Annotated in this window: 34 protein-coding genes, 1 tRNA gene and 1 pseudogene; 14 read left to right on the top strand and 22 right to left on the bottom strand. The window is 61.4% G+C overall.

What is annotated here, in order from left to right; genetic code table 11:
• On the bottom strand, positions 1 to 831 hold an 831-nt coding region (locus tag NW807_RS05670), incomplete at its 3' end, for a transposase (RefSeq protein ID WP_414425515.1).
• An 82-nt stretch (positions 832 to 913) separates the two neighbouring features.
• Positions 914 to 1,429, bottom strand: a complete 516-nt coding sequence (locus NW807_RS05665) for a hypothetical protein (RefSeq protein ID WP_414406069.1) — start codon at positions 1,427 to 1,429, stop codon at positions 914 to 916.
• A 242-nt stretch (positions 1,430 to 1,671) separates the two neighbouring features.
• On the opposite strand from NW807_RS05665, the gene pcrA reads away from it, so the two are divergent.
• On the top strand, positions 1,672 to 3,999 hold the full coding sequence (gene pcrA, locus NW807_RS05660) for a DNA helicase PcrA (protein ID WP_414425514.1): 2,328 nt from the start codon (positions 1,672 to 1,674) through the stop codon (positions 3,997 to 3,999).
• Between the two features lie 161 nt (positions 4,000 to 4,160).
• Positions 4,161 to 7,370, top strand: a complete 3,210-nt coding sequence (locus tag NW807_RS05655; protein WP_414425513.1) for an AAA family ATPase — start codon at positions 4,161 to 4,163, stop codon at positions 7,368 to 7,370.
• A gap of 97 nt (positions 7,371 to 7,467) precedes the next feature.
• Here the strand turns inward: NW807_RS05655 and NW807_RS05650 are convergent, their stop codons facing one another.
• The 4 genes and pseudogenes from NW807_RS05650 to NW807_RS05635 form a co-directional block, all read right to left on the bottom strand.
• Positions 7,468 to 7,731, bottom strand: a complete 264-nt coding sequence (locus NW807_RS05650) for a DUF2973 domain-containing protein (protein WP_414425516.1) — start codon at positions 7,729 to 7,731, stop codon at positions 7,468 to 7,470.
• Positions 7,731 to 8,051 carry a DUF2605 domain-containing protein gene (locus NW807_RS05645; RefSeq protein WP_414406072.1) on the bottom strand — a complete coding sequence of 107 codons (321 nt, stop codon included), beginning with the start codon at positions 8,049 to 8,051 and terminating at the stop codon, positions 7,731 to 7,733. Before NW807_RS05645 ends, NW807_RS05650 begins: the two co-directional genes overlap by 1 nt.
• Before the next feature lie 39 nt (positions 8,052 to 8,090).
• A pseudogene (locus tag NW807_RS05640) lies at positions 8,091 to 9,575 on the bottom strand (cobaltochelatase subunit CobN); the annotation flags it as partial.
• 19 nt (positions 9,576 to 9,594) lie between these two features.
• On the bottom strand, positions 9,595 to 10,773 hold the full coding sequence (locus NW807_RS05635; protein ID WP_414396418.1) for a transaldolase: 1,179 nt from the start codon (positions 10,771 to 10,773) through the stop codon (positions 9,595 to 9,597).
• Positions 10,774 to 10,994: 221 nt separating this feature from the next.
• Between NW807_RS05635 and clpS the strand changes: the two genes are divergently transcribed.
• Together clpS and NW807_RS05625 are read left to right on the top strand one after the other, a co-directional pair.
• The gene (gene clpS, locus NW807_RS05630; RefSeq protein ID WP_414396415.1) at positions 10,995 to 11,276 is read left to right on the top strand and encodes an ATP-dependent Clp protease adapter ClpS; all 282 of its coding nucleotides are present in this window, start codon (positions 10,995 to 10,997) and stop codon (positions 11,274 to 11,276) included.
• 15 nt (positions 11,277 to 11,291) lie between these two features.
• Entirely contained in the window at positions 11,292 to 12,086 is a 795-nt protein-coding gene (locus NW807_RS05625; protein WP_414412065.1) for a lysostaphin resistance A-like protein, read from the top strand.
• On the opposite strand, the gene NW807_RS05620 is transcribed toward NW807_RS05625, so the two are convergent.
• Together NW807_RS05620 and NW807_RS05615 are read right to left on the bottom strand one after the other, a co-directional pair.
• A complete protein-coding gene (locus tag NW807_RS05620) occupies positions 12,036 to 13,547 on the bottom strand; it encodes a sodium:solute symporter family protein (RefSeq protein WP_414425512.1) in 1,512 nt (503 codons plus the stop codon). The two genes, NW807_RS05625 and NW807_RS05620, sit on opposite strands and share 51 nt — an antisense overlap.
• Positions 13,540 to 13,791 carry a hypothetical protein gene (locus tag NW807_RS05615; protein WP_414406075.1) on the bottom strand — a complete coding sequence of 84 codons (252 nt, stop codon included), beginning with the start codon at positions 13,789 to 13,791 and terminating at the stop codon, positions 13,540 to 13,542. The genes NW807_RS05620 and NW807_RS05615 overlap by 8 nt, the downstream gene beginning before the upstream one ends.
• Positions 13,792 to 13,848: 57 nt before the next feature.
• On the opposite strand from NW807_RS05615, the gene dprA reads away from it, so the two are divergent.
• Positions 13,849 to 15,000, top strand: coding sequence for a DNA-processing protein DprA (dprA, locus tag NW807_RS05610; protein ID WP_414425511.1), 1,152 nt, complete (start codon positions 13,849 to 13,851; stop codon positions 14,998 to 15,000).
• On the opposite strand, the gene NW807_RS05605 is transcribed toward dprA, so the two are convergent.
• The 4 genes from NW807_RS05605 to NW807_RS05590 form a co-directional block, all read right to left on the bottom strand.
• Positions 14,939 to 15,691, bottom strand: coding sequence for an SOS response-associated peptidase (locus NW807_RS05605; RefSeq protein WP_414425510.1), 753 nt, complete (start codon positions 15,689 to 15,691; stop codon positions 14,939 to 14,941). The two genes, dprA and NW807_RS05605, sit on opposite strands and share 62 nt — an antisense overlap.
• Positions 15,692 to 15,700: 9 nt before the next feature.
• Entirely contained in the window at positions 15,701 to 19,081 is a 3,381-nt protein-coding gene (treS, locus tag NW807_RS05600; RefSeq protein WP_414425509.1) for a maltose alpha-D-glucosyltransferase, read from the bottom strand.
• 618 nt (positions 19,082 to 19,699) lie between these two features.
• On the bottom strand, positions 19,700 to 19,999 hold the full coding sequence (locus NW807_RS05595; RefSeq protein WP_414425508.1) for a hypothetical protein: 300 nt from the start codon (positions 19,997 to 19,999) through the stop codon (positions 19,700 to 19,702).
• A 97-nt stretch (positions 20,000 to 20,096) separates the two neighbouring features.
• Positions 20,097 to 20,987 carry a 6-carboxytetrahydropterin synthase gene (locus NW807_RS05590; protein WP_414396400.1) on the bottom strand — a complete coding sequence of 297 codons (891 nt, stop codon included), beginning with the start codon at positions 20,985 to 20,987 and terminating at the stop codon, positions 20,097 to 20,099.
• Positions 20,988 to 21,205: 218 nt separating this feature from the next.
• On the opposite strand from NW807_RS05590, the gene NW807_RS05585 reads away from it, so the two are divergent.
• Genes NW807_RS05585 through NW807_RS05575 form a run of 3 tightly spaced genes read left to right on the top strand, consistent with a single transcriptional unit; the run spans position 21,206 to position 25,036 of the window.
• On the top strand, positions 21,206 to 22,501 hold the full coding sequence (locus NW807_RS05585; protein ID WP_414425507.1) for a homoserine dehydrogenase: 1,296 nt from the start codon (positions 21,206 to 21,208) through the stop codon (positions 22,499 to 22,501).
• A gap of 34 nt (positions 22,502 to 22,535) precedes the next feature.
• Entirely contained in the window at positions 22,536 to 23,990 is a 1,455-nt protein-coding gene (gene hemG, locus NW807_RS05580; protein WP_414425506.1) for a protoporphyrinogen oxidase, read from the top strand.
• A gap of 17 nt (positions 23,991 to 24,007) precedes the next feature.
• On the top strand, positions 24,008 to 25,036 hold the full coding sequence (locus NW807_RS05575) for a DUF3326 domain-containing protein (protein WP_414425505.1): 1,029 nt from the start codon (positions 24,008 to 24,010) through the stop codon (positions 25,034 to 25,036).
• Here the strand turns inward: NW807_RS05575 and NW807_RS05570 are convergent.
• The 3 genes from NW807_RS05570 to NW807_RS05560 form a co-directional block, all read right to left on the bottom strand.
• Positions 25,033 to 25,533, bottom strand: a complete 501-nt coding sequence (locus tag NW807_RS05570) for an MAPEG family protein (protein ID WP_414425504.1) — start codon at positions 25,531 to 25,533, stop codon at positions 25,033 to 25,035. The genes NW807_RS05575 and NW807_RS05570 overlap by 4 nt on opposite strands.
• 29 nt (positions 25,534 to 25,562) lie before the next feature.
• On the bottom strand, positions 25,563 to 27,521 hold the full coding sequence (locus tag NW807_RS05565) for an ArsA family ATPase (RefSeq protein WP_414425503.1): 1,959 nt from the start codon (positions 27,519 to 27,521) through the stop codon (positions 25,563 to 25,565).
• Between the two features lie 74 nt (positions 27,522 to 27,595).
• Positions 27,596 to 29,377: a DUF1565 domain-containing protein gene (locus NW807_RS05560; RefSeq protein WP_414425502.1), complete on the bottom strand. Its 1,782-nt coding sequence runs from the start codon at positions 29,375 to 29,377 to the stop codon at positions 27,596 to 27,598.
• A gap of 145 nt (positions 29,378 to 29,522) precedes the next feature.
• Here NW807_RS05560 and NW807_RS05555 point away from each other — a divergent pair, with 145 nt between their 5' ends.
• From NW807_RS05555 to NW807_RS05540, 4 genes are all read left to right on the top strand, one after another.
• Positions 29,523 to 30,701, top strand: a complete 1,179-nt coding sequence (locus NW807_RS05555; protein ID WP_414406086.1) for a pentapeptide repeat-containing protein — start codon at positions 29,523 to 29,525, stop codon at positions 30,699 to 30,701.
• Positions 30,702 to 30,707: 6 nt separating this feature from the next.
• Positions 30,708 to 31,820 carry an LptF/LptG family permease gene (locus NW807_RS05550; protein WP_414396384.1) on the top strand — a complete coding sequence of 371 codons (1,113 nt, stop codon included), beginning with the start codon at positions 30,708 to 30,710 and terminating at the stop codon, positions 31,818 to 31,820.
• A 343-nt stretch (positions 31,821 to 32,163) separates the two neighbouring features.
• A complete protein-coding gene (locus NW807_RS05545; protein ID WP_414425501.1) occupies positions 32,164 to 32,466 on the top strand; it encodes a Mo-dependent nitrogenase C-terminal domain-containing protein in 303 nt (100 codons plus the stop codon).
• Positions 32,467 to 32,542: 76 nt separating this feature from the next.
• Positions 32,543 to 32,616, top strand: a tRNA-Pro gene (locus NW807_RS05540).
• A gap of 45 nt (positions 32,617 to 32,661) precedes the next feature.
• Here the strand turns inward: NW807_RS05540 and NW807_RS05535 are convergent.
• The 3 genes from NW807_RS05535 to NW807_RS05525 form a co-directional block, all read right to left on the bottom strand.
• Entirely contained in the window at positions 32,662 to 33,975 is a 1,314-nt protein-coding gene (locus NW807_RS05535; protein ID WP_414425500.1) for a bifunctional folylpolyglutamate synthase/dihydrofolate synthase, read from the bottom strand.
• A 43-nt stretch (positions 33,976 to 34,018) separates the two neighbouring features.
• Entirely contained in the window at positions 34,019 to 35,602 is a 1,584-nt protein-coding gene (gene serA / locus NW807_RS05530) for a phosphoglycerate dehydrogenase (protein ID WP_414425499.1), read from the bottom strand.
• A gap of 138 nt (positions 35,603 to 35,740) precedes the next feature.
• Complete coding sequence (locus NW807_RS05525; RefSeq protein WP_414396374.1) at positions 35,741 to 35,974, bottom strand: DUF3148 domain-containing protein; 234 nt, start codon at positions 35,972 to 35,974, stop codon at positions 35,741 to 35,743.
• Positions 35,975 to 36,322: 348 nt separating this feature from the next.
• Between NW807_RS05525 and NW807_RS05520 the strand changes: the two genes are divergently transcribed.
• Both NW807_RS05520 and mazG read left to right on the top strand, forming a co-directional pair.
• Entirely contained in the window at positions 36,323 to 36,550 is a 228-nt protein-coding gene (locus NW807_RS05520) for a DUF2949 domain-containing protein (protein WP_414396373.1), read from the top strand.
• Positions 36,519 to 37,634 carry a nucleoside triphosphate pyrophosphohydrolase gene (gene mazG, locus NW807_RS05515; protein WP_414425498.1) on the top strand — a complete coding sequence of 372 codons (1,116 nt, stop codon included), beginning with the start codon at positions 36,519 to 36,521 and terminating at the stop codon, positions 37,632 to 37,634. Before NW807_RS05520 ends, mazG begins: the two co-directional genes overlap by 32 nt.
• Here the strand turns inward: mazG and NW807_RS05510 are convergent.
• From NW807_RS05510 to NW807_RS05495, 4 genes are all read right to left on the bottom strand, one after another.
• On the bottom strand, positions 37,596 to 38,018 hold the full coding sequence (locus NW807_RS05510; protein ID WP_414396367.1) for a hypothetical protein: 423 nt from the start codon (positions 38,016 to 38,018) through the stop codon (positions 37,596 to 37,598). The two genes, mazG and NW807_RS05510, sit on opposite strands and share 39 nt — an antisense overlap.
• Positions 38,019 to 38,511: 493 nt before the next feature.
• Entirely contained in the window at positions 38,512 to 38,724 is a 213-nt protein-coding gene (locus tag NW807_RS05505; RefSeq protein WP_414406092.1) for a hypothetical protein, read from the bottom strand.
• Between the two features lie 252 nt (positions 38,725 to 38,976).
• The gene (locus NW807_RS05500; protein ID WP_414425497.1) at positions 38,977 to 39,735 is read right to left on the bottom strand and encodes a thermonuclease family protein; all 759 of its coding nucleotides are present in this window, start codon (positions 39,733 to 39,735) and stop codon (positions 38,977 to 38,979) included.
• Positions 39,736 to 39,990: 255 nt separating this feature from the next.
• The gene (locus NW807_RS05495; RefSeq protein ID WP_414406094.1) at positions 39,991 to 40,809 is read right to left on the bottom strand and encodes a hypothetical protein; all 819 of its coding nucleotides are present in this window, start codon (positions 40,807 to 40,809) and stop codon (positions 39,991 to 39,993) included.
• Between the last annotated feature and the right edge of the window lie 158 nt (positions 40,810 to 40,967).

The raw sequence follows: 40,967 nt of genomic DNA, 5'->3' as shown, positions 1-40,967 counted from the left end.
AGACACCCTGATATTCCGAATGTCCCCAATGACAACGGTCTGGACGCCCCTTGCACACAGCGTCGAGACCAGTCTTGTAGTTTGCTTGTGCAGAATATCTTGGATTTGCCTATTCAACCTGGCCAACTGCTTCCGTTTGGAACGAAGCAACTGCCGATGTCGCCGAGAACCACGCTTTTTCCTATCGATCAGTCTCGATAACTTGGCCTTCAGCTTGTTCTGGTAGCGGCGCTTGGAACGAAGCAGCCTGCCATTGGCGATGTCGGTATTCTCCCCATCGTGGGCAACGGCCAGGTGAACCTCGCCCAGATCCACACCAGCGACACCGCCCTCTTCCTTCTCTCCTTTGGGCGGCGCATCAACTATCTTGTAGCAAGCCCGCAACTCATACTGCTTGCCGTCCCAGCCGATTTCTACCCAGACAGGCGTATCCCAAGCCCAAGGGATCACCAACGGCTCTTTACCCCTCCCGTTCGACAACCGCAACTTTCCATCTACAACCTTGATGGCTGAGGACTTCCACTGGATTTTGTAATAGTACCGTCGGCGTCGAGGTGGACGAGCATTGGGATCAGTTTTGCGGCGTTCTCGCCACGACTTCAGAGAGGCAAAGAAGCTTTGCACTACCGCGTCTGCGCTATGGGCATGCAGCCGGTTTTCAGGATCACTGGGAAACCAACGCATGAGGGTGGCAGGCTTCAACCACAGCCCTTTCTTGCAAACGACCCGCCAAAAACTGACGAGTGTCTTGGAGTACAGCTTGCCTGCGGCTCTGCTCAAAAGTTGCAGTTGGTCTGAAACTCCCAGCTTGAGCTTGCGGACAAAGTACATGCAAAGTTGTCCTTCTGCTATCTAGAGAGCATCATACAAAAAGCCGCCCTCAACGGCAGGGCTTCAAACCCAGTTCTCTTGGTCAAATGCGCGTACGAATGCACTGGCGAATGCGGAGATTGGACTGGTCCAGGTTGGCAAACCCACTTAGAAGCGTGCCCCGACCGTCTAAAAGCAGCAGGGCGGCCTGGCGGCGAAAATCGATCCCGGGTAGCACTTCGGCGGCGATCTCCTGCAGCTTCTGGATGGCTGCCCCCTCGAAATCAACCGAGACATGGACAAACGGAGAAGCCAAGCGGGGATCTGTCGGCACGCTCTCGCGGATGGCCTGCAGAACCAGGTCTCGCACCAGCTGCAGCCCTCTGCCATCGATCAACACAACCTGGCGCAGCCGAGGGTTGTGCCCAAACTCCAGGGCCAAACTTGTGGAGAGGGCCTCTGCTTGGGAGCGGGTTTGGCGGTTGGTTAAGATCAGCGCCTGCAGGCCGTGGTAGCTGCCTAGGTCAAGGGGATCCCCGGAAATGCTTTCCAGCCTGAGGTCAAGGGATACGTTGGGGCTGCCGTTGCTGGGGCAGTTGCCAGCTTGAGCTGGAGCCAACGGGCCCAAGAAGAGGAGAGCAAAGGTAGCAACCCCACAAGCGACAAGTCTTTTTGGAAAAGCAAGCAGGCAGCCGCAGCCAAGCAAAACTCGTTTCATAGCAGCAAGTTCTGGGGTGGGCTGGCCAAATCTTAACCAATCTTCATCTTTGGCCCTGGCGCTCCTGGTTGGGCTTCCCACCCCCCTTGGGTTGCCAGCCTGGGCCCATAATGGAAAGCAGTCTCTCGGGGGCGGCAATAAATATGGCTTCTAGCTCCTTGTTGGATGGCCTCAATCCCTCCCAACGCCAAGCGGCGCAGCACTTTTGTGGCCCTTTGCTGGTGGTGGCGGGGGCAGGTTCCGGCAAGACACGCACCCTCACCCACCGCATTGCCTACCTCATCCGCCACTATCGGGTAAATCCAGAGGAGATTTTGGCCGTTACCTTCACCAACAAGGCCGCTCGCGAAATGAAGGAGCGCATCGAGCAGCTTTTTGCCGAGCAGGAGGCGCAGGAACAATTTGGGATCCCTTTGGCGCAACTGGAGCCTGCTCAGGCCACCCGGCTGAAATCCAGTGTTTACCACCGTTGGATTAAACCCCTTTGGATCGGCACGTTTCACAGCCTATTTGCCCAGATTCTGCGCCTGGAGATTGAAAAATATCGGGATCTCAAGGGACGCAGGTGGACTCGCCACTTCTCAATCTTTGACGAGTCTGACGCCCAATCTTTGATTAAAGAAATTGTCATCAAGCAGCTTAACTTGGATGAGCGCCAGTTTGATCCCAAGTTGGTGCGCTATGCCATCAGCAAGGCCAAAAATCAGGGCTGGACCCCTGCGGATCTGGAACGCCACCAGCCCAATTTCCGCGGCCGCGTCCTAGCTCAGGTTTACGAGCTCTACGAAGATCAACTGGCGGCCAATAATGCCCTCGACTTCGACAACTTAATTTGGATCCCGGTGCAGCTTTTCCGCCAAAACGAGCAGGTTTTGGCCTACTGGCACCAGCGCTTTCGGCACATCTTGGTGGACGAATACCAAGATACCAACCGCACCCAGTACGAACTCATCCGGCTGCTAGTTACCAATGGGGAGAGCTGCCGCTCCAAGTGGGACTGGACCAATCGCTCCATCTTTGTGGTGGGTGATGCGGATCAAAGTATCTATCGCTTTCGCGGGGCAGATTTTACCATTTTGCTCGAGTTTCAAGAGACCTTTGGCGATGGCCTTCCAGACGACGAAACCCACACCATGGTGAAGCTGGAGGAAAACTATCGCTCTACAGCTACTATTTTGGAGGCAGCCAACGTCTTGATCGAGAAAAACACGGAGCGCATCGATAAAATTCTCCGGCCAACTCGCCCTCCAGGCCATCCTATCGTTTGCTACCAGGCGGAGGACGAGATGGCAGAGGCTGAGTTTGTGGTCAACACCATTCGCAAGTTACACAGCCAAAATCCCAACTCTTCCTGGGGAGATTTTGCCATCCTCTACCGCACCAACGTCCAATCTCGCCCTTTTGAGGAGGTTTTGCTGCGGTGGGGGATCCCCTACACAGTGGTGGGCGGGCTGCGATTTTACGAGCGCAAGGAAATTAAAGATGTGCTGGCCTACTTGCGGGCTGTGCTCAACCCTGCCGACTCCTTTAGTCTGCTGCGCATTATCAATGTGCCGCGGCGGGGTATTGGCAAATCCACTTTGGACAAACTAACCGAAGCAGCAACTGCCCTCAATGTGCCTTTGTGGGCCATCCTCTGCGACGAGGCTGCTGTAACCAAGCTAGTGGGGCGCTCCGCCAAGCCGGTTATCCAGTTTGCCCAGTTCATCGAACATTGGCACAAACAAGTAGCGCAGGTTTCCGCTGCTACCCTTTTGCAAGAATTGCTGCGGGATTCTGGGTATCTAGCAGATCTCAAGGCCCAGGGCACGCCAGAGGCTGAGGAGAGAATTGCCAACGTGATGGAGCTCTACAACGCCGCTTGTCAATTTGAGGAAGAAGAGGAGGATCCCAGCCTCGAGGCTTTCTTGAGCGCTGTCTCTTTGGCTGCGGATTTGGACAATCTGGAGGAAGGGGCCGAGAAAGTTGCCTTGATGACGTTGCACACTTCCAAAGGACTGGAGTTCCCCGTGGTCTTTTTGGTGGGGTTGGAACAGGGTCTGTTTCCCAATTTCCGCACCCTGGAGGATCCGGCTGCTTTGGAAGAAGAACGGCGCCTTTGCTACGTAGGCATTACCCGCGCCCGCGAGCAATTGTTTCTCTGCTACGCCAGCAAAAGACGCCTCTACGGCAACTGCGAGCCTGCCATCCCCTCTCTATTTTTGAGTGAGCTGCCGCACAACCTGATCCAGTGGCAGAGAGGCGGCCTGCTGCAACCTCGCAGGGTAGCTCAACCCAGAGAGGCGGCTACTGGCTGGGAGGGATCCCAGCGCTGGGCGGTGGGAGACCGTTTGCAACACCCCAAATTTGGCCAGGGGCAAATTACTCACATCTTTGGCAGCGGCGACCAGGTTACCTTAGCTGTGAGGTTTCCCGCGGTGGGCCAAAAAATTTTGGATCCCCGTATTGCACCCATCCAAAAGCTCAGCTAGCGCTCTGGTCCAAAACGACTTTGGCAGCTTAACTGGGCAGGTCGTCTTTGCATCTGACCTGGGGGCATTGGCCGATGCAGGACTTGGGATCTGGCAAATAACTTCATAGACTAGAGCAAAGGGCTCATCGCCATGGTTTTGCTGCAACCAAAGCCGCCCCTGTGATCCCGGTTCGCCTGACCTTACGCAACTTTCTCTGCTACTCTCAGGCGGTTTTGGATCTGCGCGGGATCCACACCGCTTGCATTTGTGGTCCCAACGGGGCGGGCAAATCGGCTTTGCTTGATGCCCTTACCTGGGGCCTCTGGGGCCAGAGCCGGGCCAGCAACGACAGCGATCTCATCCGCAAAGGAGCTAGCGAAACCTGGGTGGAGGTGATCTACCGCTCGCGCGGACAGACCTACCGCGTCCTGCGCAGCCGCCACCTCTCGGGGGAGGGATCCCTGGAGTGGCAAATCCAGATTGGAGAAAGCGAGGGCCAAGCCCGTTGGCGCAGCCTTACCCGCCGGGGCCTGCGCGCCACTCAAGAGGCAATTGAAAGTCAGCTTGGCCTTGACTACGACACCTTTCTCCACTCCGCCTACCTGCGCCAGGGACAGGCCGATGCCTTTACCCTAAAGCGCCCCGGCGAGCGCAAGCAGGTCTTGGCGGACATGCTCAAGCTGGGCCAGTACGACTTGCTGGCCGAGCGCTGCCGCGAACAGGCCCGCAGCGCCAAGCTCAGAGCCGACCTGCTCCAAGAGCGCCTGCGCAAGCTGGAGCAACACCCCACCGACCTCGAGCAAATCCAAACGCAACTGGAGCAGCTTCAGCAACGGCAAACCCATCTGCAACAGCTCTTGGTGCAGCAGCAGCAGGAGTTGCAGGCTCTAGAGCGCGCCTACGAACATCGCCGCACCCTCCAGGAGCGGTACCAGCAGCTTGCCCACCATGTGCACAAGCTCAGCGCCAACCTGCACCACACCGAGCAGCAGTGGCGAGCGCAGCGGCAGCAGCTTTTGCAGTTGGAAGAGCTGGTTGCCAAAAGCGAAGAGATCCAGGCCGGCTACGAACGCTATCAAGCCCTGATGGCGCAGGATCGCCATCTCCACCATCTCTTCCAGCAGCAACAACAGCTGGTGCAGGAACGCCAAAAGCTGCAGGCCCAACAGGCCGAGCAACAGCGGCAATACCTGCAGAGGATGCAACAGCTGCAACAGGAATTGGCTGCCTGCCAGGTCCAGGCTCAGGCCGATGCCCAACTCCTGGCCGAACAGGAGCGCATTGAAAACGCCCTGTACCACTACCGGCAGGCCTATGAGCGGCTGCAGAGCTTGAACGAGGCTCAGGCTCAAGCGGCCACCCTCCTAGAGCAACAACGGCACTGGCAGGAGGAGATCCGCCGCGAGCGGGAACGCCTGCAAGCCCGCCTCCAGTTCCTCAAGCAGCATCTGCAAAGCCAGGAGAGCCTGGCCCAACAGCAGCAGCAACTGGCCGAGAAAATTGCCGCCGGAGCAGCGGCCCTGGCCGAGCTGGAACGGCAGCGCCTCTACCAGCAGCAGGTGCTGGAAAAAATCCAAGAGCGCCGCCTCTTTGTGCAGAAGCTGCAGGAGCGGCAGCGGGTTCTCCAGCAGCAGTGGCAACAGGAGGAGGAGCACTGCCGCCTGCTAGAGGATCCCTGGGAAACTTTCCCCCTCCAGAAGGATCCGAATTGCCCAGGCGCTGACCCTCCTGAACCCGGAGAGCCCTACTCTGTCCCTGCTTTGGCGGGAGTGAAGGCCGTGGCAGACAAAGCCACCCCCGAAGCAGCCTTCTCGGAGCAGCCTGCTGCGCCCGCACCGCCCGCCCCAGGGCTGGCCACGCCAGGATCCCAGCTCTGGGTTTGCCCCCTCTGCGCTCGCCCCCTCAGCCCCCCTTTGAGGGCGGTGGTGCTGCAAAAACACCGCCAGCGCCAAGAGGAGATTGCCGGCGAGCTCTTTGTCATTCGCGAGCAACTGGCGGTGGCCGACCGGGAGATCGGGCTGTTGCAAGAAGAAGCTCAGCGTCTTGGCCAGGAATTGGCCACCTGGGACGAGCGGCTGCACCTCCAGGGGCGCCTGCAACAGCAGTGGGAGGCCGAGCAGGAGCGTCGTCGGCAGCTGGAGGCCTGGCGACTAGAAGCGGCAGAACTGGAGCAGCTCCTCAGCCAAGAAGCCTACGCCCAAGAGGCACGGCAGCAGCTTGCCCAGATCCAGCAGTCCCTGCAGCAGCTGGGCTACGACGAGCGGGAACACGCCCTGCAACGAGCAGAGCTGGAGCGCTGGCGCTGGGCCCTGGGCCGCTCCCAGGAACTGCGCAAAGCCCAAGAGCGCCGCCCTCGCCTGGACGAGCAAATCGCCTCCCTGCAAGCGCAGCTGGAAGCCCTGCGGCAGACAGCCTCCTCTGCTGCTCTGGCGGAACGGCTGGCCCAGATCGAGCAGGCGCTGGACCACCTTGGCTATGACGGATCCCTGCACCAGCAAGTAAAAGCAGAGCTGGCCCAGGCGCAACTGTGGCCGGCCCGCCTGCAAGCCCTCCAGATGGCCTGCCAGGAGCTGCCAGAAGCAAGAGCCCGCAGCCAGGTCTTGGCCCAACGCCTACAGGAAAGCCGCCAGCAGCTTGCCCAGGCCACCCAAGAGCTGGAAGCACTACAGCGACAGCTGGCGGAGCAGCCCGAGGTCTCACCTACTCACCTGGAAGGGATCCGCCAAGCCCTGCAGGAGCACCGGCAAGAGCTAGATCAGGTGCTCTCTCAGCTTGGAGCGGCCCAACAGCGGTTGCAGCAAGCCCTTGAGCGACAAGCGGAGCAAGCCGAGCTGGAGCAGCAACTGCAGCAAGCCCGCCGCCAGCAGCAGGTGTACCAAGAGCTGGCCAACGCCTACGGCCGCAACGGCATTCCTGCCCTGATCATCGAAAACGTCCTGCCGGAGCTAGAAGCCCAGGCCAACCAGATCCTGGGCCGCCTCACCCAGCACCGCCTGCAACTCCGCTTTGTAACCCAGCGCTCGGGGCGACGTTCGGACAAGCTAATCGAAACCCTCGACATCCTCATCGCTGATCCCCGCGGCACCCGCCCCTACGAGACTTATTCCGGGGGAGAAGCCTTCCGCATCAACTTCGCCATTCGCCTAGCGTTGTCTCGCCTGCTCACCCAGCGCGCCGGCTCTGACCTGCAAACCTTGATCATCGACGAGGGGTTTGGATCCCAGGACGCCACCGGGCGGGCCCAGCTACTGGCGGCCATCAACGCCATTGCCTCCGAGTTTGCCTGCATCCTGGTCATTACCCACATCCCGAGCCTGCAAGATGCCTTTCCCTGCCGCATTGAGGTGCAGCCTTCTCCCCAGGGATCCCGCCTCTCCATTCGCAGCTAGTCGGCTGAGGATCCGCCAGCCTGCCTCTGCAGCCAGGGGCAGCTAAGGCTCTCCTGCTTGGGCTTTTGCGCAGGGGTCGGCAGCCCCCCTGTCGCTTTCAATCCTCGTCAGGGGATCCAGAGTAGAGATCTTCCAGGCGGCTGCGGGCTTCCTCCAGGCTGGTTGCGCGAATAACCAACAAAGGCTCTTCCGTCAGGTTGCCGTCCGCATCCAAGAGCTCCGGGTGGGGCGCCTGTCGGCGAGCGCGACGCGGTGAGGCCTTGGGCTCTTCTTTGCTTAGAGTTACTACGTTAACCACTAGGTTGCGCAGCGCCACAAAGGCAATGGCGACAAAAGCCATGAGGTAGAGGATCTGCAGCATCACGAGTCAGAGGAGTCAGAAGAGGGGTGAAGTTGGCGAAAGCGGCGGCCCAGCTCGGCGCACTCCATCAGCAGGCGATGCCATTTTGCCATCAGGGCCGGGTCAATGCCAACTTCATTGTCCGATAACCGATAGAGAGCTTCCGCTGCTTGTAACTCCGCTTGGGCAGCCAAGACCCGCTCCAGGAGGGACTGCTGCACTTCTGGGCTGATGAAGTCCAGGGTTTCTTCTTGCAAAAAGCGACGGCAGCGCTCAAACCAGTAGTGGTAGTCTTCTAGCAGCGGCCCCAGAATCTGCCGCAACAGCTTGGCTTTGCTCATGTCTGGGATCTCTTTGGATGAGAAGAATCTTAGCCGAACTTAACGTTCTCCCGCCAGGGATCCCTGGCTGGCCTCTAGCTGGGCTTCCATCTCCAGCATGAGGGCTTCGATCTGAGGCAGCAATTCCTGGGCTTGCTCTTGCCAGTAGCCCCGCTGGTGGGCCTCCAGCAGCCGCTCGCTCATATCCCGCAAGGCCCAGGGGTTGTGGCTTCGCAAAAACTGCTGCACCTGGGGATCCAATAGGTAGGCGCGGGCCACCCCGGCGTACATGAAGTCTGGCACGGCGTGGGTGGTGACATCGTAGGCAAAGAGATAGTCCAGTGTGGCGGCCATCTCAAAGGCGCCCTTGTAGCCGTGGCGCATCACGCCGGCAATCCACTTGGGGTTGACGACGCGGGCGCGATAGACGCGGTCGATCTCTTCAGCCAGAGTGCGGATCTTGGGGTTGTGGGGACGGGCGTGATCCCCGAAGTAGATCTGGGGGTTGCGGCCCTGGAGCGTTCGCACCGCTGCCACCATGCCCCCCTGAAACTGGTAGTAGTCGTCCGAGTCGAGGAGATCGTGCTCGCGGTTGTCTTGGTTGTGCAGGACAACTTGCAGACGGGCCAGTTGCCGCCGCAGCGCTTCGGGGGCTGGCTCTCCCTCCCCCTCGGCCCAGTAGGCGTAGCCGCTCCAGTTGAGGTAGGCGCGGGCCAGATCCGCTTCCGTTTCCCAGTTTTGCGCCTCGATCAGCCCCTGCAGACCGGCCCCGTAGGCCCCCGGCTTGGAGCCGAAGATGCGCAGCCGCGCTCGCTTGGCCGCTTCTGAGGGAGGGATCCCTTGCTCCTGCCAGTATTGGGTATCGGCTAGCACCTGAGCCCGCAGGGGGTTGTCGCTTTCCGGCTCCTCCAGAGCGGCCACGGCCTGCACGGCCCGGTCGAAGAGGGCAATCAGGTTGGGAAAGGCATCCCGAAAAAACCCAGAAATGCGCAGAGTTACATCCACGCGGGGACGTCCCAAGACCGCTACAGGCAGGATCTCGATATCCACCACCCGTCCCCCATCCCAGCGGGGCTTGACCCCCAAAAGCGCCAGCGCCTCGGCCCAGTCCTCGCCACCGGTTCTCAGGGTGGAAGTTCCCCACACGGATAGGCCCAGATGGCGGGGATATTCCCCCTGCTCTTGCACGTAGCGCTCCACCAGCCGCTCGGCAGCCAGCGAGCCAACCTGCCAGGCTGTCGGGGTGGGAATGGCGCGGATGTCCACCGAGTAGAAGTTGCGCCCAGTGGGCAACACCTCCACCCGGCCCCGCGTGGGAGCGCCGGAAGGGCCGCTGGGCACATAGCCGCCATTGAGACCGCGTAGGAGATTTTCCAGCTCCTGGGGAGTTTGCTGCAGGCGAGGGAGCAAGTCCCTCTCTATCCACTGCAGCACCTGGCTGGCTGCCGGCCCCGGCGGCGGATCGTAGGGGATCCCCTGCAGCCGTTGGGCAATCCAGCGGCGGGCCTGGGCCTCTAGGGCGGCTACCCCATCTCCGATGCGGCGGAAGTTCTCGCCCATGGAGCTAATTCCTCAAGTAAACGGCTGCTCCCAGGCCAACCAGCATTTCTTCGGGGGTAATTTTGCCATCTTGGTTGGTGTCGAGGGCATCGAAGACGCGATCTGCCCCCATCCACTCCTCGCGGGTGATGAAGCCATCCCCATCCAGATCGTAGAGGCGGAAGACATCCTGGGCGGCGTGGGTAATCGTCTCCTTGGCGCCCTCCAGCTTCTGCAGCCGCTCGGCGAGCAGTTTTTCCAGCACCTCCAGCGCCTTGGAGAAGCCCTGGATCCCTTCCTCCAGCTTTTCCGAGGCCATGCGGTTTTCCCGGTGCATCTGATCGAAGGTGGCTCGGTCCATCACCAGGCGGGGAATGTCCATTTTCTTGGCTTTTTCCGGATCCAGCTTGCGCTCCAGGTGGCCTTCGGTGTTTTGCAGCTCCGCTAGCAGAGGTGGCGAGATGGTGAGCAGGTCGCAGCCGGCCAGCTCGAGGATTTCCCCGATGTTGCGGAAGCTGGCGCCCATCACCTCTGTTGGGTAGTCGTATTTGCGCAGATAGTTGTAGATCTGGGTTACCGACTGCACGCCCGGGTCTTCGGCGGGCGGGTAGCTCTCCCGGCCGGTGTGTTTCTTGTACCAGTCGAGGATGCGACCCACGAAAGGCGAGATGAGGGTTACCCCCGCCTCGGCACAGGCAATGGCCTGGTGCAGGCCAAACATCAGGGTAAGGTTGCAGTGGATCCCTTCTTTTTCCAGGATCTCGGCAGCCCGGATCCCTTCCCAGGTGGCGGCAATTTTAATCAACACCCGCTCGGGATCCGCCCCTGCTGCCTTGTAGAGCTCGATGAGATGGCGGGCCTTGGCAACCGTAGCTGCCGTGTCGTAGGAGAGGCGGGCATCTACCTCGGTGGAGACGCGGCCAGGAATAATGGACAAAATGCGCACGCCAAAGGCCACCGCCAGTTGGTCGACGGCGTGGGCCACCACAGTTTTGAGGTCGGCTTTGGATCCCAGGTCTTGGCGAGCCTTGAGCAAAGTTTCATCGACAATGCCCTGGTACTGGGGCATTTGGGCGGCCGCTGTGATTAAAGAGGGATTGGTGGTGGCATCCCGCGGCTTAAAGGTCTCGATGGCATTGATATCCCCCGTGTCGGCCACCACGACGGTGATCTCTCGCAACTGCTCCAGCAGGCTCCTGCTCATACTCCCCTCCTTGGGCCTCGCGCTCCGCGGCACTTTGGCAACCTAGTCCCAGTGTCACCTATCTCAGTAGGGGATCCCGCTAGCCGTGAGATTGTCTTAATTCTCTTCCGCTCCCCCTCACGGGTCTTGCCGAGAAGGCTAAAATTCCATTAAGGCTTTTTCCCCTTTCTGCCCCTTTTTTTGCAGGTGTACGTCTTGCCTTGCTGTAAGGAGGGATCGTCGTGGCTACGGAGACCCTGGTTAAGCCTTCTGTAACCCCAAAGCACATGCCCATGTACCGGGTGTTGCTGCACAACGACGATGTCAACACCATGGAGTACGTGGTGCAGGTGTTGCTGAAGGTGATCCCATCCCTGCTGCCGCAGCAAGCCACCGAAATCATGCTGGAAGCCCACAACAACGGCGTTGCCGTGGTTATCGTGGTGCCGCGGGAACCTGCGGAGTTTTATTGTGAGCAGTTGCGCCAGCACGGCCTCACCAGCTCGATTGAGCCGGAACGCTAGTTAGGAGCAGCGTGGGTGGGCCTGCTGATTGCGAAACTCAAGGTTTTTCCCTTTCCGCTGCGCCTGTTGCTGTTTTTGGGAATCCCCCTCTTGGCCTGGCTGCCGTGGGTCGGGCTAGGGGGGGTTCTCTTTGGGCAAGACTACCTTTGGTTGCCGCTGTATGCCCTGCTACTCCTTTGGCTGTGGCAGTGGGGATCCGGGTTTGCCGCCTATGGCTTGGACAGTAGTTGGACTTGTCGGGCTGGGATCCTCTGGGGCTTGGGGATCGGTGCCGGGGGGCTTTTCCTGCTGTTTGGCCTGGAGGGGGCCCTGGGCTGGCTGAGCTGGAAGCCAGTGGAAGGGGGATCCCTGCTCGGCTATGGCTTGCTCGGGCTGGGGGTGGGCCTGGCAGTGGCGCTGGTGGAAGAGCTGGTGTTCCGCGGCTGGCTAGTGCAGGAAATGGCGTTGGACTACGGCTGGACAAGGGCGCTATGGGGATCCAGCTTTCTCTTTGCTTTGGCCCATTTCTTGAAGCCGCCAGCGGAGGTTCTTGCCACCTGGCCCCAGTTTCCAGGGCTGTGGCTGATGGGCCTGCTGCTGGCTCAGGCAAAAGTGTGGAACCAAAACAAACTAGGCCTCAGCCTGGGGCTGCACGCCGGCTGGGTGTGGGGCGTTACCTGGGTCAACAACTTAGCCTGGATCGAATACACCGGGAGGGCGCCAGCGTGGCTCACCGGGATCGGCAACAACCCTCTGGCTGGGCTGATGGGCCTGCTCTTTCTAGGCGGCACCTTCCTGGTTCTCAAGGGGTTGGCTGCCGGCAGAAGCTGAGCAACCTTCCCCCGCCCAAGGGCCGTTCTCATAGTAGGCGGCTACCCTCTCCTGGTCAGGCTGAGTCAGCAAGCTCACCCCCACCAGCACCGCTGTGCCGATGACCACCGCCGGGATCACCGGCAGCCAGCCCCCTGTCCAAGCTTTGGGCAACAGGCCCGAAAGCCACCCCAAGGTGAGGCTGCTGGAGACCAAAGCCCCGGCCACGGCTCCAGGGCGAGTCGCCCGCTTCCAGTACAGGCCGGCCATCAGGATGGGAAAGAGCATGGCATAGCCCTGAAAGCTCCAGGTGGCAATCTGGGCAATGAGCCCTGGCGGCCTGACGGCAATGGCAAAGGAAACTAGCCCAATCCCCAACACCACCCCGCGGCCCAACAGCTCCTCCTGGTGAGGGGAAAGCGGGCGCTTGAGAAAAGTAACCACCAGATCCCGCGTAACCAGGGAGCTGGCTGTAAGCAGTTGCGAGTCCGCCGTGGACATCAAAGCTGCTAGCGCTGCTGTAATCACCACCGCCGCCACGCCGCTGGGCAGGGTCTGCAACATCAGCGGCATGACCTGATCCGGCTGCTGCAGTTCAGGAAAAGCCAGCCGGCCCCAGACGCCAATGAGGGCTGCCGGGAAAAACACCAGCAGAATAAGGAGCGGCCAGACCACCATCAGGGTTTGGAAGGGACGGGCACTTTTGGCCATGTAGAAGCGCTGGAAAAACTGGGGAAAAAGGGGCGTGGCCATGAAAAACAGCAGTTGGTTGCCAAGCAGCGTCTGCCAGCTCCAGCGCCCCTGCGGGCCGGGCAAGCTCAGCCAGGGATCCAACTGGCTGCCAGCCTCCTGGCCCCACCTCAAAGCCACTGCCACAAGAGCCACCCCCATCCCCAAAACCAAGATGATCCCCTGCACCACGTCCGTCCAGACCACCGCCTGGGATCCGCCAAAGAGGACATAGGCCAAGATCACCAAGGCCACTACCACCGCCAGAGGCCAATAGGGGATCCCCTCCCCCAAGACTGCAGCCAGCGTGCGCGCCCCACCGATAATCTGGATGCTGATGTAGGGAGCAGTAAACGTCAGGGCGCTCAGGCAATAGAGGAGAGCCAGGAGAGGGCTATTGAAGCGGTGGCCAAAAAACTCGGAAGGGGTAATAAAGCCGAAGTGGCGCGCTGCCAGCCACACCCGGTAGCCCACCCAGAAAAACAGCCCCGAGATCAGTGCGGTGGTGACCCCTACCCCTAGAAAGATCCCCAGGCCGTGGGTGTAGGCATCCGCTGGCACCCCAAGGAAAGTAAAGGCGCTCAGCAGCGTCGCCAGGGTGGTCAAGGTCAAGGCCAGGGATCCCAGCCCTCGCCCCGCCAGGAAATAGCTGACCGGATCCTGGCCGCTGTGGCGGTAGCTCCACACCCCAATGGCCGCCAATAGCAGCAAGTACACGCCAACTACACTCAAACTCAAAACGGTTTCACTCATCTCCAGCTCTGGGCCAGCAAACGCGCACGATGTAGAGATTTAGAGGCACCAACAGCAGCATGGCAAGTCCTGCCACCCAATACCAGGCCGGGATCCCCCAAAGCTGCGGCTGGGCAGAGCGGGATCCAACCCAGGTCAACAGCCACAGCAGGGGGTAAGCCCCCCACACCCAAGCCTGGCGCACCTGTCCAAACCGCAGTGGCCTGGCTTCCTGAGGGCCACCCGCGGAATCTAACCCTGACATTTGTCCATCTCCTGATTTTTTGCCGATTATGTAAGATACAGCCACTGGTGCAGACAATTGTCCTTCTCCAGTTCTCCTTCACCTCTTGCCCTCAAGAGGGAGCCTTGGCCAAGCCGCGGAGAAAGGGAGCGGCCCTATTGGCTCGCTTGGGCGCGGGTTAGAGGGATCGGCCCCCACCGCCTCAAGCGGCTGGCGGAGTTTTTTGGCTCCTTGGAACAGGCCTGGCAGGCGGACGCCCTGGCCCTACAGCAGGTGGAGGGCATTGGCCCCACCCTGGCAGAGGCGATTGTTTCCGCCCGTCCCGCCCTCGACCCTGGGGAGATCCTGGAGCAAACTCAAAAGCCGGGGATCCCCTTCCTAACCCCTGCGGATCCCGGCTATCCGCCGCTGCTGTGGGAGCTGCCGGATCCGCCGCCTATTCTCTACGTCCTGGGAGAATGTCCTGACTGGCAGCAGCCGGCCATTGCCGTTGTCGGCACCCGCGCCCCCACCGCCTACGGTCGGCAGTGGACCCAGAAAGTCAGCGCCGCCCTGGCGCAAGCCGGCTGTGTGGTGGTGTCGGGATTGGCCACGGGGATCGACGGCATCGCCCACCAGGCCTGTCTGGAGGCAGGGGGCAAGACGGTGGCTGTGCTGGGAACGGGGGTGGATCAGGTTTACCCCGCCCATCATCGCCCCCTCTACCAACGCATCCTGGAGCAAGGGGTCGTCCTCAGCGAGTATCCCCCCGGCACGCCGCCGGCCAAGGAGCACTTTCCCCAGCGCAACCGCATCATTGCCGGCCTCTGCCGCGCCACCTTGGTGATGGAGGCCCCAGAGCGTTCAGGAGCGCTGATTACTGCTCAGCTCGCCAACCACTACGGTCGGGAAGTGTACGCCCTGCCAGGGAATATCGACACGGCGGCAGCCCGTGGCTGTCTGCAGCTCATCCGCAATGGGGCAGGCATGATCCTGGGGATCGAGGACCTGCTCAAAGAGCTGGGCTTGGTTCCGGGATCCTCGCTCCCAGAACAGCCTGCGTCCCCTGGCCCCAGCGATCCCCAGCAGCAACTCCTCTGGCAGATCCTGGGCAACGAGGTCCTCAGCCTCGACGCCCTAGCCCAAGCCACCCAGATGGACATGGCCACCCTTTCCAGCACCCTGCTCCTCATGGAACTGGAGGGGTGGCTGGTGCAACTGCCGGGGATGCGCTACCGGCGGGCTCGCTGAGGTTGGATCCCTGCACCGCTTCCCCGATGGGAGCACGGCAAGTGGGATCCTCGTGGCGAGGGTTGTTCACATAGGTGCTGACGGGGTAGGCGGCCATGGCCTCTGGCGGGTAGGGGCGGAGTAGGGGCAACAGCCGCTTGGGATCCTGCACCTGGGGATCCAGCCAGAGGTCGTAGTCGCTTTCTAGCAAAATGGCCGGCATCCGCTCGTGGAAAAGCCCCATCAGCCGATTGGCCGGCGTGTTGAGGATGGCGCAAGTTTCTATCTCCACCCCTTGTGGGCTGCGCCAGCGCTCCCAAATGCCGGCAAAGGCAAACACCGGCCGATCCACCAGGTAAAACCAGTAGGGTTGTCGCTTGGCCGTGCCCTGGTCGGCCCACTCGTAGAAGCCATCTGCCGGGATCAGGCAGCGGCGGCGGCGGAAAGCCTCGCGGAAAGAGGGCTTCTCAGCCACCGTCTCAGAACGGGCATTGATCCAGCTAGCCTGGGGAGCTCGGCTCCAGCTGGGGATCAGGCCCCAGCGGAACTGGGTTGCCTTCCGTCCCAGCTCCGTTGAGGCCACCACTGCCAGCACCGGCTGAGAAGGGGCGATGTTGTAGCGGGGCTGGAGCGCCGGCCATGACCCCATCTTGATTTGAAAATGCTGCTGCAGCAGTTCGGGGGCCGCCGCCAGGCTGAACCGTCCGCACATCCGGGATCCTCAGACCTTGGTGGAAATGCCTAGCAATTGTAGGATCCCGCGCAGAGGGATCTCCACGTACTCGGGGCGGTGGTTGAGCTCATAGCCCAGCTCGTCAATGACTTTCTCCAGCAGATAGGCATCCAACAACACTTCCAGCTCCTGCGGGCTGCGGGGCAGAAAAGCCCCTTGGGAAGCCACCTGCAGATATTCGGCCAAGAAAGCAGCACAGACCCAGCGGTACCAAAACTGGGCCCAGCGCCCCATGTCAGGGCACTTGTCTCCGCAGACCAGGCCGCTTTCCAGTTGCTGGCGCAAGGCAATGTGAACAGCGTAGTGGAAAGAGCGCAGCATCGCCACCACATCCCGCAGGGGGCAGCGTTTGAGGCGGCGCTCCCCCAGGGACCGGCGCGGATCGCCCTCAAAGTCAATGATGAAAAAGTCCTTGCCGGTAAACAGCACCTGGCCCAGGTGGTAATCCCCGTGGCAGCGAGTGCGCAAAGCCGTGATCTTCCGCTCCAGGATCAGGCGGAAGCGGCTCATGATCTCCCCTTCTTGGTCGTAAACCGTCCGGGCTAGCTTGGCCTCCAGCTCTGGCAGGTTGGGGATCTGCTTGGCTAAGACGGGAAACACCTGGCCCACCAAGTTGCGCAGAGATTGGTAGATGGAGCGCTGGTAGAGACTGGAGAAAGGCTCCGGCGCAAAGTCTTTGTTCTCGGTGTCAGCGGCCAGGGCAAGGTGGAGTTCGGCGGTGCGCTTGGCTAAGATCCGCACCGACTCCAGGTAGCTGCCAATGGTGGCATAGGCCAGCTCCGGCAGGGGAAGCTGCGCAAGCTCTAGGAAAGAGCCCTGAGGCACCGGCACCGCTTCCACCGTTGCATGGTGGACAAGCACGGTTTCGAAGAACTGTTCCAAAGTGTCTAGGGTGTAGTGCCAGGCATCTCCCTCGTTGGGGATGTACTCCTGCAAAATGGCCAAGGTAATCTCAGAGCCTCGCGTCCCGCGGCGACGACGATACTCCAGGGATCCCAACAGCCGCGGCACCCGCACCTGGGGATGGTGCTCTAGCAGGTAGCGGCCAACCTCCAGCTCCGGGTTTACCCCCTCAGCCACCCGGCGGTAGAGCTTGAGGAGGTACTGGTTGCCGTAGACCACCGAGGTGTGGCTCTGCTCCGCCTTGAGGAGGCGAGGCTCCAGGCTGGGGTCGTACTCAAGCGTGGCAAAGCTAGTGGCCCAAAGCTCTCCCCGACCGTGGCGCAGGCGGCTCTGCTGCACAATCATCTGCAGCAGACCCAACAAGAAGGTCTTATCAGCCAGAGCGTCGAAAATCACTTCCGTTGGCTCTCCGGCCACTTGCACAGGGAGGATGACTGCCTGGGGCGCCTCTACGCGCAGGTGTACGGCTGCTTCTTGAGTGGCATAGCCCACGGGTAAAGAGTAGAGCTCTGTGTCTCCCTCGAGGAACTCGGCCTGGAGCAGCAAGATCTGGCTTCGCAGCAAGGGATCCCCTTCTCGACGGCAAGGGATGGCCTGCAAAATATGGATCGACTGGAGCTGGCGGTTTTTGGAGCTGAACCACTGACAGCGGTAGAGGTAGTCTCCCAAGACGGCCTCCACCTGCTTCTGGTTTTCCCCTTGAAAGAGGCTCTCCCAACTGCCATTTTGAACAACCAGCGTGGCCGGGCGAGCCTGCTCCTCTGGCCTGCTAGGGCTGAGGTGAATTTGCTTCGTTTTGGTCTCGAGGGAGAACCAGTAAAAAGAGTGGGGGCCCAGCGTTAGGAAATAGGGCAGTCGCCCAATGGGGGGAAACTCGGTGCGCCCAAAGATCTCCACTGGGATCAACCCCTCCCAGGGGGACAGATCCAGCCCCACCCACTGGGCGTAGCGCGAGAGATTGGCCACCACCAGGATGCGCTCGTCGCCATAGGCCCGCACAAAGGCCAGCACCTTGCGGTTTTCCGGGTGCAGCACCTCAAAAGAGCCGCGGCCAAAGGCCTGGAAGCGCTTGCGCACGGCAATCATCCGCTTCATCGTCCACCAGAGGGAATGGGGGTTATTCCGCTGCGCTTCCACGTTGACGGCTTCGTAGTGGTACTCGGCGTCGATGATGACGGGCAGGTAGAGCTTCTGGGGGTTGGCCCGCGAAAAGCCAGCGTTGCGGTCAGCGCTCCACTGCATGGGGGTGCGCACGCTGTTGCGATCCCCTAAGTAGATGTTGTCCCCCATGCCAATCTCGTCGCCGTAGTAGATCACCGGCGTCCCCGGCAGGGAAAACAGGAGGCTGCTCATCAGCTCAATGCGGCGGCGGCTGTTGCCCAAGAGAGGAGCCAAGCGGCGGCGGATGCCCAGGTTGATCCGCGCCTTGGGATCCTTGGCGTAGACCTGGTACATGTAGTCCCGCTCCTCGTCAGTGACCATCTCCAGGGTGAGCTCGTCGTGGTTGCGCAGGAAAATGGCCCACTGGCAGGTTTCGGGAATGGGAGGGGTTTGTTGCAGGATGTCAACGATGGGGAAGCGATCCTCCATCTGGAGGGCCATAAAGAGCCGTGGCATGAGGGGGAAGTGGAACTCCATGTGGCACTCGTCCCCATCGCCGAAGTAGGCTACGGCATCTTCCGGCCACTGGTTGGCCTCAGCCAGCAGCATGCGGTCGGGGTACCTTTGGTCGATGTGTCGGCGCAGAGCCTTGAGAAAGGCATGGGTTTCCGGCAGACTCTCGCAGGAGGTGCCTTCCCGCTCGTAGAGATAGGGCACGGCGTCCAGCCGCATGCCATCTACCCCCATGCTCAGCCAGAAGTCCACCACCTCGAACATGGCTTTTTGCACGGCGGGGTTGTCGTAGTTGAGATCGGGCTGGTGGGAGTAGAAGCGGTGCCAGTAGTAGGCTTTGGCCACCGGATCCCAGGTCCAGTTGGAGGTTTCAAAGTCCTGAAAGATGATGCGGGCCTCTTTGTACTTTTCGGGGGTATCGCTCCAAACGTAGAAGTCGCGCTCGGGAGTGCCGGGAGCAGCTCGTCGGGCCCGCTGAAACCAGGGGTGCTGATCCGAGGTGTGGTTGAGGATAAGCTCGATGATGACGCGAATCCCCCGTTGATGGGCAGCATCCAGAAAGATCTTGAAGTCTTCTAGAGTGCCCAACTCGGGGTTAACGTTGGTAAAGTCGGAAACGTCGTAGCCGTCATCCTTTAGAGGAGAAGGAAAAAACGGCAGCAGCCAGACGGCTGTAATCCCCAGTTCTTGCAAATAGTCCAGCTTTTCGGTCAAGCCCTGGAAGTCGCCCACGCCATCGCCGTCACTGTCAAAAAAGGCGCGCACCGGTAGCTCGTAGATGATCGCGTCTTTGTACCAGAGGGGGTTGGAGGTTAAGGGAGAGACGATGCTGCGCAGAAGAGCTTGGCTCATCATATCGGCAACCAAGACTTAGATACCTCGGCAACCCTAACTGTTGAAGAGGGATCCCCTCAATGGGCTGCAGCCTTCTTTATGGTGCCCGGGATCCCAGCAGTCGATGCTAGTAGGCTAGCAGGTTCATTGGTTCGGGCAAGCATTTTGCCTAGGCTACAGTTGGCTCCGTCTTTAGCCTCTAGGCTCTCTCAAGAGCAAGGGGCAACTGCCCGCAGCTTGGAGGAAGTGACACTCGTGGAGATCTCAGAACGGTTCCCCACCATTGGCACCAACTATGTGATGCCGGTTCGCTTTTGAGCCTCTTTGCAGGAGACGGTTAGATGGCGCAGGCCAGTGCGGACAAGCTCCTGCTCCACCAAACCCCCGCTAGGGCTTGCTGGGGCAGCTCAGCGTCTTGAGCTACCCAAGCAGGAAACTCTAGGCGAGCGATTTCGGGATCCCTCTCCCTGCTAACCAGTAGTGTTCCCTAAAAGTTTCCAGAACAAGCAGCTCCGTTCCCCAGGGGTGAGGGATTCATCGAGCAGCGCTAGTCCTAGGCAGCAACAGGGCCAAGTGAAGTTCTGCTTGGGAGCGGCACAGGGCCAGCACCTCCTCGGTGTCCACGTCATGTCTAGGCTAGGCTCCCTTTGGCCGGACGGGCAGCGGAGAGCCGTCGGAAAGAAAGTTGGAGCGCTCAGGCGGCTTGAGGGGCTCCTCCCCGTAGAGCAGTAGGGGCTGGCTGCCCAGCAGTGGCCACTCTTGTGTGTCGTAGTGGAGGGTTACCTGCCCCGAGGAGTAGGCGACCTCGAGGTGGTCGGGCGGGATCTGGGAGCCGTCAGTGGCCACCACCGTGTGCGGCTCCTGCAGAGGCTCAACTTTGGGCAGGGATCCCCACTCCACCCAGCGAGGCTGCCAGAGCCGGGGCTCCTGCCACAAGCAGGCAAACTCTTGTCAGACTCGGCGCAGGCGTTCTTGGCTGGCCTTCGACTCCTGCTGCAGGTAGTGGGCAAAGGCCGAGAGTTGGCCGCTGAGCTCAACGAGATCCAGCACAGGCGGCTGGCTCAGCCCTACTTGCCAAATCCTGCTCCGCTTCCTCCAAGGGAAACTCCCCGTAGACCTCGCTGCTGTTGTTGGGGCTTTCCTGCAGGCGGACGCGGTGCAGGCGCACCCCTAGCTCCCGCAGGGGCAGAGTCAGCAGCCGCTGGATGTAGAGGGCGATGTTTTCCGCAGTGGGCACCACCTGGGCAAAGTAGGGGATGTCTTTGTTTAAGAAGGTGTGATCCAGGGGTTTGACCACTTGCTCCTCGATCACCCGCTGCAGAGCCGCCAAGTCCACAATCATCCCCGTGCGCGGGTCGATGGATCCCTTGACGGTGATCTCCAGGCCATAGTTGTGGCCGTGGCCGTGAGGGCGGGCGCAGAGGCCGTAGAGGGCAGTGTTCTCCTCCAAACTTAGGTGATCCAAGGCCAAGCGATGGGCGGCGCTAAAGTGGGTGGCAACGGTCAGGTAGGCTTCCATGGCTTCTCCTCGGTATTCGGCCCAAAGGTGGGGATCCTCGTAGAGGCGCACGCTGGCTAGCGGCAGAGCATCGGCCAGGCGCTGCCAGATGGCGTAGGCAATGAACTCGGTGGTGGGCAGGGTTTGGGCAAACTCTGGCCAAGCTTCGTTGAGGTAGGCAAGGTTCAGCTCCCGAATTACCCGCTCCTGAATCACCCGCTTCACCTGCGAGAGGTTGAGCACCATGCCGTACTCGTCTACCTCCCCCGTCAGGCCCACCTCCAGCACGTAGTTGTGGCCGTGGCCAGGAAAGCGGGCATGGGGGCCGAAGCGGGCCAGGTTCTCGGCTTCCGAGAGCTCCGGCAGCCAGTAGCGGTGGCTGGCAGCAAATTGGGCGCGGCGGTAGATGGTACAGGTTCTGGACATGAAGGCTATGAATCTGTATAAGGATCCCCCCTTCAGCATAAACTCCAAACCGGCACTGTCCCCGCGGCGAGGGATCCCTGGGGCTGTCTCGACGCGCCTCCCTGCAGCGCCTTGGGATAGATGGCTAAAATCTCGTCCTGATGGGACTAGGAGTGTGTCAACCTGGTAAAGGTAGGGAAGGCTTCGGGTCCCAGGGAGCGGCAGACGAGGGAGCGGCTGTGGTCTATCGGGTTGGGCTATTGGGGCTAGGTACTGTCGGCACAGGCGTGGTCGAGATCTTACAGCGCCCTCCTCATCCTCTGTTGCAGGCAGTCGAAATTGCGGCGGTGGGAGTGCGTTCCTTGGACAAGCCGCGGCCGGTGTCGATTCCGCCTGAGCGCCTGACCACTGACCTAGAGCGGATTGTCTCGGATCCAGAGATTGACGTGGTCATTGAGCTCATGGGCGGCCTGGAGCCGGCTCGCAGCCTTATCCTGAAAGCCATTGACCACGGCAAACCGGTGATCACGGCCAACAAGGCAGTGATTGCCCGCCATGGGATGGAGATCTTTCAGGCTGCCGCCCAGGCCAGGGTGGCCGTGCTCCTGGAGGCAGCGGTGGGGGGTGGGATCCCCGTCATCCAGGCTTTGCAGCAGTCGCTACGGGCCAGCCGCATTCAGGCGGTCTGGGGCATCATCAACGGCACCACCAATTTCATCCTTAGCCAGATGGCCCAGGAGGGCAGCTCCTTTGCCGAAGCGCTGGCCCAGGCCCAGGCTCACGGCTATGCGGAGGCCGATCCCAGCGCCGATGTGGAAGGATGGGACGCGGCGGATAAGATTGCCATTTTGGCCAGCCTGGCTTTTGGGGTCGCGGTGCCGCGGCAGGCCATCCCCTGCGAAGGGATCGGCAGCATCAGCCCCACCGACCTCCGCTATGCCCGCGAGTGGGGCTATACCTTTAAGCTTTTGGCCATCGCCCAGAGGACTGAGGGGCAGGGAGCGGAAACAACCTTGGACATTCGCGTTCACCCCGCGCTGCTGCCCGTTACCCACCCCCTAGCCAACATCCAGGGGGCGGACAACGCCGTCTGGGTGCAAGGGGATCCCTTGGGGCAGGTGGTGCTGGCTGGGCCAGGGGCGGGCCGGGGGCCAACGGCCAGCGCTGTGGTCGGGGATCTGCTCACCCTGCTTGCCCACCTGCAGACAGGGGCCCATCTCCCCAATCCTCTGTGGGGATTGCCTGCCTCTCCCCCTATTGCCTCGCTGCTGCCGCTGGCGGAGGTGCAGTCGGAGTTCTATGTGCGGGTGTTGGCCCAGGATCGGCCAGGGGTGATGGGGGCCATTGGCACCTGCTTTGGCCGCCATGGGGTAAGCCTGGAGAGCATCACCCAAAAGGAGTGCCACCAGGAGCTGGCGGAGATTGTAATCCTCACCCACACCGTGCGCGAGGCCGACTGCCGCCAGGCGCTGGCCGAGATCCAACAGCTTCCCCAGGTGGCTGGGATCCCCAGCCTGTTTCGCGTGTTGCGCTAGCAAGTGGAGGAGGACAGACACCGTGGAGGCGGCAGTGGATTTTGCAACCCCCGAACTCCTCAGAGCCGAGGTGGTCGTCCTTGGGGCGGGCATCAGCGGTCTCACCCTGGCCTGGCGCCTGCGGCAGGGTCTATCGGCTAGAAGTAGCTCCGCTCAAGTGCTCTTGGCCGAGGCCAGCTCCCGCGTCGGCGGCTGCATTTCCACCCAGTCCAAAGACGGCTACCGCTGGGAGGAAGGCCCCAACAGCTTTACCCCCACCCCTGCCCTGCTCAACCTCATTGCTGAGGTGGGCCTGACCGACCAACTGGTGCTGGCCGATGCCAAGCTGCCCCGCTACATCTACTGGGAAAGGGAGCTGCTGCCGGTGCCGCTTAGCCCCGCGGCAGCCCTGGGCTCACGGCTGCTCAGTGTGGGCGGCAAGCTGCGGGCTCTGCAGGGCCTGTTGGGGTTTGTCCCGCCGCCGCCAGGGCACGAGGAAACGGTGCGGCAGTTTTTCCAGCGACAACTGGGATCCGAAGTGGCCGAGCGCCTAGTGGAGCCCTTCACCTCAGGAGTCTATGCCGGCGACCCAGATCAACTCAGCGCTGTGGCGGCTTTCCCGCGGGTAGCTGGCCTAGAGGAGCGCTACGGCAGCCTCTTTGCTGGCGCCCTGCAGGCTCTGCGCCAACGACCCCAGCCTTCTCCCGTAGCCATCCAACCCCCGCCCAAACGCGGCCAACTGGGCAATCTGAGGCAGGGGCTGCAGCAGTTGCCAGAGGCCCTAGCCCAAAAGCTGGGCGACAGCCTGCGGCTGGGTTGGCGAGCGGTGCAGCTTAAGCGGGAGGGAGAGCTCTATTGGGTGGGCTTTGAGACGCCAGAGGGATCCCGCTGGGTGGCTGCTCGCCAGGTGGTGCTGGCCATTCCCGCCTATGAGGCTGCCGCGCTGCTGCAGGAGCTCAACCCCCCAGCCAGCCAACTCTTGGCGGAGATCCCCTATCCGCCGGTAGTGGTGGTGGCTCTGGCCTATCCCCAAGAGGCCCTGCCCCAGCCGCTGCGGGGCTTTGGCCACCTCATCCCTCGCTCCCAGGGCCTGCGCACCCTGGGCACCATCTGGACCTCCTGCCTTTTTCCCGAGCGCGCTCCCCAAGGCTACCACAGCTTCCTCAGCTTCCTCGGCGGCGCCACCGATGCTGCCTTGGCCCGCCAGCAAGGGATCCCACCCATCCCTACGCTGTCTCCTGAGGAGCGAGCGCAAATTGCCCACGCCGAGCTTAGCCAGGTTCTGCTCACCCGCTGCGTCGAGCCCATCTACCTAGGGGAACGCCTATGGCCCCGCGCCATCCCCCAGTACACCCTCGGCCACCGGCAGCGGATAGCCCAGGTGCAGGCCCACCTGGCCTCCCAGACGCCGGGGATCTGGGTGTGTGCCAACTACCTGGATGGCGTAGCTCTGGGCGACTGCGTGCGGCGAGCTGAGGCCCTGGCGCAGCAGCTTTTGTCCCAGGCCTAGTCCTCCGCTAGTGGCCGATGGATCGCCCCTACACGGCGCTGCTTTTGGTTCCCACGGGCATCGGCGCCCGCGTGGGTGGCTTTGCCGGCGATGCCCTGCCGGTGGCCCGCGCTTTGGCGGCTGCTGTCGACTGCCTCATCACTCATCCCAATGTGCTTAACGGCGCCACCCTGTTTTGGCCCCTGAAGAACGTCCTCTACGTGGAAGGGTACGGCCTGGATCGCTTCTGCGCCGGGGAGTGGCACCTCAGGCCAGTGCGGCAAAACCGCGTCGGCGTCATCCTGGATGCCGGGATCCCAGAGGACCTCCGCCAACGCCACCTGCAGGTTTTGCAGGCCGCCCAGGCCACCCTGGGGCTGGACATTGGCCCCTGGCGCTTGACCCCTCGACCCTTAGGCGTTTCCGTCAGCTTTTCCCCTGCCGGGGCCAGCCAGGGATCCCTGGCCCAGCCGGATGCGCTTTTGGAAACTGCCCAAGAGCTCGTCCGCTTGGGAGCTGAGGCCCTTGCCGTGGTGGCCCGCTTCCCGGACGACCTTGACTTTAGCCAGTACGAGCAGGGGCAGGGGGTAGATCCCCTGGCCGGAGCCGAGGCCATCCTCAGCCACCTGGTGGTGCGGGAGCTGGGGATCCCTTGTGCCCACGCTCCTGCTCTCTACCCTGATCCTGACCCTAAGCCGGTTCACCCCCGGGCTGCCGCTGAAGAGGTGGGGTTTACCTTCCTGCCCTCGGTTTTGGCGGGGCTGAGCTACGCCCCCCAGTTTGTTAAAAGGGGGGATCCCCCCCAGCCGGGCGACCTGACGGCCGAGCAGGTGGATAGCGTCATTGCCCCGGCCACTGCCTTTGGCGGCCCCGGCCTGCTTTACCTAGCTAGCCGCCCCCGCCCGCCATTGTTTATCGCTGTCGAAGAAAACGCCACGGTGATGCAGGTCCACCCTCGCCAGTTGGGGATCCCCCATGTGGCAGTTAGCTCCTACTTAGAGGCCATTGGCGTGGTGGTGGCCCACCGGGCTGGGGTGGCACTATCTTCCCTAAGACTGCAGGTCTAGGCCAGGTTTTGGCCCAGAAACGGCAAGAGGCTGATGAGCAGCAGGCCCAGCGTGGCCAGCGACCCGACCAAGAAGGAGAGGGAGCGGCCGATGGGAATGTCGCCAATGTAGAAGAAGTTGTAGAGCAGCCGCGCCAGCAGAAACACGCCGCAGAGCACGGCCACCCCTTCATCGCCGCTGAGGCCAAACAGCCAGGGATCCGGGTGGGGGCCGGTGACGTAGGCTATCAGGGCTGAGGGTGCAAAGGTGCCCAGGGCCTCGAAGCCATTGGCGTGGGCCCAGGTAGCCCGCTGGCCGTAGGGAGGCAGCCGGTCGAACATTGCCCGGGGCGCATGGGGATCGTAGCCGACGCGGGCGCGGGCATAGCCCACCACGCCCATAGGCAGGTACACCAACAGGATGGCCGCTGCGATGGAGAACAGAGGAATGGCTTGCAGGGGGAGGTTGAACACCATAGGCAAAAGCAGCAAGGTGAGGGGGAAAAGCCGCACTGGCACCTTTTCCAGGCTAGCGGCTCTGCCAGGCGCTAGGTGGAGGTTTCTGGCAACATCGGGCTAGAGGAAGCCAGCAGGTAAGCCCCGATGGCCTCTAAGCTGGGTGGGTGCAGAAAAGGGACGGTGACAATGGCCTGCTGGGGAAAGCGCTGGGGCAACTGGGCCAGGATGGCCTGGTGGCGGCGCCGAAGAGCTGCACCAAAGGGGGTGGAATCCTCCGGCCACACGCGGTTGAGAACGGCATAGGGATGAGGGATCCCCAGGGCATCCAGTTCTGCCAGAAGGCGCTCAGTTTCCGCCAGAACTGCCTGTTCGGGGTTGAAGACGGGGATAAAGCTAGCAAACTGGGGATCCCGCAGCCGCTTTTGGAGCTGCCGCACCTGGGCCAAGAGATCCCGCAGCCGCTGCGCCCATTCCGGCCGGCCCACCAGGTCGCGGTACTTCAGCCACAGCTTGAGGGCCAGGCTTACCCAGCCTTCCAGGGCCTGCGGCATCTGCAAAAAGCGCAGGAGATGGCCGGTGGGGGCTGTATCCACCACCACCAGGTCGAACTGGCCGCTTGACTCCTGTTGCAGCACCGTCAGCAGGGCCATCACCTCGTCCAGGCCCGGTGGAGCCATGTGCAAAAGCTGCCGCCAAGCCTGTGGGTCGTACTGGATTTCTACGCCTGCCATCCCCTCTCCTGCCAACATGGCCGCCACCTCTTCCAGGTACGCCTGCCGGAAGCGCTCCAGCACCGCCGCCGCCTCAATCTCCTGGCCCAGCAGGTTGGGCAAGAGAGGGAGCGGCTCCTGTCCCAAGGTCACTTGGAACAGATCTCCCAAGGAGTGGGCCGGGTCGATAGAGACCAGCAAGAGCTGCTTGTCGGGATGGCGTTTGGCCAAGTTCCAGGCCAGGGCCCCAGCCACCGTGGTCTTGCCCACCCCGCCCTTGCCCCCTACCAAGAGCAGGCGGATCCCTTGGGCCAAAAAATCTGGCAGGCCCAAAGCCTGGCTCTGCCCAGAAGCCATCCCAAGGACTCTGTCCTGCTGGGGCGAAGGGGAGAGTTCTCCCGGGGCAGGGATCCCTTCCAACCGCGGCAGCACCTCCTGCAAGGGACGAAGCTGCTGCACCAGCTTGTCCAGCGCCGCCGGCCCAATCGGCTCTTCCAGTTGATAGGGACAGACCCAGATGGGGTAGCCAGGCAACTCCTCTTGGAGCGTTTTTAGCCAGAGCCGCTGCTCCTGCTGGCGGGCCAGGTAGATCCCTTCCAGGAGAACCTGGTTGACCAACAGGCCGCCAAGGGGCACTCGGCGGTTCTGCAACTGGCGACAGAAGCGGCGGGTCTCCGCCACGCTCAACAGCTCCGGGATCAGCACCAGCCAGGCGGCAGTGCTCTCCGGGTCGGTCAGTCTGGCTTTGCCCCCCTCCAGCTCGCTTTGCAAACGGGCCAGGAAGGCATCGGCCTCATCCGGTCGATAGGTGCCTGTTAGGGATCGGACGACCTCGCGGTGCTTGGCCTGGAAGGTGGCAAACACCGCCAGCAACTGGTCGAGAAAGTCGGGCAGTTCCAAGAGCCGCAGGGTGTGGCCAGTGGGGGCCGTGTCCAGGATCACCGTATCCACCTCTTGGCCTGCCAGCAGGCGATTGACCTCCAGGATGGCCATCAGCTCGTCCACCCCCGGCCAGCTTAGATCCCACAGGGGCAGGAGATCTTCCCTGCCCAGCCAACTACCCCGCTCGGCAATGAGCTCCAGAGCCAGGCCGTAGGTCTGCTTAAAGTCCTGCAGCAACACCTCAGCGTGCAAGGCCCGCACCTGCAAGTTGGGCCAATCCGGCAGGGGTTGGGGAACGTCCGCCACCGGGATCCCCAGCACATCCCCCAGGGAGTGGGCCGGGTCGGTGGACAGCAACAGCAGACGTCGCTCTGGTTGTGTCTGGGCCAGGTGACGGGCCAGGGCACAGGTGAGGGTGGTTTTGCCCACTCCCCCCTTGCCGCTAAACAGCAGCAAGCGACAGGAAGCAGGGAGGCAAGCAAAAGGGAAGTTGGCAAGTTGAGGAGGCGGCAAAGGGATCCCTAAATCGACTAGCGGAAAAGCATCTCGGCCACCGCGTCAAAGCCAGCGTCCAACAGGCGCTCCAACACCGACTGGGCTTGGCTGCGGCTGTCGTAGAGGCCGGCCTGCAGCACGGTTCTGCCGTTGAACACTGTTTCCACCGCCTCGGGAACCAGCTGCCGCAGGCGATTGAGGTCGTCGCTGCCCTTGGGGGTCACCAAGACGCGAAAGCGAGTGGGCGAAGCTGGGGCCGAGCTTGAAGGTGCGGCTGGGGTAGTGGGATTTTCCGTGGCTTGGCGGCGGGCCGGTGGCGGCAGCAGGGTGGTGATGTCGGTGAGGGGAGCTGCAGAGGCCCGGTGGACAGGAGCGGCGGGAGCAGGCTCAACCGGCTGGGCAGGGATGGTGGAGCCATCGGGGGTGAAGGGAACGGCAACAAACTCCTGGGCCTGGGGTTGAGCCCCTGCCGGCTGGCTGGGGGCACTGGGCAGAATCCGCCCTCCCGATACCGTTGGAGGAGGGGGAAGGGGGGCAGTCGATTGGGGCACCGTCACCACCGGAAGGGTGGGAGAGGCCGCCGCCGGCTGGGGATCCCTGCTGGAAGCTGGAGGACCGGCCTTGGGAGCACTGGGCAGCGTCAAGCTATTTGCAGCAATGGGTGGAGGGGCGTTGCTGGGCAAGGCAGCCACGGTGGCTTGGCCAGCCAGGTCCAGTTCCCCTTTGGTTTTGCCTGCCAGTTGGTTGCCGTTGGCGCTGAGGCGCAGACTGCGGGTGGCGTTGAGGATGTCGTACTGGCCGTTGCCCTCAAAAATGTTGTTGCCCGGATCCGAGGCCGTGCCCAAATCTGGCTGAGCGTTGGTGATGGCCGTGAGACCGGTTTCTAAGTTGCGGGCGATGAGATTGTTGCGCAGGATGGGACGGGCGCTGCCGCCGACAACAACGCCTGTGCGGTTTTGCAGGATGCGGTTGTGGCGGACAATAGGGGCCGAGCGCTGGTCAATGGTGAGGCCAAAGCCAGTTTCTTGGAAGAGGTTGTTGACAATGGTGGGCTGGGAGGTGCCCAAGACGGAGATGCCGTTGGCCCCATTTTTGTAGAAGCGGTTGCCCTCTATCCAGGGGTTGGAGGCGCCGACGATGAAAATGCCGTCGTGGATGCTGCCCACAAAGCTGTTGTTGAGAATGCGGGGAGAGGCCGATTCTACCCAGAGGGCATAGCCGCGGCGCCCCTGGTTGCGCAGGGTAACCCCCCGAACTTCTGAGCCGGTCTCTGCCAGCAGGGCAACATTTTGCCGAGCCAAGGTTGGGCTTATGTAGGTGCCGCCGCCATCGATAAGGTAGCCCTCTCCCAGGGTGGACTCATCTCCGCGCAGGATGAGGCCAGCCTTGAGGCGGATGGGGAAGACTTCGCCGCTTTCTGCGCTGTAGACCCCCGGCAGAAGCTGGATAATGCTGCCGGCTGGGGCCCGGCTGATGGCATAGGTGATGGTCTTAAAGGGGTTGCTGCGGGATCCATCCCCTTGGGTATCGCTGCCATTGGCAGCATCCACAAAGATGACCGGGCGATCGTCCGGCAGCGGTGGCGCTTGGGGCAGGGCTTGCTTCTCCAGAAGGCTGGCGTCTAGAGAAGTTTGCGCCCAACCGGGATCCAACTTCGCGGCCACCAGTAAGCTGGTGCTGAGGAGAAAAGAGACCGCTAGCCGCCTCAGGCTTGGAGCACCCTGCTGCCGCCGCAAGGCAGGCAAAGCTGCTGTAGATTGGTGTTCGCTGGATTTCTGAGGGTGGATAGACGATAGGCAAGGGATCATAGTGCTCATCCCCACACCAGGCTGCGCTAGAGAAGGAAGGTCGAGGTTATCCTACCAAACCTAACCGGCAAGATCCTGCCTTAGCCCCCACCTCTAGGTACGGATTAACGCCGACTTGGAATACCTGACACTACCCCCAGAGTGTCCCCCTGCCATGACCGACGAAGGCTTGCCCAAAGAGTTGCCCTTGGCAGAAGCCGAAACCCCGCCCTTCGCGGCCTCGCCGTGGCCGCCTCTGCTCAAGCTGCTGCTGTTGGGGATCCCGGCCCTCCTGCTGCTCTTGGGCCACTGGGCAAAGCAGCCAGCCTTGGGCTGGGGGGCGGTGCTGACCTGGCTGGGCCTGGCGAGTTGGTGGGGGCGTTCGCTCTGGGTGCAGATTGGGCGCGACCTCTGGCAGTGGCTGACTACTTGGCCCACCCTGGGATGGGCGGTGGCCGCCCTTGGCTTGGCTGGGGTGGGAGGATTGGCTGGGAGTGGGGTCTTCTCGACCTTGAGATCCCCAAGCTGGGAGGCCATTGGGGCCCTGGGCGAGGTGTTCGGGGCTACAGGCCAGATCCTGATTGCCCTTCTAGCCGCCTACATCGCCTGGCGGCAGTATGTTATCTCCCGGGATCTTACCATCCAGCAGAACATCATCACCCAGCAGCAGACCATCGACGCCTACTTTGAGGGCATCTCCAACCTAGTTCTCTCCCCTGACGGGCAGTTGGACGACTGGCCCCTGGAGCGGGCCATTGCGGCTGGGCGCACAGCAGCCATCTTGAACGGGGTGGATCGCTTTGGCAAAGCCAAGATCCTGCGCTTCCTCTCCACCGCCAACTTGCTCAGCCCCCTGCGCCGCGACGAACACCTGGGCCGGCCCATTTTGGACGGCAAAGGCGGCTACCAGCGGGATCGCGTGAACGGCATCCGCGTGGTTAACCTGGGCACGATGCTGGAAGGAGCCGATCTCCATGGCACCTCGTTGCGGGGGGTAGACTTCAGCGATGCCAGCCTAGAAGGAGCTGACCTGCGGGATTGCGATCTTAGCCACACCAACCTCTGCGGGGCCAACCTGCGCAATGCTGACCTCCGTGGGGCCGATCTTTACCGCGCTTTGCTGTTTGTGGGATCCCTCCAGACAGCTTCCCCTGTCCAGCCGGGGCAAAAGCCCGATTTCAAAACGGGAGCCTACGCCGGCGCCATCGTGGCGGGGGCAGACTTTCGCCGGGTGCGTCGCCTTTCCCCTGAACAAAGAGCTTACCTAGCCGCCTGGGGAGCTAAGCTCGATCCCGAGCCTCCGCAGGGAAAAGGGGCGAGGGGTGAGGGCCTGCCGGGGAACCGTTCAAGCTAGCTAGAGATGGCCCGCTTGTTCACCAAGTTTTGGCTGCTGGAGCGCTACCTCTTTGGCCAGATGCTCGCCCCCCTTTTGGCTGGCCTGGCGGGGGGAACCCTGCTGCTCTTGGCGGGCCGGCTCTTTACTCTGGCCGAGCGGCTGGTCGAGGGATCCGTGCCACCCCTAGGGGTGTTGCGCCTTCTCATTTTGGATCTGCCGGAGATGGTGGTGCTGGGCATGCCCATTGCCGCTTTTTTTGCCACCCTACTGACCTTGGGCAAGCTGAGCGGCAACAGTGAAATGACCGCCATGCGGGCGGCGGGGATTCCGTTTACGCGCATTTTTCGACCCTTACTTCTAGTGGGGCTGCTTTTGAGCCTAGCCGCTTTTGTGATGAGCAACGTGCTCTTGCCAGCTAGCAAGCGGGAAATCCGCCGTATCGACCAGCAGGCGCTTCTGACCCAGGCCACCAGTCTGGTGCAATACGACGTCTTTTTCAAAACCGAAGACAACCTCTGGTTTTTTATCCGCCAGGTGGATCCCCGCCTCAACACCATGCAGGATGTCACCATCTTGCGGGTGGATCCCTTGCCGGGGGGCAAGTACCAGTTGGTGGAGGTGACCCTGGCAGCTCAGGCAGTGTGGAATGGCCTGGGCTGGACTCTCAGGGAAGGCGTAACCCACCGCTACGGCCCCGACGGCCTCAGCCTGGCCGAGGAACCTTTCGACTACAAGCCGCTAGAAGTCTCCCGAGATCTGGCCACCCTGATGCAGCCGCCAGTTCCCCCCAACGAGCTGAGCCTGCCGGAGCTGGCGGAGCGCATTGCCCACCTTGCCCGCTCCAACCTCAATACTCAACCTCTGCGCACCGAGTTCCACATGCGCTTTTCCCTGCCCTTGGCCAGCTTTTTTGCCGTGCTCATTTCCCTCCCCTTAGGCTCCACCACCGCGCGAAGCGTAGGCCGCTACGGGGGCGTCGTCTTGGGGATCCTCTTGGTGTTTGCCTACTACGTAGTGCTGAGCGTGTCTCGCAGCCTTGGGGAAGCAGGAGCTCTTCCCCCCTGGGCAGCAGCCTGGAGCTTCAACCTCCTCTTCGGCGGCCTCGGCCTGCTGCTGTTGGCCCGTTTCTTACGCTAGGGAGGTCGACTTCCAGGAGTTTTCAGGAGGCTTTTGCCAGGGAAAAGCTTGGCCTAGGGTTAACCTAGGGCTAGAAGGCACCTATAGGTACAGGGATCCCCCTCCTCCCCCAGGGGGTTTCTCCAGATCCACCTTACTTATGATGGGTATAGATACCTATGATGGGTATAGGTAGGAGTATATCGGAGGAACTGGAGAGAGGGTAAGAATGTAGCTTTATTTACAAATCAACTTTTGTATGCAAAACATGTAGCTCTGCAAGGTTGATCAGAGATCCTTATTCCCAAAGGCAAGCTTTCCGTCGAGAGAGTCAAACTAACTGTAGGAGGGAACAAGCTATCCTATGGCTTCCATATATCTCAAGCCTATAGCTCGTCTAGGCAACTGGCTACAGACCCCTCTGGAGCTTATTCGAGCAGCCATCGATGCTGTAGAAGTGCGGGATCCCCGCCTTGCCCACTTTCTGTGCCGGTGGATTCCCGCCCGCTGCCCCTTTGAGCGAGACATCATCTTGTTTGGCTATAGGGTAATGCACATCCCAGCACTATGCAAGCTCAACCCCTTTTATGACCAGTTGGTAAGGCTGCGCTTGCGAGCTCTGTCCTTCCTAGCGGAGCGGGGGGACGACATCAGCCGCTACCTGTGAGGCGGGAAGAGGGGGCGGGAGTTTGGCGCTTGCAGGTAGAGATCTGGGGCAATTTTCTGCCATAATTTAGTAGCGACGGGATGTAGCGCAGCTTGGTAGCGCATCTGCTTTGGGAGCAGAGGGCCGCAGGTTCAAATCCTGTCATCCCGATAAGGCGGCTAAAGCAAGCGCTTGGCCGGGCTAGCTGGAGGAGCCCTAGCAGGCCAGATCCCATCCTAGGCAAGCCTGCATCACCTGGCCCAGCAGGTATAGGGATCCACAGACCACCCCGGGTGGCTCGTCGGGATCAGGAGGCTGCTGCAGTTGGGCCCGCAGAGCGTCAAGATCTGGCAGGGCCTGGGCAAGGCAGAGATGGGGCTGGAGGCTTCGAGCTATGTGGGCCAATTCTTGCGGATCCGTTCCCGCATGGCCGAGGATGGGCAGGGCCAAGAAGCGATCCCCCGGTCGCAGTAGGGTAGCCAGAATACCCTTGACATCCTTGGTAGTGAGGATGCCCATGTACCAGGTGAGGGGTCCGGGCTGGTGCTGGTCAAGGTAGCGGCGCAGAGCTTGGGCAGCCGGCAAGTTATGGGCTCCATCCAGCAGCAGCTGGCGGGATCCAATCTGCACTCTCTGTAGGCGGCCCGGCCAACGGGTGAGAGCAAATCCTTTGGCAACAGCAACATCTGGGATGCGCCAACCTTGTTCCTGAAGAGTCTCCACAACGGCCAGAGCTACCGCCCCATTGACCAGTTGCACCTCACCGGCCAGGGGCAGGGTAAGCACCTGATCCCGCCAGCAAACGGTTTGGGGACCCGACCAGTGCAGAGGCTCCACTACCCGCAGGGGACTGCCCACCTGCTCTGCCTTGGCTTGGATCACGGCCATCACCTCAGGGGGTTGGGGCGCGCACACCGCGGGGATCCCTGGCTTAAGGATGCCGGCCTTTTCGGCGGCAATTTGCTCCAGGCTATTGCCCAAGCGTTGCCAGTGATCCCAGCCGATGGAGGTGATGGCGGTCACCACCGGCTCGATTCCGGCGTTGGTGGCATCCAGCCGACCCCCTAAGCCCACCTCCATTACAGCCACCTCCACCTTTTGCTGGCGGAAGTATAGCCAGGCAGCAGCAGTGAGGGCCTCAAACTGCGTCGGAGAGGCCTCGCCAGGAGGGTAGGTTTGTAGACAGTCCCGCACTTGGGCCAACGCTTGGCTCCAGTCGGCGGCGGAAATATACTCCCCATTGAGCCAGATCCGCTCGCGCCAATCCACCAAATGGGGGGAGGTGTAGCGGCCCACCCGGTAGCCCGCCGCCCACAGCACGTGGCTAACCCAGGCGCAGACGGATCCCTTGCCGTTGGTGCCAGCGACGTGGATGGCCGGGATCCCCGCCTGCGGCTGGCCCAGGCGCTGCAGCAGAACCTGCATGCGATCCAGGCTGAGATCGACGCCAAAGTGGCCCAGCGACTCCAGAAACCCAGGCCAATCCCAGGTTGAGATCCCACCCATTGGCGACAGGGTATTCGGGCTCAAGCTTCACCTCAACTCAGCACTTCCCCACTGGCGCCAAAAGCTGTCAAAGGTTCACCACAAAAGCGTCGCGAATGCCCGGCTGCTTGAGCACCTCTTCTAGGATTCCATCCGGCAGGGGATCATCCAGGCTGAGCACCATCACCGCATCGCCGCGGATGATCTTGCGCCCCACCTGCATGCTGGCGATGTTGACGTTGTAGGCCCCCAGCAGGGTGCCAATCCGCCCGATGATCCCCGGCATATCCCGGTGCAAGGTCATCAGCATGTTGGCCGAAGGCGGCACATTGACCGGGAACTCGTCGATCTGGGTAATGCGCACCTCCCGCTCCCCAATCAGCGCCCCCGAGACGGAACGCACCCCATTGGGGCCGTGGGCAATCAAGGTCAGGGAGCCGGAATAGTCCTTCACCGAGGGATCCCGCGTTTCCACTACGCGGATGCCCCGCTCCTTGGCCTCAATGGAAGCGTTGACGTAGTTGACCCGCTCCCGCAAGGCCAGCGTCAAAAGCCCCTTGAGGGCGGCGATGACAATTGGCCGGCTGTCTTTCTCTGCCAGGGATCCCTGCAGGCGGATCTCCAACTGGCTAACCCGATCCCCCGCCAACTGACCCACCAGATTGCCCAGCGTTTCGGCCAACTCGAGGTAGGGCTTGAGGCTTTGCAGCACCTCTGCCTGCAGGCCGGGAATGTTCACAGCCGAGCGAGCGGGCAGCCCCAGCAACACATCGCGGATCTGCTCGGCTACATCGATGGCTACATTGACCTGCGCCTCCTCGGTAGAAGCCCCCAGGTGCGGTGTCAGCAGGAGCTCCTTGCCCAAGGAAAGAAGCGGTGAATCTTTGCTGAGGGGCTCTTCGGCAAAGACGTCCAGGGCCGCCCCGGCAATCTGGCCGGATTTGAGGGCTTCGTAAAGGGCTCGCTCGTCTACTAGGCCGCCACGGGCACAGTTAATCAGGCGGGCGGTCGGCTTCATTAGGCGAAAGGTTTCAGCGTTAAATAGGTTAGTGGTCTCGGGGGTCTTGGGAACATGCAGGGTGATGTAGTCCGATTCCTGCACCAGGGTTGTGAAATCCACCAGGCGCACCCCCAGTTGCTCCGCCCGCTCTACGGAAATGTAGGGATCGTAGGCCAAAAGCCGCATCCCCATCGCTTTGGCAATCTGGGCTACATGGGAGCCAATCCGGCCCAGGCCAACGATACCCAGGGTCTTTTTGTAAACCTCTACCCCCACAAACTCCTCTCGCTTCCACTGGCCTGCTTTCAGGGAGGCATTGGCATCGGCAATGTGGCGCGAGAGGGCCATCATCAGAGCAATAGTGTGCTCGGCGGCAGCGATAGTATTGCCCTCAGGGGAGTTGACCACCAGGATCCCTGCTTTGGTGGCAGCAGCCACGTCGATGTTGTCCACACCTACCCCTGCCCGGCCAATGATTTTCAGGTTCTTCCCGGCCTCAATGACCTCACGGGTAACCCGCGTGCCGGAGCGCACCATAATGGCATCGTAGTTGGGGATAACTGCGATCAGCTCCTCGAGGGTGAGGTTGGTGCGCACATCCACCTGAGCTACCTGGGAGAGGATGTCAATTCCCGCCTGGTCAATGGGATCGGTGACGATAACTCTGGGCATACGCAACGCTAGCCTAAATTGCCAATGCCGCAAGCCAGCCTGACTCCTGCCGCGGCGCTGAATGTTGACCCGACTCCAGCAAGCACCTTTAATCTACCGCGAAAGTCTGCCGGCCCTCTCAAGGCCTGTAGCTTCATCTCAGCGGGATCCCACGGGGGCAAGATATTTGCCGTCGATCAGAAAGAGGCCATTGGCAAACTGCACACAATAAGTGCCCAACATCCGCCGCTGCCGAATCACCCCTTGCTCGTGCAGCCGAATCAGATGGGCCGGGCGCAACATTGGGATTGGATCGGCCGTCTTTAGATAAGGAGGCATCTCCACTACCTCAACCCTTGCCCCCACCGGCAGCAAATCTTGAGGTTCAGCCATAGCAAGAATCCCCCAAGGGGTGACGAGAACACCTGCTTTCAGCTCAGCGGAGCTTGCGCTAGCTCCCAGAAGCGCGGCGCTAAAAACAGCAGCTCCCAGTCAGCTTAAGGAAAGTGCTTCGGCTTCCTAAGCCGCTGTCAATCGCCAGCAGACTTGCTATTATACTCTGACCTCAGGGCCTTGATTTCCCGTGCTCTGGGTGGCAACCACTCGACCTCATTCCCCTTGCTCACCCTTGGCCTGCTTGCCGCCTCTTTGCGCAAACCCTGTAGGAGTGTTAAGAATAGTTACGTCAGCCGGCTACTTTCTCAGTTTTTTCAGCGGTTCTTTTCAGGATTGGAAACGACCATGGTAGATCCCATTCCTCCTCCGGCTTTGGAAGAATACCTCTTGCAAGCGGGCATCATCGACCGCTCGCAACTGAGCTTGGCCAAGAAACTGCAGCGCCGCCAGCAAGGACCGCTGCTGATGATCCTTTTGGAGCTGAGTTTCATTGACCTCGAGCAGCTCAGGCGTCTTCTAGATCTGGGCCGCACCTACGACCATGCTGCAAACGCTGGACAGCCTACAGCCTAACTGGCAAGAGGAGCTGGCCCACTGGTCGGCGGCGGGGCAGGGATCCCTGCTGCTGAAAAATTGCGGGAGCAAGGAACTGGCGGAGCTGGACTGCTGTTTACGGCAGGTCTGTGCCCCTGCTCAATCTTTGACGCTGCTGACAGCAGACTTGCAAGTGGTGGCTGGCCCCCTGACGCTGCAAAGCTGGGAGCCTGAAAAAACGGGTGCTTTTGCCCATCTCTACCTGGAGCGCGCCGAGTCTGCCCAGCACCTCAGCCGCCTTGCAGCAATCGTGGCCCAGCTACGTTCCCCCAGGGGTTGTCCTTGGGATCGCGCCCAAACGCCCGAATCCCTCACTCCCTACATCCTTGAAGAAGCCTACGAGACAGTGGCGGCCATTCGATCCGGGGATCCGGCGGCTATTGCCGAAGAGCTGGGGGACTTGTTGTTGCAGGTGGTGTTGCAATCCCAGATTTTTGCTGAGCGCAACCACTTCAACCTGGAAACCGTGGCAGCGCGGATTGCCGACAAGCTCATCCGTCGCCACCCCCATGTGTTTGGGGATAGCCCCCAGCCAGAGAGTTCTGACCTGTCCGAGTTGCACCGCTTTTGGGAAGACATCAAGCAGCAAGAGCAGCCGCAGCAAACTCTGGGTCAAAAACTGCTGCACTACGCTGAAACTTTGCCCCCCCTGCTGGCCGCCTTGAAAATCTCCCAAAAGGTGGTGAGCTCCGGGTTGGAGTGGCCAACAGGAGAAAGGATCTGGGCCAAGATCCGCGAGGAGGAGGCCGAACTGCGCCAAGAGCTGGAACGAGATCCCCCCGACCGGGCGCGACAGGAAGCTGAGCTGGGGGATCTGCTGTTTGCCCTGGTCGCCTTGGGCTGCTGGTATGGGCTGGATGCTGTCCAGGCTCTGACCCAGACAAACCTGCGCCTTGCTCGCCGCTTTTTGCGCCTGGAAGAGCTGGCGCGGCAACAGGCAGAACAAGACTTCCCTCTCAAAGGCCGCCGCCCTCAAGAGCTAGAGGCGCTTTGGCAGCAAGCAAAGCAAGAACACCCCCATCCTTTAGGGATGGCGCAGCAGATTGAGGACAGGAAGAACTAGCTCTCGCTTAGGCAAAGCCAGGGGCTGGGGAGTCTCGCCCCTCCAAGAGGCAGGTGGCAGAGGGGAAGAAGAAGTTGGCACCTTGCCCACAGGGCGTAGTTGCCAGCGGATGATCTGCTCACCGCGGTAAAAGGTCACCACCAACTGATCCCCTTGGGGTTGGATTTGCCAGGTGCCATCGCCGCTGGTAACCGAAATCTGTTCGCCAGAAAAGGGCGCATCCAAAGCTGGCCCCGACTGGCTCCAAATCCGTCCGCCTCCTGTTTCCAGAACCAGTTGCACCGTTGCCCCCTGTCCTTGGCCGCTCAGGATCTGGCCAGTGCCAATCCAGACTTGGGTCTCTTGAGCCCCAGCAGACTGCCCCAGTTGCAGAGCCAGGAGCAACAGTCCTGTCCAGCTCCCCCAGCTTTGTAGCGCTCTCCCCCAACGCCGAGGGAAAGAAGAACAGCAAGCTAAGAAGGCCATTGCTCCCACGTTGTACTCCACGCTGCGCTAAAGCTAGAACAAGAGCCCGCACCCAGCCGCCTTGATCCCAATCTAGGCAACCCCTGCCTCCCCCCACTAGGCTGCAACTTGAGTCTCTGGCTACGGGGATCCCTAACAACCGTTTCGCCAACGCGCAGAGCCAAGCCCTCCACCCTCTTCGGGGGGAGAGATCCTTTCTTCAGGCGTGAGAACTCCTCGCGAAACCTAGGGGGCTGAAGCGCAGCGCTGCCCAGACAGGAGGCAAAACCGAAGGTAGTCGGCTGGACACGGGGTGATCTGCAGGTCAACCTCCTGCTGCAACCCTGCGCCAGGGCCGGCCATGCTGCAGAAACTGCCTTGAGACCCCTTCCTCCGGGGGCTTCCACTGGGGCACCCCTACTTACGGAGAAGCTTAGGTGTTCCTCTCCTGTTCCAGCTTGGCCATTGCAATCTGGCTTTCTAGGTGGGAAATGCCCTCGCGAAGGGCAACTGCCTGGGCTTCCACCTCCTCTAGGGAGCGGCGAACGATCTCTGCCGCCCTGAGATGTTGGTCTCGCTGCACCAAAGCCTGGCGTGCCAGCTCGTCCTGGTTATGCTGGATAGCCGCTCTGAAAGACTTATACAACCCCGGGTGAAAGCAGACTTTCACTCGGCGTTGAGCCTTTCTTCCTGCTTCAGCGACCCATAGCTAGTGGCAGAGTCCACCCCTACCACCCCGCCAGAGGGATCTCCACAGGCGTGACTTCCCCGCAAGCTGCAGGTAGTTGCTCCTTGCCCCCATAAGGCACACCGGCTAAAGACGGAGCCAACTTTAGCCTAGGCAAAACGCCTACCCAAGAAGATGTACCTGCTAGCCTACTAGCTCAGCCCATCTACGTCAAGGCAGAAGGTTGGTTAGGTCCGGTGAATCAAGGAGCTTACGGCTGGCCAGGGTTGTGGTCAGGCTGCGCTGCAGGTGTTTGAGATCCCGCTCCAGCTGCCGGATGCCTACCCCCTGCTGGCTGGACTTTTTCCACAGCAGTTTGCCTAGCCCCACCATCACCACCGCCGTGGCAATACCCACACCTGCTGCTGCGGCTGGGTTTTCCCGCAGGAAAGACCCCTCCAAAGCGTAAGGCCCTGCAAAAGCTACAGTTTGCAGCGCTGTTTCTCGAAACTCCCACGGCATCACCGGCTTGGGTTGCTGCCAAAAACCACGGTGTGCCGCCTGCGCGACCCCTTGAGCTTCTAGGTAGCGCTCCCGGTTGGCCTCGTGCAAAAAGCGCTCGTAGACCACCGCCTGTCCTTGGCGCAGCATCTCCAAATTCACCAGGCCATCGGCGTTGTACACCTCGACAATGTGCAGCCCCTCTGGGGTGATGTAAAGAGTGTCGACCTGCACCAGGGATCCCGGTGGCAGCAGCTTTTGCAAAGCCTCCTGCGAGAGCCGTCCCCACTGTCCCTGCGTCAGCTCCGGCGCATCTACATAGGCAAGGCGAAAACGGGTTGGCCTGCCGTTTAGGTCTGCCCAGAAGGTGTCCCCATCGACCACCGACCGCACTCGCACTGTCTCGAAAGATTGGGCTGCTGCAGGCAGGATAACCCAACTGCTGGCAAGGACAGCCGCCGTCATCGGGAGGGAAGTTTTTGAGCTCATAGGGGTCACTCCTAAGGTGAAGTCAAGAAAAACTCTGGGAACAAACCCAAGCCCTAGAGCGTCCCTAGAGGCTTCTACAAGGGTAGCTGCTGCTCCCTGGGACGGTGGCTGCCACCTTTCGCACAAGAAAGTTAACTTTCCTAGCCAAAAGACACGGCTTTCGGCCAACCACCTCAAGCAAACAGCAGAATTGGGGCTAGAGTTCAGCTCAGCAGAGCCTGCTCCTGGAGCACAATCTTTGCGCTGGCAGTTGAATTACAGGCGGAGGCGATAGGGCTCTTCCTCGATCCCATCAGGCAGGGGAGGCGGGAGAATTTCCACTTCACCTGTGGGCAGCGTCCGCAAAACCGTGCCCAGTTGGGCCAGTTGCTCCAGGGCAAACAAGCGGGTGTCCCGGTCGCTGGTGGCGTTAAACACGCTCAGCCAGACATCGAAGCGAGAACGGCGGCTGAGAGGGCTGCGGGCAATGTTGTCCCCCAACTGGCGAAAGTCGTCGCCGGGCAAGCCCACCTGCTCCCGCCAGGCCGCGGCTTGGTAGTAGTCATTGCGACCTGCTTCCGCATCCCCCAGAAACATGAAATTGATCAGGGCGCGATCCACGTAGAGCCGCCAGGCATCGGGATTGTTCTGGGGGTTGAACTGCTGTAGGCCGCGATCCAAAATCTCGATAGCTTTTTCCGGCTGACCGGCCCAATAGGCCAACACCAAGCTAGACAGTCGGTAGCCCTGGAAGAAAGAGGGATCCAGCCGCAGCATGTGGTCAAAGTACTCGTAGGCAAGGCCGTAGCCGGTCTGGGCGCGGGCGCGGGCGTCGCCGTAGTACTGGATTAGCTCTAACCACAGCCAGGAAGCTCCCAGATTGCGGTAGCCCAGCCAGCCCAAGGTATTGGCCAGGGCAATGTTGCGGTTTTTGCGGACCTCGGCATTTTCTATGGCCTCCAGGTTGATCCGCTCCAACATGGGCAGCTGGAGCTGCACTACCAGGATCCCACACAGCAGTGCCCCCCCAACGGCAGCCAAAGTGCCGGCCAGGGACAAGTGAGAGCGACGACGAGGTAAAGCAGCGGTGGTCATACGGGCAGGTCCTTGGGTGGCTCCAGTCCATCATGGCACTCCCCGCTCCCCAAAGAAGGAGACCGGCTTCTGGGTAACTTTGGCTGACCGCTCTGAAAGACTTAAAAGCGGACTTTTGCTCCAGGTTGACGCTTTCTTCCTGCTTCCACGACCCGTAG

It is taken from the genome of Synechococcus sp. R70.1 (genome assembly GCF_047461675.1).
In the GTDB taxonomy this organism is placed as follows: Bacteria; Cyanobacteriota; Cyanobacteriia; order Thermostichales; family Thermostichaceae; genus Thermostichus.
Note: the sequence above shows the minus strand (reverse complement) of the source record. Positions and strands in the feature narration are given on the sequence as shown.

Coding starts and splice junctions, on each gene's coding strand:
- treS (WP_414425509.1), bottom strand. CDS start 19,081: ATGAGCCAAGCTCTTCTGCGCAGCATCGTCTCTCCCTTAACCTCCAAC.
- NW807_RS05520 (WP_414396373.1), top strand. CDS start 36,323: ATGGTAGATCCCATTCCTCCTCCGGCTTTGGAAGAATACCTCTTGCAA.
- NW807_RS05620 (WP_414425512.1), bottom strand. CDS start 13,547: ATGAGTGAAACCGTTTTGAGTTTGAGTGTAGTTGGCGTGTACTTGCTG.
- NW807_RS05650 (WP_414425516.1), bottom strand. CDS start 7,731: ATGCTGCAGATCCTCTACCTCATGGCTTTTGTCGCCATTGCCTTTGTG.
- NW807_RS05615 (WP_414406075.1), bottom strand. CDS start 13,791: ATGTCAGGGTTAGATTCCGCGGGTGGCCCTCAGGAAGCCAGGCCACTG.
- NW807_RS05645 (WP_414406072.1), bottom strand. CDS start 8,051: ATGAGCAAAGCCAAGCTGTTGCGGCAGATTCTGGGGCCGCTGCTAGAA.
- NW807_RS05635 (WP_414396418.1), bottom strand. CDS start 10,773: ATGAGCAGGAGCCTGCTGGAGCAGTTGCGAGAGATCACCGTCGTGGTG.
- serA (WP_414425499.1), bottom strand. CDS start 35,602: ATGCCCAGAGTTATCGTCACCGATCCCATTGACCAGGCGGGAATTGAC.
- NW807_RS05495 (WP_414406094.1), bottom strand. CDS start 40,809: ATGACCACCGCTGCTTTACCTCGTCGTCGCTCTCACTTGTCCCTGGCC.
- pcrA (WP_414425514.1), top strand. CDS start 1,672: ATGGCTTCTAGCTCCTTGTTGGATGGCCTCAATCCCTCCCAACGCCAA.
- mazG (WP_414425498.1), top strand. CDS start 36,519: ATGCTGCAAACGCTGGACAGCCTACAGCCTAACTGGCAAGAGGAGCTG.
- NW807_RS05555 (WP_414406086.1), top strand. CDS start 29,523: ATGACCGACGAAGGCTTGCCCAAAGAGTTGCCCTTGGCAGAAGCCGAA.
- NW807_RS05560 (WP_414425502.1), bottom strand. CDS start 29,377: ATGAGCACTATGATCCCTTGCCTATCGTCTATCCACCCTCAGAAATCC.
- NW807_RS05545 (WP_414425501.1), top strand. CDS start 32,164: ATGGCTTCCATATATCTCAAGCCTATAGCTCGTCTAGGCAACTGGCTA.
- NW807_RS05500 (WP_414425497.1), bottom strand. CDS start 39,735: ATGAGCTCAAAAACTTCCCTCCCGATGACGGCGGCTGTCCTTGCCAGC.
- NW807_RS05525 (WP_414396374.1), bottom strand. CDS start 35,974: ATGGCTGAACCTCAAGATTTGCTGCCGGTGGGGGCAAGGGTTGAGGTA.
- NW807_RS05575 (WP_414425505.1), top strand. CDS start 24,008: ATGGATCGCCCCTACACGGCGCTGCTTTTGGTTCCCACGGGCATCGGC.
- NW807_RS05590 (WP_414396400.1), bottom strand. CDS start 20,987: ATGTCCAGAACCTGTACCATCTACCGCCGCGCCCAATTTGCTGCCAGC.
- NW807_RS05605 (WP_414425510.1), bottom strand. CDS start 15,691: ATGTGCGGACGGTTCAGCCTGGCGGCGGCCCCCGAACTGCTGCAGCAG.
- NW807_RS05550 (WP_414396384.1), top strand. CDS start 30,708: ATGGCCCGCTTGTTCACCAAGTTTTGGCTGCTGGAGCGCTACCTCTTT.